The sequence below is a fragment of the Streptomyces asiaticus genome, from assembly GCF_018138715.1.
GTDB lineage: Bacteria > Actinomycetota > Actinomycetes > Streptomycetales > Streptomycetaceae > Streptomyces > Streptomyces asiaticus.
On record NZ_JAGSHX010000006.1, the window covers coordinates 7,141,427 to 7,197,345 of the forward strand.

Below are 55,919 nucleotides of genomic sequence, written 5' to 3' on the forward strand. Positions count from 1 at the left end.
CTGCTGCCCCTGCTGATCGTCGGCGATGTGCTCGCCGTGGGCACCTACCGTCGTCACGCGCACTGGGGGACGCTGCTCCGGCTGTTCCCTGCCGTGGCGGTCGGGGTCGTGGTGGGGACGGTGTTCATGCTGTGGGCCGGGGACGCGGAGGTGCGGACGTCCATCGGCGCGATCCTGCTGCTGATGGCGGGTGTCACGGTGTGGCGGCGCCGTGCGGCCGCCCGGGCGGCGGCCCCGGAGGTCCCGGCCGCCGACGGGGCGGGCGCACGGCTCAAGGCCGGTTCGTACGGGGTGCTCGGCGGCTTCACCACGATGGTGGCCAACGCGGGCGGTCCCGTGATGTCGCTCTACCTGCTCTCCGCCGGTTTCCGGAAGCTGGGCTTCCTGGGCACCTCGGCCTGGTTCTTCCTGATCGTCAACGTCGCCAAGGTGCCCTTCAGCGTCAGCCTCGGCCTGATCGACGGCCGCTCCCTGCTGCTGGACCTCCTGCTGGCGCTCTTCGTCCTGCCCGGTGCGTACATCGGTAAGGCGTGCGTGGACCGGATCAATCAGCGGCTCTTCGAGCGGCTGGTCATCGCGGCGACGGTGCTGGGCGGACTTCAGTTGCTGCTGCGCTGAGGACCACATCGGCGAAGTTCGCCGCCAGCCGCCGTGCCGTACGCACGGACTCCGGCTCGACCCGCTCGGCCTCGACCCGGAGCGCGCGCAGGTCCAGGCCCGCGTCGGCCAGGGCGGCTTCGTCCCAGCCGTCGAGGCGGTCTGCCCCCACTTCCGGATGAAACTGCACGCCCCAGGCCCGCTCGCCCATCCGGAACGCCTGCACCGGACAGGCGTCGCTCGACGCGAGCCACGTGGCACCGGGGGGAAGCGCGGTGATCTGGTCACGATGGTTCTGAATGGCCCGGAACTCCCGCGGTACCCCGGCGAACAGCGCGTCGGCGTCGGCCTCGGGCCGCAACCGGACGGCACATGAGCCCCGCTCCGGCCGACCGTGATCGCCGAGCACTGTCCCACCCGCCGCGACGGCGAGCACTTGAGCCCCCAGGCAGATCCCCAGCAACGGGACACCCTCGGCGATGGCACGCCGGGTGAGTTCCCGTTCGGCCGGTAGCCAGGGCGCGTACGCGTCGGCATCCGGCAGGAAGCCACCACCGAGCAGGACCACCGCGTCGAAACCCTCCGGGGACGCGGGGGCCGACGCGCCATCGGTTTCGACGACCGTCAGCCCCATCTCCTCCCACCACGGCCGCAGCCGCCCCGGCCCACTGCGCTCCGCGTTGCGGACGACCAGGAGGCGGGGGCGAGGGCCTGTGGGATCAGGAAACGACGTCATATCCCTGCCTTCTGTCCAGCTAGAGGCATCGCCATGCCTCCGCGACGCGGCTCTTGTAGTGGATCGTCCCTAACGGGAGCATTGCGCGGTGGACACCGACACGCTCGTGATGAATGTGGTCACGCTCCTCATCTCGCTGATCGCGGTGGGCGTCACTGCCATCTTCTCCGTCCGGCAGGTCCGACTGATGACCCACGCGAACAAACTGCCGGTGGTGCTGGACCTCTTCAAGGAATGGCGTGATCCGGAGTTCGTCCGCCGTGAACAGCGCCTGTGGGAGCGACTGCCTCCCGAACCGAGCGCGGAGCGCGGATTCTCCGGGCTGGAGGAGCCGCTGCGCAGCGACGCGTACGAGGTGTGCACCTACTACCAAATGCTGGCCTACCTCGTCGCGTTCGACGTGATAGAGGAGGACCTGATATTTCTCGCGGTCCATTACCGCCTACTGAAGACCTGGGAGGTGGTCGAGCCGTACGTGCTCGCCGAGAGGCGGGCCAGGGGAGACTTCTACTCCTTCATGAACTTCTTCGAGGAGCTGGCCCTCATGACGAGCCAGAAATCCACTGCCGATGTCTACAGATCGGTGCGCGGGCGGGTCTTCGGCAGAGGCAGGCCCCGCCTCCCCGCCCGCCGCCTGTCCGGCCGGTAGAGCAGGGCGGGCTTCAGGTGCTGCTGCGGTGATGCGCCTTCAGGCCCACTATGAAGGTGCTCCATGAGTTGTTGGTGAATATGAGGACGGGCCCGTCGGGGTCCTTGGAGTCGCGTACGGGGACGATGCCGGGGAGGTTGTCGGCGACCTCGACGCAGTTGCCGCCGTTGTTGTTGCTGTGGCTGCTCTTGCGCCAAGCGGCGGTGCTCAGGTCCGGGGTGGTCGGCATGAGGTCAAGTCCTTCATCACAGCACGGATCATCGCCTCGGAATCACGGGGCGAGAGGGCCATGGCCCTGAGCAGATCGTAGTTCTCCCGGCGCATGGCGACTGCCCCTCGGTCCTCGATGATCACACCGGATTGACTGCCCTCGTCGTAGGCCACCAGCGGCTCACTGGCCACCGTAAAGAGCGTCAGCGAACCGCCTGCTTCGGCGTGCCCGCCCACTGTGAAAGGCAGCACCTGCATGGTCACGTGAGACTGCGTCCCGCGCTTGATCAGGGACGCCAACTGATCACGCATCACCTCTGGTCCGCCGACCGGACGGCGCAGCACAGCCTCGTCGATGATGAACCATGAGCGCGGCGGCTTGGGCTTGTCGAGCAGCGCCTGCCGATCGATACGAGCCTTGACCATCGACTCGATCTCCGCGTCGGGGGCATGCGGAAGGCCGCAGCGCAGAGAGTGTTCCGCGAGCTCGGGAGTTTGCAGCAGTCCGGGGAACGTGGCGCAGACGTACTGCTCGATGATGGTTGCTCGGCTCTCGATCTCGATCATTCGCCGGTACTTGCCCGGGAAGGGCTCATTCTTCGCCAGCGCGTAGATGCGCGCGAACATCCCGTCCGTCCCGAAGCACGCGTCCAGCTTCGCCGGAAGGTCGTCGTACGGCAGGGACTCCGCCGCCTCGATCCGGGCCAGGTGCGACTTGCTGTAGTTCAGCACCTCGGACAGCCGCCGCAGCGACATGTCCGCCTTCTCTCGGTGGCGCCGGATCTCCGCGCCGAAGAGGTCGCGTGCCGAGCGGTCGGGAAACAGTTCGCGTGGCTGGAACGGCATCGTGCATCCCCTCTTGTCCCGCGATCTTGGCTGGGACGTGTCGCCTCTTTCCAGCCTATGCGCCGGAACGCAACGGTGTGTGCACTCAACGTAATTGGCCGACCGGAAAGACAGGTCAACGTGTTCTCACACACCGAATCCACCGCTCCACGGATGACGATGCGCGTCTACCGCGTCTCGCCGGACGGCGCGGTCGTGACGCAGGAGCTCGGCAGGGTGGTCGTCGTGGTCAAGGACAAGCTCGAACCCCTGCGGTCCAGCCAGTTCCCACCCTGCCGCTGCCCGCGCCACCGCGACACCGTGGACCTGTGATGCAGCTGTGTCATGCCCATCGGGCATGGGTGCCTGCCAGCGGGCTGGGCCGTCGGAGTTCGCATCCGCCACACGTTTCATGCGTGAGCGATGAGTTCGGGCGGCGGGTCGGGTCTGCCCTGACATGACTCGAATCATCGCGGACATCTCCGTCCCCCTCGACGGCTTCGTCACCGGGCCCGACCCCGGCCCGGGCAGCGGTCTGGGCACCGGTGGCGAGGCCCTGCACACCTGGGCGTTCGCACCTCGCGCCCGTCGTGTTGGGCGCCGGAACGCCACTGTTCACCGGCGGAGCGTCGCGCACACTGGTCCAGCGGAGCGTGACCTCGACAACGACCGCGACAGACCTGACCTACGACGTCTTCCGGTGATCCGATGACCACTGTCAACGCCAATGAGATCGCCTTGGGCATCGAGTCGTTCGGTGACAACTACGCGCCACTCGTCCTGCTCGTGGGCGGGACGACGATGCTTTCCTGGCCCGACGCGCTGTGCGAGCGCCTCGCCGCCGGCGGGCGCCGTGTGGTGCGCTACGACCTCCGCGATAGCGGGGAGTCGACGACGGCGGATCCGGAGGCGCCCGCCTACACCCTGCGCGACCTCGCCGCCGACGCGGCGGCCCTTGCGGACGCGCTCGGCGGGGGGCCTGCGCACCTCGCGGGGATCGGCGTCGGCGGGATGGTCGCTCAGGTGGCGGTGCTCGACCATCCGGGCGCGTTCTCGGCGCTCACCCTGGTCGGCACCCGCGCGGTTGCTCCTGGCCCGCCCGACGATGACCTCCCTGACCATGATCAGGCGACGATGAGCCGGCTGTTCGCGCGTCCGATGCCCGATTGGACCGACCGCGAGGCGGTTGCGGAGTTCGCCGCCGCCGGCGCGGAGATCCTCGGCGACGACCCCGTCGCCGCGCGCGCAATCGCTGCGCGCATCTGGGACCGTACGCCCGGAACTGCACCCCCGGTCCAGATGGCCAACCAGATGGGCATGGTGTTTTCCAGGCTCGACTGTAAACCCCGCTGGCGCGAGCGCCTGCCCGACATCGAGGTCCCCACGCTCGTCGTCCACGGCCGCCGCAACCGGTTCTTCCCCGTCGGCAACGGTGAGGCGATCGCGCACGAGATCCCCGGGGCACGGCTGCTCGTCCTTGAGGAGGCCGCCACTGCGATCCCCCATGCGGCGGTCGGCGAGGTCACCGAGGCGATGCTCACGCGCGGGTAGAGAGCGGGGGCGCCGCGCGGGTCTGGCCTCCACGCAGCAGCGGATGTCGGAGGCTCGATCCGGCCGCGCGCCCGCGATCGGCACGATTCCAACCCGAGGTTGCCCAGGACGCTTCTTTGGTCCATGTCCCGTAAACCCACGGCTTCTGCCGTCAACACTCCACGTCGAACGTCGCAGTCATCACGGATATCACCTCGCCCTGAAATTCACTAGGAGATCACGGCTTGCAATCGGGCTCTTCCTACTTCAGGTGGGGGCTGGTGAGTCCGCCTCCGATGAGCAGCATGCGTAGTCGGTAGTGATCGCGGTTGCGGAAGCCTCGTGCGATGCGGCGTTGGAGTTCGATGAGTCCGTTGATGGCCTCTGTGCCGCCGTTGTTGGCGCGGCCGGTGTCGAAGTAGGCGAGGAAGGCTTCGCGCCATTGCTGCAGCGTCTTGCCGAGTCGCTTGATCTCCTTGATCGGGCACGTCGGGAAGGTAGCGAGGACCTTCTCGGCGATCTTGCGTCCCTCGGCGGGACTGTCGGCCTGGTAGGCGGCTCGCAGTTGCTGGGCGCAGAGCCAGGCGACGAGAACCTCGTCGTGGCGTTCGTCAGCGGCGATCGCGAGGTCGAGTCGCGCTCGTTGTCGGTCGGTGAGTTTCTCGACCCCGCAGCGCAAGATGGTGCGGATGCCGTAGAGCAGGTCGCCCTTCCTGCCCCGGTGGCCATGGATCTGTTGCTGGACGCGACGACGGACCTCGTCGACGGCCGCGGAACCGAGCTTGACGACGTGGAACGCATCCAGGACCGCAGTCGCATCCTCGAGCTTGTCATCGATGGCGTTCTTGTAGCCGCGGAACGGGTCCAAGGTCGCTTCCTTGATCCCGTCACGGAAGCCCGGTCCGCGTTCTTCGAGCCAGTCGGCGTAGGCCTGCCCGGACCGGCCCGGGACGAGGTCGAGCAGCCGGGCTCGTGTCCTTCCCTTCGCGTCGGTGGTCAGGTTGACCATCCCGGTCAGCATCTTCGGCCCGCGACCCCCTTGGTCGATGGGTCGTTCGCTGACATGGTGCCAGACATGCTCATCGACCCCGAGCCGGGTGACCCCGTCGAACCGCGTGTCGTCATCGGCCATCGCCTTGAGCAGGGGACGGATCGAGGTCCACACCGTGTTCCATGTCGTGCCGAGCTGGCGGGCGATCCCGCGCACGGAGGCGTGCTCACGCCGCAATTGTCGGATCGCCCACCAGCGCGCCCGCACGGTGAGCAGCGCCCGCGGCTCGGCCACCGTATGGTTCTGCTCGGTGAACGTGCCGACCGGGCAGGCCGGTTCGACACAGCGCCAGGTCCGCTTGCGCCACACGATCTTCACGGGCCGGTCGAAGCAAGGTGCGTCGATTAGGACCACCTCGCGTCGACCGTGGGCGTGAGCGATCGCGCCGCAGGTCCGGCAGCCCATCACCATCCGCGCCGACTCGACCCGAACAGTCAATCGGTCGCCATCACCCCGGTCGACGTCAATCACGTGGAGATCGTCGAGACCGACGAGCAGGTCGCAGTTCACGCAGTAGGTGTTGGCGTGATGGCAGCGCGCAGCGGCACGCGCCACGGGCTCAGACAACGTCGAGGCCTTCCCGAATGGCGCGTGTCTGATCTCGTCGGCGATGGGTCTAGTGACCAAAGGTGACCGGCTGGCCATGCCAGTCGGTCTTGCGGAGGAACTGTTCCCAGCTCAGCGTGTTGGGATCGATGCGCCGGCTCCACGTCGTGTCGCGGTCGTCTCGGAAGTATCCGAGGTCGACCGCGTACTGGGCCATGCCGAGGGTCTCGTCGACCACCAGAGGGTTCTCTCCCAGCGCGGGGAAGTAGGTCAGCAGGTCTTCGCGAGAGTAGGCGCTGCGGTATTCGGCTTTGAGTCCGGTGACGCGGGAGAACTCCTCGACCATCTCGGCTGGGGAGATGACGTCCCCCACGACCGGCAGACAGGCGCCGCGGTAGGTGTCGGGGTTGGAGAACACCTCGAGGGCGGCCGGCCCGGTCGCGGTGAGTGGGTCCACGAACGGGGCACGGAAGTCTTCGGGGAGGTAGAAAGGCATGAGCACCGTGTCACCATCGATGCGCGGGGTGTAGTACTCCAGCGCGTTGGTGTAGAAGAACGAGAGCATGATGAAGGTGTGCGCGATCGGCAGAGTCCGGATGTACTCCGCGATGAGCGCCTTGTCGGTGAAGTGCGGGGCGTACTTGGTGCCCGAGGACCGCTCGTCGACGTTCTCGAGAGCACTGAAGACGACGTGTATCACTCCGGCCTCGACCGCTGCATCGGCAAGTTGGCGCCCGAGAGGGAACTCCTCGGAGGGCGGCGCGATGGGCGGGGTCATCAGGAAGGCCCCCTCGGCCGATCTGAACGCGTCGACGAGCTCGCGCTGGTGACCCAGCGCGAGAGGAACCTCGGCGATCTCCGCTCCCAGTCCTGCCAGGCTCCGGGCCTGGGCAGAGCCGGCGTCTCGGGTCAGGGCTCGCACTCGGAACCTGCCGCTCTCAAGCAAGGAGGTGGCGACGCTCCTTCCCTGCTTGCTAGTGGCACCCGCGACGACGATCAACGGCTTGCTGCTCTCAGACATCGTGTACTTCCTCTTGTGTATCCCCGGTGTTCGCGGCGGACGGCAGTTGCGCGGCAGATACCGGAGGGGCGTGAACGCAACGACCATATCGTGATATCGCGATGTGTCAATGTGTGGCTGGGGGCGAACTCGGTTCGTCACATCGAGATACGATGGTGTGTGAGAGGCGAGGAGGCGACCGTGGCGACGTCACAGGCAACGAACTCAGGAGGCGACGCGGAGAACGAGCCCCCTCTGGCTGCGGTCGAGGCCTTGAAGGCGCTGGCGAACCCTGCACGGCTGCAAATCATGGACTGGCTGCGGGACCCTCACTGCGAGTTCGCTCAGTGGGAGCCAATAGCCGACCGGGACGAGGTCGGAGTCTGCGTCAGCCATCTGCAGGCCAAGTCGGGGCTGGCGCAATCGACAGTCTCCTCGTACATGGCAACCCTCGAGCGGGCAGGCCTGGTACAGGCCACACGGGTCGGCAAGTGGATCCACTACAAACGCAACGAGGGCACGCTGTCGCGACTCGCGGAGATGCTCCGCGGCACATAGCGACGATCACGAAAGGGCGCGACGAGGCGACCAACGGCGCACGGCACACCAGACTCCTCGCGACATCGCGGGCGTGACTGAGGCAGGAACCAATCCCTGCCTCCGCGATCCTCGAAGCCTCGCTTTCCATGCTAGCCGCGATCATTCCCCCAGGCATCGACCAGGGCGGCGTGTTCCACCAGATCGATCAAGCACTTGGCGACCGTTGCCCCCACCTGAAGTAGGAAGAGCTTGCAATCGTGAAAGGATGGTCGGCTCCCAGACTGCGTTCCCGCCGCGGGTCCGTCTAATGCCGCGGCAAACCTCACGGAGCGATCCCTCGGTACTGAGCATCGGCTGGTACTAGCAACGCGCTCGAGGGCTGGGCGTGCACTCTTTCGGCTGGGTAAGTACACCGAGGCTGAACTGCTACTTCGCAATGTGCGCGCCATGCAGATACGCATTTTTGGGGATAGGGACCCCGACACCCTGGATTCAAGCCATGGGCTCCAACTCGTCCTTGCGAACCTTGGTATGCGTGAGGACGCCCTAGCTCTTCTGAAGTCGGTAGCAGCAGGACGTAAAGCAGTGCTTGGAGCGGCACACCCATTGACTTTACGTTCCCGCGCCAGTCTGCTGACAATGCTGTCAGCAGACGAGTTGACCCAAAATGGCGGCGAACTGCTTTCATTGCCGTCGGACTGTATTCGCCACCTCGGACCTGAGCATACTGTCACTCTGAATGCTCGGCATAATCACGCTTGGGCGCTGTACGTTCTAGGTCAGTTCGAGGAAGCCGATGAGGCGATCCAACAAGTTTGCCAGGCTTACCGAGATCGCTTTGGTCCTGACTACCCAATCGCGCTCGCGGCTCAGCAGCTTCATGCTCCCGCCCGTAGCCTGATAGACGCGGCCACTGTCCTCGGCGTGGCCGTCAATAGCGCCGCTCACAGAACTGTATCGTGCTGGTATCGTCCAGCTGTAATATTCAATGCACTGGCGCAATTTAAGATCACGGTTTTCATGGTTCCCTCTGTAGATTCCGTCCTGCGGGATCGACTTCGCGTCATAGATCGGATAAGCCGACTATGTGGTAAACGCGTGGTGATGCCTGGCGGTCACTCATCGTTTCACCTTCGAGTTCGTGCAACAAGGTGCACCTGAGCAGGCTTCTTGCCTCTGGCATGTGTTGAGTCCGACTACGCACAGTGCCTGGTCAACTCGCCAACGTAGCGATATGGTGGCTCCAAGCTGGGTATCTAGGGGGCGATGACCATGGCCAGGCCGTGGGAGGCGGACCCGACGACGACCTTCAAGAGGCGTCTGGGTAAATCACCTCAAGAGTTAGGGACGACTACCGATAACCCCGATTGCCCCGATATCTGGGAACTCGCCAATGGCGATGTGGCCATCATTGGCAGGGATCTCACGGAGTCACTTGGAATGTCTCTGCCTCCAGGTGTTTCCGTGGGAGCCGACGAGCGGCTCGTCGTAATCCTTAGGAGCATGATGATCGCAGCGAAGCCGGATATTCCCAGTGTTTGAATCGTTCCTAAGTGGCGCCTCTGAGCGCTTTATGCGTCCGGAATATCACGAAGATTTTCGTCGCGTTTACGAGAGTGGTATCCGCTCTCTGAACAAGTTGGAGCGCGGCCAGAACTTCAAGGAACGAGGTTTTCCCAGTTGGGAAGCTTTCGCTGCCGGAGAGTGGGCTAAAGCGCTGTCCCTTATCGAAGAGGAGCGCGATGTTTACGCCCAGCAATTCCGGAAAGCCTCCGAGCTCAATGTGACGGAACGCCGCCTTCGCGTTGTCGAGTTTCCTGTTACGCCCTACGTGCAGTGGGAACTGTTTGTGCTCCGCTTGCGCGTCGAATTGGGCGATAACATCAAGATTGCTGACGCCCGTAAAATCGCAGACGCGGAAAAGGATCGCCCCGTCCCCGGAGTGGTGATTCTTGGCGAAGCGGCCATGTACGAAGTTGTTTACGACGAGGATGGCAATGCGGCAGGGGCCAATCGATTTACGGAACCCACGCTGATTCTGAAACATTGGCAGACTTCGAGGCTCTCTATGATCGCGCCGAGCCATTCTTCGACTTCTTCGACCGGGAAATTGCCCCACTGCCGCCCCCGGTCATTGATCAGTGACCACGACCTGTACGTCATCGCGATCCCGGTGAGGGCCCCAGCTCTCGCATACGACCAGCCCCCTGGGGATGGTCAGCCGCACCCCCGGCTCGGGGGTGCGCTCCAGCTGGTCGAGTATCAGGTTCAGACAGAGCCTGCCGACCGATGCGACCTGTGACGCCGCCGCGTCACGCCCCCAGCCCCACGCGTCGGCCGCGGATGCTCAGGGCGATGACGGAGACGAGGAACCAGAAGGCACCGAAGGCCGAGTATCCGGCGACGGTGGAGAGGCTGCTGGTCGCCGAGGCGGACGTGGCGGCGACGGTGGCTCCGGCGAGGACGGACTGTCCGCCGCTGATGATCATGGGCCACTGGGCGCCGACGATGCGCCGGCGGCGGATCGCCACGATGAGCTGGACCGCTCCGGAGAGGAGGGCCCAGACGCCGAACACGAGGAGGGCCCTCCCGATGGTGGAGAAGACGGCGATGATCATTCCGGCGGTGGTGGCGAGGCCGAGAGCCATGTTGATGGAGCTGACGCGGTTCGGGGCGGAGCCGGTACCGGCCATACGCCGCTCGAGGAGCGTGGCGATGACGTCCCACAGGGGGTAGATGATCAGCAGCACGGCCGCGATCACCGTGGGCCGGTCCGTCGACACCAGCGAGGCGGAGGTCGTGAGGACGAGCGCCACCCAGATCAGGGAGAAGGCGATCCGGATCAGGTAGAGCGATCGGAGCCCGGAGGCCGTCGCCGTGGCCGTGGGCGTGGTCGTGCTCGGAGTTACGGTGGTCTGAGTCATCGGGTGTCCCGTTGTGATCGAGATGGTGTGAGACGGTCGCCTCGATGAGGAGTCTCAGCGGACTCGGGAGGGGCCACGTACTTCGATCGAAGTACTTCTGCCATCCCTTTCGATCGACATGAGTTCTGCCGTCTCCATCGGCCGAAGCAGGTTCGCCGTGTACTTCGTTTGAAGTACACGGCCGCAGCACAGGGGAACGAGAATCAGGCCATGGTCAAGGCGCGGAACGATCAAGACGGGCCCGCGGCACCCCTGTGGGTCCGCCGCCCCGAGGTGCTGCACCGAGCCGCCTATTCCGTGGCCGCGCTGGTGTTCACCGGTCAGATCGTGGCAGCGATATTGAGGGGGTCGGATTGGCCGACGGCCCTCTCGGTATTCCTCGCCGGTGGCGGTGTCGCCCTCTCGTGGTGGAAGCCGTGGGCAGGGCTGGTCGTGACGAGCGCGGCGTCCTTCGCCGTCACAGCGGTGGGGCACGACCCCCTGTCGGTGTGGATGATGGCGGTGCTCGTGCTGTTCTCGGTCACCCTCAGGGGCAAGCAGCCGCTGGCCGGAACCGGCATCGTGGCGGCGTTCTTCCTGGGGGCGTTCATGACGTTGGGAGGATTCCGCGGCGGCGCGGTCGTGGGGGCCGCCGCCCTCTTCTCGGCCATAGCGGGAGGTGCGACAGGGGCCGCGCTCCGCATCCATCGGGACCACTGGTGGATCCTGGAGGAACGGGCCGAAACCGCCATCGCCACCCGCGAGATCGAAGCCGTCCGACGAGTGACCGAGGAACGGCTCCGCATCGCCCGGGACCTGCATGACGTCATCGGCCATCAGGTCGCGATGCTGAGCCTGCATCTCGGTGCCGCGGAAATAGGGCTGCCCGAGGGCGCCGAATCCTCCCGGCAGGCCCTCGTCTCGGCCAGGTCCAGCGCCCGCACCGTCGTCGTGGAAACGCAGCGGATCCTCGCGCTCCTCCGCCTCGAAGACGACACGTCCGGCGACGAGGCGCTCCGGCCGACCCCGTCGCTCAGCGGCCTGGAAGGACTGATCGCCTCTTTCGAGAGCATCGGCCTCGACATCCAGCCCTCCATCGACATCCCCGCCGGTTTCGTGGAGCCCAGTGTCGGCGTGACGGTCTACCGGGTTGTTCAAGAAGCACTCACGAATGCCTACCGGCATGGAGAGGGGACGGCGACGGTGGATGTGCGCGAGCGCGACGGCAGGATCTGCGTCACCGTGGAGAACCGCGTCGGTCATTCACCCCGTGGCTCCCACGCGGGCAGTGGACTCGGACTCGTGGGGATGCGCGAACGCGTCGAGTCCTCCAGCGGGCGGCTGACGATCGACAATGACGACGGACGATTCCGGGTCCATGCGGAGTTCAGCCCCCTGGGAGCCGTCGTCTCATGACGCAGATTCTGATCGTCGACGACCAGGACGACATGAGGGCCGGCATCCGGACGATGCTTATGCCCGACCCGGGTCTCGTTGTCGCGGGTGATCTCTCCGATGGGCTCCAGGTCCTCCCCTTCCTCCGGGACCACCCCGTCGATCTGGTCTTGATGGACATCCGGATGCCCGGTATCGACGGTGTCGAAGCCACTCGCCGGATCCGCAAGGAGCACCCACCCGAAAAGCTGCGGGTAATTGTGCTGACCACTTTTGACCAGGACGACATCGTTCTCGCCGCCCTGCGCGCGGGCGCCAACGGCTTTCTGAGCAAGACCGTGAGCCCTGCTGAACTCGTCGCCGGAATCAATGAGGTCGTTGCCGGTGGCGGTGCGCTGTCGGCCGCCGCGACGGCCGCGCTCATCGGCCATATGGCCGACAGTCCGCCCCCGGTGATCGACCGGGAGCTGCTGCGCCGCTTCGACGCTCTGACACCCAGGGAACGGGACGTGGTCGTTCTCGTCGCGAGCGGTCTCGGCAACGACGAGATCGCGGCCCAGATGTCCGTGTCGCCGTTCACCGTGAAGACGCATGCGGTGCGGGCCATGACGAAGGTCGGCGCACGAGATCGGGCGCAACTCGTCTCGTTCACCTTCCGGGCCGGCCTCTACCCGTGAGCCTGCCGGGCAGCACCCCGAAACAGATGGCCACAGCTCACGCGGAGGACCAGCTCGGTGGGGATGGTCACGCGCGCCCCCGGCTCGGGGGTGCGTTCCAGCTGGTCCAGCATCAGGCTCAGACAGCGGCGGCCGATCTCCGCGAAGTCCGTACGGACCGTGGTGAGCGGCGGGAGCAGATGCGCCGCCTCGGGGATGTCGTCGTAGCCGATCACGCCGACGTCCTCGGGGACCCGGCGGCCCGCCTCGTGGAGGGCGCGGAGGACGCCCACCGCCATCTGGTCGTTGGAGACGAACACCGCCGTGGCGTCCGGGTCGTGGGCGATGCGGCGGCCCAGGTCGTAGCCCGAGTCCGCGCTCCAGTCGCCGAAGAGCGGCTCGTGCGCCGCCGCGCCCGCGTCCTTCAGGGCGGCCCGCCAGCCGTCCACCCGGGCCTCGGCGGCGATCCAGCCCACCGGGCCCGCGATATGGCGGACCGTGCGGTGGCCGAGGCGCAGCAGGTGTTCCGTGGCCTGGCGGGCGCCGGACGCGGAGTCGCCCGCGACGACGGGGAAGCGGGCGCCGAAGCTCTTGTCCAGTGTGACCATGGGCCTGCCGTGGTCGGCCTCGACCAGGGCCTCGCCCACCGAGCGCTGCGGGGCGATCGCGATGATGCCGTCCGCGCCCTGGCCGAGCAGCCGGTCGACCGCGCCCCGTACCGCCGCCTGGTCGGCGGCGGTGAGCGCGATCGTGCTGACCAGGTAACCGGCCTCCTGCGCGGCCTCGTTGATGCCCGCCAGCGTGGCGGCCGGGCCGAAGCGGGCCGCGTCGAAGGAGATCACGCCGAGCGTCCGGCTGCGGCCGCTGGCCAGGGTGCGGGCGCTGGCGGTGGGGCGGTAGCCGAGCTCCCGCATGGCTTCCCGGACCCGCTCACGGGTCTCGGGGCGGACCCGGGGGTGGTCGTTGAGGACGCGGGAGACGGTCTGGCCGGAGACCCCGGCGCGGCGGGCGACGTCGGCCATCACGGCCCCGCCGCCCGCCGTGGCCCGGCGCCGCCGGACGCGCTGGGGTCCGCCCGCCTCGTCCTCCGGCTCGCCCATGTCCGTGGTGTCTCCCGTCGTACGTCTCGGTCCTCGTCAGTCTCGTACGTCTCAGGTCTCGTCCGTCCAGCCCAGGTCCGGCTCGTCCGTCAGCCGTACGGTGCGCGTGGACGCCGCGTGCAACTCCAGCAGGACCAGCTCGTTCGCCCCCGGCCGCAGCACCGGCGCGGGCACGTAGAGGCGGCGCTGCGGGCCGCGCGACCAGTAGCGGCCGAGGTTGAAGCCGTTGATCCAGGCCACGCCCTTGGTCCAGCCGGGCAGGGCGAGGAACGCGTCGGCGGGGGTGTCCACCGTAAAGGTGCCACGGTGGAAGGACGGACCGGCGACGGGGGTGTCCGTGCCACGGAAGGGCAGTTCGGGGAGGCGGTCCAGGGGGAGCGGATGGCAGGTCCAGTTCTCCAGGGGCTCGCCGTCGAGGGTGACCGGGCCGGTGATGCCCTTGGGGTCGCCGATGCGCGGGCCGTAGTTCGCCCGGCCCATGTTCTCGACCAGGACGTCCAGCCGGGCCCCGTACTCCGGGCTCCGCACATGCAGCGTGTCCTCGTGGCGCTCGCGCTCCAGGACGCCCGCCGGGGCACCGTTGACGAAGACCTGCGCCCGGTCGCCCACCCCGCCGGTGAAGCGCAGGACGCGGTCGCCGAGCGCGGGCAGCTCGGTGCCGTAGAGGACGAAGCCGTACGCCTGGCCCAGCCGCTCCATGGTGGGCGGGTCGGTGAACTGCTCGCCGGGGGACAGGAATTCGGCGCAGACCAGGGCGTTCGCCGAGTCGGTCAGCGTGACGTCGGTCGGCGGCAGCTTGGGCGAGGGCTCCGGGACGGGCTCGTCGGGGACGGCGGCGTGGCGGGCGATGACATCGCGGAACGCGGCGTACTTGGGGCCCGGGTCGCCGCATTCGGTGAGCACCGCGTCGTAGTCGTAGGAGGTGACGGCGGGGGTGTAGGCGTGGTCGTGGTTGGCGCCGGCCGTGAAGCCGAAGTTGGTGCCGCCGTGGAACATGTAGATGTTCACCGACGCGCCCGCCGACAGCAGCGTGTCCAGGTCCGTGGCCGCGTCGTCGGCCGCCCGTATGTGGTGCGGCTCGCCCCAGTGGTCGAACCAGCCGATCCAGAACTCCGCGCACATCAGCGGCCCGCTCTCCTGGTGGGCGCGCAGCACCTCCAGCGACTCCTCGGCCCGGCCGCCGAAGGTGCCGGTGGTGAGCACTCCGGGCAGGCTCCCGGCCGCCAGCTTCGCCTTGTCGGCCTGATCGCAGGTGAACAGCAGCTCCTCGACGCCACGGGTGCGCAGCGCGTCGGCCAGGTACGCGAGATAGGCGGTGTCGTCGCCGTACGCCCCGTACTCGTTCTCCACCTGTACGGCGATCACCGGGCCGCCGCGCGCCGCCATATGGGGAGCGAGGGGCGGCAGCAGCAGATCGAGGTACGCGTCCACGGCGGCGGTGAAGCGGGGGTCACGGCTGCGCGGGCGCAGGCCCGGCTGGGCGGTCAGCCAGGACGGCAGCCCGCCGCCCTCCCACTCGGCGCAGATGTACGGCCCGGGGCGCAGCAGTACGCGCAGCCCCTCGGCGTGCGCCAGCTCGAGGAAGCGGGGCAGGTCCAGCAGGCCGTCGAGGTCCAGGGTGCCGGGGGCGGGCTGGTGGAGGTTCCACGGGACGTAGGTCTCCACGGTGTTGAGCCCCAGCAGCCGCGCTTTGCGCAGCCGGTCGGCCCACTGGTCGGGGTGGGTGCGGAAGTAGTGGAGGGCGCCGGAGAGGATGCGGAAGGGCTCGCCGTGCAGCAGAAAACCGTCGTCGGAGAGCGTCAGGGCGGGCGGGGCGGCGGACATGGGGGTCAGGAGGTCCTTTCGGCGGCGGGGGCGGGCTCGTCGGGCGGCGTGGGGAGTTCGGGTGGCGTGGGGAGTTCGGGTGACGTAGGGGGCGCGGGTGATGACGTGGGGCGTACGGGTGATGACGTAGGAGGTACGGGTGATGACCTGGGCAGCACGGGTGATGACGTAGGGAGTACGGACGGGGACGCGGCGCGGATCAGCCATCCGGTGGTGATCAGGCACACCGCGGAGATGGCGCAGAGGATGAGCGGTACGGCGCGGACGCCCGCGAGTTCGATCGCCTTGCCGAGCGCGGGCGGTGCGGCCACCCCGCCGATCATCGAGGCCGCCATGACCAGCGCCCCGGCCCGGTGGGCGCGCGGCGCCGCCCGGAGCAGCCAGGGCAGCCCGGTGGGGAAGATCGGCGCGATGAACAGCCCGGCGCCCGCGTAGGCGTACGGGGCCGCGGCGGGGATCGCGGCCAGCAGCAGACACCCCGTCATCCCCGCGCAGCTCACCGCGATGATCGCCTGGGCGGACCAGCGCAGGGCGAGCGGGGCGACGAGGAAGCGGCCGACCGTCATCATCAGCCAGAAGGCGGAGGTCGCGGAGGCGGCGGCGGTCGCCCCGTAACCGATGGCCTCCAGGTGGGTCGGCTCCCAGCCGCCGACGCCGGACTCGATGGCGACGTGGAGGACGTAGAGGACGACGAAGGCGCCCAGGACGGTGGCGAGGCTGCGGGCGCGCACGCGGCGCCGCACGCCGGTGTCCGCGGCCGCGTCTTCGCCTGCGCCGGTGTCGCCACCGCGCGGCGGGGCCTCGTCGCGCACCCCGGCCAGGCAGAGCAGCAGCGGCAGCGTGAGCGCGGCGAAGCCGAGGAAGACGGCGGGGTAGTGGGCGGACCCGACCAGGCCGATGAGGGCCGGGCCGAGGACGGCGCCGATGCCGAAGTGGGCGTTCAGGATGTTGAGCATGGCGGCGCTACGGCGCCCGAAGCCGACGGCGAACAGCTGGTTCAGCCCGTAGTCGATCCCGCCGAAGCCCAGCCCCGCGAGGAGCGCAAGCCCCAAGGCGACCGGCCAGGCGGGCGCGAACGCGAACCCGGCCGCGCCACCCGCCATGAGCAGGTAGGACCAGCCCAGCAGCCGACGGTTGCCGATCCGGCCGAAGAGCCGGTCAAAGACGAGAACCCCCGCCACCGCGCCGATGAAATGCGCGCTCAACCCCATCCCGGCCGCCGACGGCGACAGCCCGTAGGTGTCGCGCAGGGCGGGGATCGACGGCCCGTAGAGCGCCTGGAGCGCGCCGATGAGCACGAAGCCGCCGCAGGAGGCGGCCACGGCGGCGCGGCTGAAGAGTTGTTGGGGAGGGGGTGGTGAGGGGGTGCTCGTTGGTTGCTCCGAGGAGTCCACGAGGGGGAGTGTTACCGCTAACATCCGGACCGTCAAGGCGCTGCTCTCGGATGGCTCCGGCCGGGTGGTGTGCCACGTGGCCTCCTCGCGGTCGCCTTCGCGAAGCAATGGCGAGGAGGCTTCGGCCGACCGGCCGGGCTTTCACCGTCCCGTGCGGATGTAGGCGCGCAGTGTGAGCGGGACGAACACCACCAGCAGCGCGGCCGACCAGAGCAGGACCGCGGCCACCGGATGGGCGAGCGGCCAGGCCGTGTGTCCGGACGTCGCCGTCCCGGGATTGCCGAACAGATCCCGGGCGGCGGCGGTGAGCGCGCTCACCGGGTTCCAGTCGGCCAGGAACCGCAGCCACCGCGGCATGCCGTCGGTTGGGACGAACGCGTTGGACGTCATCGTGATCGGCAGGAACAGCGGCACCAATTGGGCGACGGTCTGTTCGTTCCTCGCCAGCAGGCCCAGATAGGCGCCCGCCCAGCTCAGCGCGTACCGCGCCAGCATTATCAGCAGGAACCCCTCGACGGCGGGGATGGGGCCGCGATGCGGCTGCCAGCCCGCCAGCAGGCCCGTCCCCGCCATGGCGGCGAGCAGCGGCAGGCCGATCAGGGTGTCGGCGCCGGTGTGCCCGAACGGCACCGCCAACCGTGCCATCGGCATGGACCGGAACCGGTCCATCACGCCGCGGGAGGTGTCGGCGGCCATCCGCCCCATGACTCCCTGCATCGCGGTGAAGGTCACCATCGCGAACAGCCCGGGCATGAGGTACTCGCGGTAGTCGCCGCCGCCCGGCACTGGGATCGCGCTGCCGAAGACGTACCCGAACAGCACCACCATGATGACCGGGAAGGCCAGCGCGGCGATGATCTGCCCGGGCTCCTGCCGCAACCGTCCCAACTCGCGGCCGACCAGGGTCAGCCCATCGGCGAACGTCCAGCGCAGGCGGCCCAGGGGCGAGTGGATGGCGGTCATCGGACGGGTCATCGGACGTGCTCCTTTCGGTCGGTGAGGCGCAGGAACACCTCGTCGAGGGTGGGGCGGCGCAGCCGCACGTCGGCCGCGGCGACCCCGGCGCGGTCAAGCTCGCGCACGATGTCGGCGAGCCGGAAACCTCCGCCGGGCAGGGCAACGCTCAACTGGCCGGCGCCCTCCACCGAGGGTTCGGTCCCGGCCAGGGCATTCAGTACGGTCGCCGCCGGACGCAGCCCGGTGGGGTCTTCGACGGTCACATCGAGGCGGTCTCCGATCGTGGACTTCAGCTCGTCGGGCGTGCCCGTCGCGATCACCCGCCCGTGGTCGATGACGGCGATGTCGTCGGCCAGATGGTCGGCCTCGTCCAGATACTGCGTGGTGAGCAGCACCGTGGTGCCTTCCGCCACCAACTCGCGCACGCTGTCCCAGATCTCGCCGCGGCCGCGCGGGTCAAGGCGATCGCCGACGCCGAAGGGCTGGAGGCCGCCACCATGCGGGGGATCGCCGCCGAGATCGGCATGGGTGCGATGTCGCTCTACCGATACGTCCCGAGCCGCGACGACCTCATCGAACTCGTGGCCGACCACCTGATGGGCGAGATCGACATCACGGGCATACCCTCCGGCGACTGGCGCGCGGATCTGACGCGCTACGCCAACGGGCTGCGGGCGATGTGGCTGCGGCACCCGTGGGTCGCCACTGTGCACCGGTCACTCCCCGGCTTCGGTCCCCACCAGGTGCTGCTGATCGAACGGGTGATGGGCGCCCTCGACGCCCACGTCTCCATAGACGAGAACCTCCGCCTCATGGCCATGCTGAACAGCTACATCGAGGGCGCCGTCCGCGAGGAGATCAGTACGGCCGAGGAAGTCCGCCGCAGCGGGCTCAGCGAATCGGAGTGGATGGCGCGAAGCTCCCGACGTATCAATCAGCTGGTGAGCAGCGGGAAGTACCCGATCTTTACCAAGATCGTGACGGAGTCACACCAGCCGCACCTGAGCCGCGACGACCAGTTCCGGAACGGGCTGGAGCACATCCTCGGTTACATCGCCATGAGCCTTCTGCCAACGCCCGAGTCTCCGCACCCCCCCCGGGCACGCGGTCCGACCTGCCCGGGACCCGGCGTGACGAAACCTTCGCCGCGACGATCGACGACACGCCTCCGTGTGACGAAACAGCCGCCACGAGCATCGGTGGGACGCCCGGGTGTGACGAAACTTCGCAGGATCTTGCCTCCACCCGCAGTTGCACTGTGTGCGGCCGTCCCCTCCCCACAACCGTCACCGGCCGGCCCCGCAAATACTGCTCACGGGCATGCCGGCAGCGCGCTTACCGCGCCCGGACATGAACTACGGCGGCGTCGCCCGGTTCGACTGGCGCGCTGATCACTTTCCTGGACGCTCCGGCGGGGGCACCTCCCAGCGGCAGCCGGGGGAGAACCAAGCCCGGAAAAGGGGCTGCGGAGGGGGCGGGGTCTTGCCACGCTGTGCGGATGGACCGTCAACGGAGATCCCATCTCGCGCACGCCGACCATCCGATCGCCGCCCCGATCGCCGACGAGTCGGTGGCCCGGCTGCTCGACCGGGCGGTGGCGGACGAGGCCGACCGCGCCCTCGACCTCGGCTGCGGAGGCGGCGAATGGTTGCGGCGGCTGCTGGTCCGCTATCCGTGGATGCGCGCCGAGGGGGTGGACATCCACACCGCGGCCCTGGAGCAGGCACGCGAGGGCGCGGAGGAATCCGAGGTCGCGGACCGGCTGGTGCTCCATGAGATGGACGCCGCGGTCTTCGCCTCGGCGCACCGCTTCGACGTGGTGCTGAGCGTCGGCGCCGCGCACGCCTTCGGCGGCCTGCTGCCCACCCTCGCGGCGGCGCGCGAACTCCTCGCCCCGGACGGCCATGTCCTCGTGGGCGACGGCTTCTGGGAGCGCGAACCCGACGCCGCCGCGCTCTCCGCGCTGGGCGCCACATGGGACGACTACGCGGACCTCGCGACGACCGTGGACCGTGTCGTCGCGGACGGCTGGACGCCGGTCTACGGCCATGTCAGCACGGCCGGGGAGTGGGACGACTACGAGTGGTCCTGGACCGGCTCCCTCTCCCGCTGGGCCCTGGACCACCGCGAGGAACCCGACGCCCTGGACGCGTACAAGGCCGCCGCCGAGCACCGCTCCCAGTGGCTGAGCGGCTACCGCGGCACGCTGGGCTTCGTCACGCTCGTGCTGCGACGGAGTCCCTGACGCGGGCGTTGTCAGTGGTGGGTGCGAGCATCTCGGCATGAGTGCAGAGAGCTCGACCACCGCCTACTGGGACGCCGCCGCCGCGGGCTTCGACGATGAGCCGGATCATGGGCTGCGGGACCCGGTCGTGCGGGAGGCGTGGGCCGGGCGGCTGCGGGGGTGGTTGCCCGGGCGGGCCGTGGATGTGCTCGACCTCGGATGCGGCACGGGAAGCCTCGCGTTGCTCGCGGCCGGGTGGGGGCACCGGGTGACGGGGGTGGATCGGTCGCCGCGCATGGTCGAGCTGGCGCGGGCGAAGCTGGCCGGGACGGGGGCCAGTGTGCTCGTCGGGGACGCGGCGGAGCCGCCCGTGGAGGAGGGGCGGTTCGATGTCGTGCTGGTGCGGCATCTGCTGTGGATGCTGCCGGATCAGCGGGCGGTGCTGCGGCGTTGGGTGCGGCTGCTGCGGCCGGGTGGGCGGCTGGTGCTGATCGAGGGGCGGTGGGGCGAGGCCGAGCCCGTCGGGCTGACCGCCGCCGAGCTGTCGGCGATGGTCGGGCCGTTGACGGAGCGGCTGTCGGTCGAGGAGCTCGCGCCGGACGCGGCGCTGTGGGGGCGGGCCGTGCGCGACGAGCGGTATGCCCTGGTGGCGGACCTCGCGCCGGTTCGGCGGCATCGGGAGATCGTCGATGTGCATCTGATCCTGCGCCGGGGCGGGGACGTCCTGCTCGCGCGGCGGGCGAACACGGGCTATGCGGACGGGCTGCTGCACGCCCCGTCCGGGCATGTCGAGGACGGTGAGGACGTGCGCGCCGCGATGGTTCGGGAGGCCGCCGAGGAGATCGGGATCAGCCTCGGCCCGGACGAGGTGCGGGCCGTGCTCGTGCTTCAGCACAAGGCGCCGACCGGGGACGCCCGTACGGGGTGGTTCTTCGAGGCGGAGGTGGCGGAGGGGCGGCGCGAGCCCGTCAATCGGGAGCCCGAGAAGTGCTCCGAGCTGGGCTGGTTCCCGCTGGACGCGTTGCCGGACGACATGGTGGCGTACTGCCGCGCGGGCCTCGAGGCGTATCGCGCGGGGCGCCGCTTCGCCCTCCACTGGCATGAGCCGGACGACCCCATCGCGTACGCCCCCGAGGGGCCCGATCGGCTGACCCCGCTCTGACCGTCGGAGGTTATGGGACGTTGTCCCGTTTCGTTAGACTCGGCCCCGAAGGGAGGAGGGCGCGGTGAACGACAACGATCGGGACGCGGAGCGCGCGGCCCGGCCCAAACGGGCGGACGCGCGGCGCAATGAGCAGGCGCTGCTCGAGGCCGCCGCCGCGGTGTTCGTCAGCTCGGGCGTGGAGGCGCCGATACGCGATATCGCGGCCAAGGCCGGGGTCGGGACGGCCACGATCTACCGCCACTTCCCGACCCGAGCCGACCTCATCGTCGCCGTCTACCGGCACCAGGTCGAGGCCCTCGCCGAGGCCGGTCCCGCGCTGCTGGCGAGTGGCGAGACCCCGCATACCGCCCTGGGTCGGTGGATCGACCTCTTTGTCGACTTCCTGGTCACCAAGCACGGCCTCGCCGCCGTGTTCCAGTCCGACGACCCCTGCTTCGACCCCCTGCACTCGTACTTCATCGACCGGCTTCTGCCCATCTGCGATCAGCTGCTCGACGCCGCGGTCGCCTCGGGCGAGATCCGTTCCGGCCAGGACGCCTATGAGCTGATGCGCGGCGTCAGCAGCCTCTGCGCGGGCGCCGGCAACAACCCCCGCTACGACGCGCGCCACCTCGTCGGGCTGCTCGTCTCGGGGCTGCGCTGAGTTGCCGCGACCGGCTGCCTGCGGTTGCTGCGACCGGCTGCCTGCGGTCACTTGCGAAGCCGAGAACGGTATTCGCCCGGGGCCACGCCCCGGGCACGTCGGAAGGCACGGCTGAAGGCGTGCGGGGAGCCGTAGCCGACCGCACCGGATATCGACTCGACCGGCTCATCGGTATCGCGGAGCCGGACGGACGCCAGGTCCATGCGCCACCGCGTCACGTACGCGCCCGGCGTCTGTCCGAGGGCGGACCGGAAGTGCCTGGACAGCGTCGCCCGGGAGACGCTCGTCGCGGCGGCCAGGGTCTCCGTGGTCCAGGGGCGTTCCGGTTGGGCGTGGACACATGCCAGGGCGTCGCGCACGACCGGATCACGCATCGCGCCCAGCCATGAGCCGGACTCCTCCTCCGGGTGGCGGGCCAGCCAGGCGCGTACGAACTGGACGAGCAGAAGGTCGACGATGCTGTTGACGGCGGCGGTGGTGCCGAACTGCGGCTGTGCGAGCTCCGCCGTGAGAAGTTCGACGGTCCTTCTGAGCTGTGCGTTCTCCCGGGCCGCGACATGCATCGGCCGGGGGAGGGAGGTGAGCACCGGTGTGCTCACCTCCGGGTCCTGCTCATAGTGCAGGACGATCACTTCCGTCTCCGCCGGGGCCGTGCCCAGTCGGAGGGCCCTCCCCTCAGCGAGGGCCCGGACCGCCGCCTCACGGTCGCAGGAACCCATCGTCACGCTGGAGCCGCCGGCTATCCCGTGCGCGGTGCCCGGCGACAACAGGACGGCGCCTCCGGCCCGCACCTCCAGGGGTTTCTCGCCGGTGATGTGGAGCCACATCGTGCCACGGGACACCACATGCAGTGCCGCTCCTGGATAGGAGTCCAGCCACTGGCCCCAGGTCCCTCCGGCCTTCAGCACGACCCCGAGCGCCCCTCGCGCACCCGAAACGCGCAAGACCTCGGCAAGCACGTCCATGGTTCCATTCTCGTCGGCCGCCGCGAACCACGACCGTCGGCGGGCGACGTCGCATGCGGTCTCGTCCAGGGCTTCACGCCACGTCAAGAACGATCTTTCCGTGCACCTTGCGGGCGAAGAGTGCCTGGACGGCGTCGTCCACGTCCTTCCAGTCGCCTCGCAGTCCGACCGGTGCCACGAGTCTCCCGGCGGCTACGAGGCCCAGCAGATCCGTCAGCTCCTCGCTGGGCGGCGTCATGTCACCGTAGGTGGCGATGGTGCGGGGTTCGCCGAAGCCGAACAAGGTCCCTGAGGGGAACGTGGTGTCCTGGCCCGAGGAGAAACCGACCAGGTGAATGCTGCCGCCCTCGGCGAGGGAACTCCACGCTCGGGCCGGCAGCGGCCCGCCGACCGTGTCCAGGACGAGGTCGAACCGGTCCTCGGTCTCGGCCAGGTCGGTCAGGACCTCGTCGGCCCCGAGTTCGCGGAGTCCGGCGGCCCGGTCCGGCGAACCGACGAGTGCCGTCACCCGGGCACCCGCCAGCGAGGCCAGTTGGACGGCGAAGTGCCCCACGCCCCCGCTGGCGCCGGTGACCAGGACGTCGCGCGCCAGCAGGGAACGCTTGCGCAGCACCCGGAGCGCGGTGACCCCGGCGATCCCCAGCGCGGCGGCGTCGGCCAGATCCACGCCCTCGGGGACGGCACCGAGCCAGGCAGGACCGACCGCCACCCGCTCCGCCCACGCGTAGGGAGCCAGCCCCAGTGCGACGCGCGCACCTTCGGGCGGCCCCGAGCCGTCGGACGCGGCGCGCACCACGACGCCGGCCGCGTCGTGACCGTGCACAGCGCCGGCGGGCCACTGGCGCACGTATCTCAGCTCGCCGAAATTGAGACCGATGTGCCGTATCTCCACCAACGCCTCGCCGGTGGACGGCACGGGCTCATCGACATCGGCGAACCGGATGGGTCCGGCCTCACCGTGATCGACCACAAGGGCGCGCATAAGGTGTGGTTCCTTCTCTCGTGGACGCGCCCGAACATTCGGCGCGGCGGCGGATCGAGTGAGCGCGGCGGCGGATCGAGCGTGCGAATCCCGCACTGCCGCCTTCTTGAAACCCTACGCACGACCAGGACAGCGACCAGTCCCGTGAGAATCAATGAGTTGACGATCTGTGTCAGTGTCAGGCCGAGAGCTCCCGTACGTAGCGCCACTCCGTGGCCGCCGGTTCGTAGCCGAACCACTTGTTGACCGCCAGCATCGGGCCGTTGTCGCCGTCGTTGCCGGTGAACGCCTCCCGGTAGCCCGCCGAGCGGGCGCGGTGGAGCGAGGCGTTCTTGGTCAGCTTGGCCAGGCCGCGGCCACGGAAGGCGCGGCGGGTGCCGGTCATACCGGACCAGTAGCGGCCCCGGCCGTCGGTGTGGGCCACGCTGTAGGCGGCCACGGCGCCGTTCACCACCGCCACCGACGTCAGCTCGCGGTCGAGCGCGGGGTGCTCCCAGTTCAGGGCCAGCCACTCGGCGTACGGCGGCGCGGCCACGTCCACATCGCCCGGCTCGTCCGCCGTGCACTCCACATCCGCCTCGTACACCGGACGCGGATCGTCCGCGAAGTCCGCCGCCGTACGCAGCTCCACCCCGTCCGGGAGGTCGCCCGGGAGGCCGTCCGGGAGCCCGCCCGTGCTCAGCGGCGGCAGCGCCGCCGTCGTCAGGTCCAGCCGCTGGACACGGGAACAGCGGCCGCGCCGGTAGCCGCGCCGCTCGGCGAAGGTCACCGAAGACGGCTCGTCCAGCGTCCAGGCGAAGATCTTGGCGGTGCCCAGCCCGGACAGATACTCCTCCGCGGCGGTCACCAGCGCCGACCCCGCGCCCCGCCCGCGCGCCCCCGCGCTCACCGTCGTATTGGCGAACGCCAGCCCCGGCTCCTCGCTGTCGTGGAAGACGCCCATCTCGCTCGAGCCCACCACCTGCCCGTCCGCCTCGGCGACCAGCAGCCGGTAGTGCTGTTCGACGGGCGCGCGCTCCGACTTCCAGACCACCGTCCGGGGCGTGGTCACCAGAAAGGGGAAGGCGGAGCGCCACGCCGCCGCCACGGCCTCCGCGTCGGTGGCCCGGAAATCGCGCACAGTCATGGTCATGGTTGCGCAGATTACGGCCTGTCAGCCTGGCCTGCCGCCAATTTCCGCAGCTCGTGGGCTAGATCACCGGGACCAAGCGGTTCCCTCGGCCTGGCACGCGGTTCCCCTCGGCCTGGCACACAATGGGTGCCACAAACACCGTCCCGCCCCCATGCCCCAGGAGCCCCAACGTGGCCTTGCAGATCACCGTCGACCAGGACGCGGCGACAGCCCCCTTCGAGCAGATCCGCGCGCAGATCGCCGAGCTGGCCCGCTCCGGCGCGCTTCCCGTCGGCTACAAGCTGCCCACCGTACGCGGCTTCGCCGAGGAGCTGGGGCTGGCGGCGAACACCGTCGCCAAGGCGTACCGGGCCCTGGAGGCGGACGGTGTGATCGAGACCCGCGGCCGCCACGGCACCTTCATCGCGGCGGCGGGCGACGCGACCCTGCGCCGGGCCGCCGAGGCCGCCCAGACCTACGCCCAGCTGGCGCGGCGGCTGGGTCTGGACCGCGCGGCCGCCCTCGCCACCGTCGAGGACGCCCTGCGCGCGGTCTACGGCGACTCCGAGTGACTCGGCCGGGGGGGGCTCCGGCAGTGCCGCCACCTGACATGCTGTCCCCCATGACCAGCGCGCTGCCCACCCCCATGACCGGCCGTACGACCAGCCGCAAAGCCCTCGTCCGGCGCCCCAGCCCCCGCCTCGCCGACGGGCTCGTCACCCATATCGACCGCACCCCGGTCGACCCCGCGCTGGCCCTGCGGCAGTGGGAGGTCTACGTCGTGGCGCTGCGCGCGCACGGCTGGGAGACGGTCGAGCTGCCCGCGCTGGACGACTGCCCGGACGGGGTGTTCGTCGAGGACACCATGGTCGTTTACCGGAACGTCGCGGTGATCGGCCGCCCCGGAGCCGAGTCCCGCAGGCCCGAGACCGCGACCGCCGAGGAGGCCGTGACCGGCCTCGGCTGCTCGCTGAACCGGATCCGCGAGCCGGGGACGCTGGACGGCGGGGACGTCCTGAAGATCGGCGACACCCTCTACGTGGGACGCGGCGGACGCACCAACGGCGACGGCATCCGCCAGCTGCGCGCCGCGCTGGAGCCGCTGGGCGCGCGGGTGGTGGCCGTACCGGTCAGCAAGGTGCTCCACCTGAAGTCGGCGGTCACCGCGCTGCCGGACGGCACCGTCATCGGCTACCCGCCGCTCGTCGACGACCCGGCCGCGTTCCCCCGCTTCCTCCCCGTCCCCGAGGAGTCCGGCGCCCATGTGGTGCTGCTCGGCGGCGGCAAGCTGCTGATGGCGGCGAGCGCGCCGCGCAGCGCCGAGCTGTTCGCCGACCTCGGCTATGAGCCGGTGCCGGTGGACATCAGCGAGTTCGAGAAGATGGAGGGCTGTGTGACCTGCCTGTCGGTACGGCTGCGGGAGCTGTACGGCTGACGTACGGCTGGGGGGCGGTACGGCTGACGTACGGCCGGGGGAGCTGTACGGCTGCGGGGGGCTGTACGTCAGCCGTATGGCTGGGGGCTTTACGGCGGCGGGAGCTGTATGGCTGCGGGGGCTGTACGGCTGACATGCGGCTGCGGGGGCCGTACCCCTGAGCAGCCGGTCGGCCGGCCGGTCAGCCCCCTCGCCGTACGGCGTCTCAGAGGTACAGCCCCGCGTTCGACTCCGCCGACGGCGACGGCACGGCGGGCGGCCGGGTGCCGCGCCGCAGCGCGTACAGCTCCGCGAGCGTCGCCCCGTCCCGCCCGATGACACCTTCCCGTTCGTCGATCTCCCCACCGAGCCAGTTGACCGCCTCCGGCCGCGTCAGCTTGCCGACCTCGATCCGGGCCAGACACCGGCCGGGCCGGACCACCGCCGGGTGCAGCCGCTCCAGGTCCTCGTTGGTGGTCACCCCGACCAGCACATTGCGCCCCTGGCCGAGCAGACCGTCCGTCAGGTTCAGCAGCCGGGACAGCGCCTGACCCGCGGTGTGCTTGGCCTCGCCGCGGATCAGCTCGTCGCAGTCCTCCAGGAGCAGCAGCCGCCAGCGTCCCTTGGCCGTGCCGTCGTCCTCGCCGATCGCGATGTCCATCAGATAGCCCACGTCGGAGAAGAGCCGCTCCGGGTCCAGGACGCAGTCCACCTGGCACCAGTCCCGCCAGGAGCGGGCCAGGGTGCGCAGCGCCGAGGTCTTGCCGGTGCCGGGCGGGCCGTGCAGCAGCAGGAGCCGGCCGGCGATGTCGTCCGGGGTGACCTTCATCAGCCCGTCCATGGCCTCGGCCACCGGCGCCGTGTAGTTGTCGCGGATCTCCTCCCAGGTCCCGGCCGAGATCTGCCGCGTGGTGCGGTGCGGGCCGCGCCGCGGCGAGACGTACCAGAATCCCATCGCCACGTTCTCCGGCTGCGGCTCCGGCTCGTCCTCCGCGCCGTCCACGGCCTGGTGCAGCACCTTCTCGGCCAGGGCGTCGTCGACGGCGGTCACGGTCACATCGGCCCCCCGGTTCCACCGGGAGATCAGCAGGGTCCAGCCGTCGCCCTCGGCGAGCGTCGCGCTGCGGTCGTCGTCACGCGCCGCGCGCAGCACGGTCGCGGACGGCGGCAGCAGCGTGGCGCCCGACCTCACCCGGTCGACGGAGTGACTGCGGGCGTACGGCTGCTCGCCGGTGGCGAAGCGCCCCAGGAAGAGCGCGTCGACGACATCCGACGGCGAATCGCTGTCATCGACGTTCAGCCGGATGGGGAGGGACTTTTCGGCGGGTGTCGTAGGCAGGGTCTGCCTCCTGAGAAGGGGGGGCTGGTGCGGCGGTCAGCGCACCCGCCCCCATGATCCAGGACGGAGGGCGAGGGCGCACCAAGGTTTGTGGCCGTTTACCGAGCTGTTCCACGGAAGCCCACCGGAATGGGGGCGCACACCGCCCGGTCGGCCGACGTCAGCTCGCCCGGGCGCTACACGCCGATGTCCACGTTGTTCAGTCCTGACGTCGTAGCATACGTCGCCGCCGTGCCACGCGGCTGAGCAGCGTCGGCACCAGGATCAGCAGGCTCACGGCCCCCACCGCCGCCACCCCGCCGCGCGCCGACCACATCCGCAGCGCCAGCATCGCCTCCGCCACCAGCAGATCCAGCGCGAGCGCGCCCGCCACCGCCAGTACCGGGCGGATCAGCGCGTCCAGCCCGCGCAGCGCGCTGCCTATGGCCAGCGCGGGCGCCGCGAGCAGGAAGAGCAGCGTGAACGGCGCCCGCAGCGGTGAGTGGACGTCGGCCAGCGCGAGTGTCGCGCCGAGGCCCGCGATGCCGACCGCGGCGCCCGTGATCAACGGCAGCGAATCCCCGCTCGCCGGTCTGTTGTCAGTGATGGTGTGCATTGGCGTCTTTGCCCCCCGAAGCGCCGGATGCCGGGCTTCAATGTCGCGCAGCCGCCGGATGCCGTCAAGGCGGAGAAGGTGTGCGAACGCGCCGTAGGCGGGGGCGGTTGAGCCCTCATCAGGGCTGGTCGCGCGGTGTGCGCCGGTCGTGCGCGGGGGTCTTCGGGCGGGGAGCTCGGACGGGGTCTGTGGGCCGGGTGTTCGGGCGGTGTGTTCAGACGGGATGTTCGGGCGGGATGTTCGGGCGGGATGTTCGGCGTCGCGTGGTGACTCATCCGGATTCCGTCCGACCTATGGACGTATCAGCCATGTATCGAAAGATTTTTGCCAACTACCCGCATAGATCGGCCGGTTGCGCGGGATGACATATTCATGTCACGCCGCTGTAATCGATCCCCGCGACGTGACTGACGGTTTCGAACGCGATTGCCCATTTGTCGGGCTATCGCGCCTCACATCGGCACAGCAGTGATCCTGCTAGGGAGTTCGAATGAAACTGTCCAGACTCACGGCGACGATGGGTGCGTTCGTCGTCGGTGCCGTCCTCGCCCTCACCGGGGCCGGCTCGGCCCAGGCCACCGAGAACAGCGCGGGCCCCGCCTATGTGGCGCTGGGCGACTCCTACTCATCCGGCGTCGGCGCGGGCAGCTACGACGGCGCCAGCGGCAACTGCAAGCGCAGCACCAAGGCGTACCCCGCGCTCTGGGCCGCCTCGCACGCTCCCTCGAGCTTCAACTTCACCGCCTGCTCCGGCGCCAAGACCGGTGATGTGCTGAACAACCAGCTCGGCCCGCTGAACTCCGGCACCGGTCTCGTCTCCATCTCCATCGGCGGCAATGACGCGGGCTTCGCCGACATCATGACGACCTGCGTGCTCCAGTCCGAGTCCACCTGCATCAACGCGGTCAACAGCGCCAAGAACTTCGTCCAGAACACCCTGCCCGGCAAGCTGGACCAGGTTTACAACGCCATCAGCGCCAAGGCCCCCTCCGCGCATGTCGTCGTCCTGGGCTACCCGCGGTTCTACAAGCTCAACGGTTCCTGCATCGTGGGCCTCAGTGAGGCCGAGCGCGCCGCGATCAACGGTGGCGCGGATGTCCTCAACTCCGTCACCGCCAAGCGCGCCGCCGACCATGGCTTCAGCTTCGGCGACGTCACCGCGACCTTCACCGGGCATGAGATCTGCTCCGGCAGCGCGTGGCTGAACAGCGTCACGATCCCCATCGACGAGTCCTACCACCCCACCGCCGCCGGCCAGTCCGGTGGCTACCTCCCGGTCTTCAGCTCAGCCGCCTGATGCGCGCCCGCCACCACTCGTAGGGGAGGAGGCCCCGTCCGCCGGGGCCTCCTCGCGGGTCCCTCCGGCGTCGGGGGTATGCGGTCCCGCCGCACAGGTGGCCCTTGCAGGGCGGTCTGCGGAGCTGTCCCCTCCCCGCCCCTTCCCGCAGTATCGATCTGCGGCTCCGCCGCGTGGCAGGGGCTTCGCCCCTGGACCCCGGGGTCTGGGGCGGAGCCCCCCACGCGGCGGAGCCGCATATCGTCAGGTGCCGGGAAGGGGCGGGGAGGGGAACAGCCCGCCGCAGGCGTCCCGCTCCGTCGGACACTCCCTAGCCGCCCTTGTTCAGCAGTGCCCAGGCCAACCCGCCCAGCGACAGCGCGGCCAGCAGCACCCCGGCCACCAAGGCCGCCACCGCGGCCCGCTGCCGCCAGGGCGGCGGCTCATCGGCGGGTTCCGCCGGACCGTCCGCGTTCGGGGCCGGGGGACGCGCGGGCGTCGCACCGGGCTCCGGTGACCGGCCCAGCGGCTCCGTCTTCGCCGTGGCGGCGGGCCCGAAGGCGTTCGGGGACGACACCGAGCCGCCGCCCGGTGTGCCTCCCGCCGCCACCAGCCGCAGCAGCCGCTCCGCCTCCGCCGCCGGAAGCCGCCGCCGCGGATCCTTGTCCAGCAGCCCCTCCAGTACGGAGGTGAGCGGCCCGGCCCGGCGCGGCCGCGGCAGCGACTCGTCCACCACGGCGCGCAGCGTGCTCAGCGGGGTGTCCTGGCGGAACGGCGAGACCCCCTCCACCGCCGCGTACAGCAGCACACCCAGCGACCACAGATCCGACTCCGGGCCCGGCGACCGGCCCAGAGCGCGCTCCGGCGCGAGGAACTCGGGGGATCCCACGAGCTCCCCGGTCAGCGTCAGCGCCGCATCGCCCTCCACCACCGCGATCCCGAAGTCGGTGAGCACCACCCGGCCGTCGTTGGCCATCAGCACATTGCCCGGCTTCACATCCCGGTGCAGCACGCCCACCGCATGCGCGGCACGCAGCGCGGCCAGCACCTCCGCACCGATGCGCGCGGCCCGCGCGGACGGCAGCGGCCCCTCGGCGTCGAGCACATCGGCCAGCGACAGCCCGCGCACCAGCTCCATCACGATCCACGGGCGGCCCTCCATGGCCACGTCGTAGACGGTGACCACATTGCGGTGCGAGACCCGCGCCGCCGCCCGGCCCTCGCGCTCCATCCGCGCGTACAGCCGGCCGATGTCGCGGTCCCCGAACCCGGCCGGGGCGCGCACCTCCTTGATGGCGACCTCGCGGCGCAGCGCCTCGTCGTACGCGCGCCACACCACGCCCATGCCGCCCCGGCCCAGCTCGCCCAGCAGCCGGTAACGGCCGCCCCCCACCCGCTCGCCCTGCCGCCCTGAACCCGCTTCGCTCATGGCCGAGCCCCTCCCCCTCAACCGAGCAATTCGGGCTGAATGTACCTCAACCGAGCGTGGTTGCCGCCCCCTTCAGCACCAATCCGCACCCCAACGCGAGGACGACGGCGGCGGTTCCGACGGGCGAGGCACGGCGCACCGCCACCAGCAGCCGGTCGATCCGGCCCCCGGACCCCCTGCGCGCCGCCAGCCGCTCCGTGGCCCGCACGCCCAGGCGCACCGCGGTGAACCCGGCCAGCGTGAGCGTCAGCGCCAGCCCGAGTCCGTACGCCACCACCAGGACGAAGCCGAACCACGCCTGGCCCAGCGCGGCCGCGCCGACGAGCACGATGACGGCGGAGGGGCTGGGCACCATGCCTCCGGCGAAGCCGAGCAGCAGTGTGCCGCGCAGAGTGGGGCGTACCTCGTGGGTGTGGGTGTGACCGTCGCCGTGGTCGTGGGTGTGGGTGTGCGGGTGACTGTGGTCGTGGTCGTGGTCGTGTGAATGCGCATGGCCGTGGTCGTGATCGTGGGTGTGGTGGTGGGCCCGCACATACCGACGGCGGCGCAGCGCCTTGCGGAGCAGGCCCGCCCCGGCCACCGCCACCAGCACACCGCTCGCGATGCCCAGCCATGAGATCACCGAGGGGGCGGCCGCCGAACCCGCCGTGACCAGCAGCCCCAGCGCGAAGACGCCCAAGGTGTGGGTGACCGTCACCGACGCGCCCAGCGCCAGTACGTCGCGCAGCGCGCTGCGCCCGCCCGCCGCGGCGGCCGCCGCCATCATCGTCTTGCCGTGGCCGGGGGCCAGGGCGTGCATCGCGCCCAGCAGAACCGCGGTGGCGAAGGCGGTAAGGGCGAAGCCGAAGGTGATGTCATGGCGCGCCACCATCGAGGTGAGCGCCTGCGTCCACCGGTCCACTCCGCGCGGCAGCACCGACGAGCCCACCGCGTCCTCCCGGTCGGACTCCGCCGCGCTCGCGAGCGCGGGGCCGCCCGCCTTGACCTTCAGCGCGGCCGACCGCTGGTCGGACGGTGAGGAGAGCTGCCCCGCCGGGTAGCGGACCAGCCGGTGGGAGGCGGAGGTCTTGGGGACGTCGGCGTCGGTGAGCGTCATACGGTCCCCCTGCGCCGTCACCTCCCGCCAGCCGGGGCCCGTACCGATGTCGCGCGGACGGTAGGCGACGGTGGCCCGTTCGCCGTCGCCCAGCGCGGCCGTGAGGCGGCACTCCACCCGCAGCGTCGGCAGCCCGGCCTGGCCGGGGCGCTGACGGGCCTGCGCGCGCCCGGCGCGTACGGGCACCTCGCGCCCGTCGACCGTCAGCCGCGCCCCCTCCGCCGCGCTCGCACACCGCCGCGCCGCCCACGCGCCCAACTCCCGCCCGGACAGCGCGTCGTCGCCGTCGCGGTCGATCTCCGGCTTCGCCTGGGCGGCGGGGATCTCGGCGAGGTCCTCGACATGGTCGACCCGCAGCGTCCCCGGGGTGACCACGAGCCCGTCGTAACGGTTGACGGTGAAGTTCCCGAGCGGATGCGCCTCGGCACTCCCAGCAGGCAACACCACCATCGCAACGGCCCCCAGCAGCACCCCGACGGCCGCCAACCGCCAACGGGCGCGCCGCCCGGGGCGGGGGGTCGGGGGTTGGTCCCCGGTTCGGGGAAGGGCTGTCAGCGGCCAACGGGCGCGCCGCCCGGGGTTCCGGATTTCGTCGGCGCCGCTTCGGGGGCGCAGCCCCGGGCCGGGGGCCGGGGGCTGGGCCTCGGTTTGGGAGGGGGCTGTCAGCCGCCAACGGGTCCGCTGCCCAGGGCGCTGGGTTTCGCCGGCCCGGCTTCGGGGGCGGAGCCCTGGCATGGAGGTCGGGGGCTGGTCGCCGGATTGGGGCGGGGCTGCCAGCCGCCAACGGCCGCGCTGCCCGGGACTCTCGGTATCGTCGGCCGGGTTTTGGAGGCGGAGCCCTGGCCCGGAGGCCGGGGGCTTGTCGGCTCCGGTTCGGGAGGGGGCTGCCAGCCGCCAACGGCCACGCCGCCCAGGGCTCCGGGTTTCATCGAAGCCGCTTTGGGGGCGCGGCCCCGGGCGGGGGGCCGGGGGCTGGGCCCCGGTTCGGGAAGGGGCAGAGTGGGGGAGTGTCATCGGGTGGCCCCCAGCTCCTTCAGTGCCGCCTTCGCCGCCCGCGCGCCCGTGGGGGAGAAGCCCGGGTTGAGGTCGAGTGCGGCCTTCAGGTGGCGGCGCGCCGGGCCGTCGTCGCCCAGGGACTTCTCGATGACGCCCCGGTGGTAGAGGAACGCCGCGTTGCGGTAGCCCGGTTCGGCGGCGTCCTTGGCGTACTTCAGGGCATCCTCGTCCTTGCCGTTGCGGTGCAGGGCCCAGGCCAGCGCGTCGGCGGTGTGCACGGTGTGCCGTCGGTCCCATTCGGCGCGGGCCGCCTTCAGCGCCTCCTTCACATCGCCGTGGTCGGCCGCGACCAGCGCGCTGTCCAGGTCGGTCGCCACCCCGTTGGCCCGTGCGAGCGCGATCCAGGTGTCGACCACCGAGTACTGCCCGCGCGCCTTGGAGCGGTCGCCCCGCGCCTCGTACGCCTCGCCCAGGGCCGCGAGCTCGGCAGGCAGCGGATAGCGCCGTACGACCGCCTCCAGGTCGCGGATCCCCGCCTTCTGGCGGCCGTCCGCGACCGAGGTGCGGCCGCGGCCCTCAAGCGCCGGGAGATAGTCGGGGACGGCGCGCAACGCGGTGCCGTACGCCCGCCGTGCCGCCTCGTACTCGCCCTGGCTCCAGGCCAGTTGGCCGAGCGCCGTCGACACATAGGCGATATCGCTGGGCGAGGTGGCGGAGTCCTGGGCGCGCAGCAGCACCCGGCGCGCCCCGGCCGGGTCGCCGCGCAGCTCGTGGACGTAGGCGAGGCGGGTGAAGACGGGGATGCCGGGGCGCAGGGAGTCGGCCTTCTCGGCGGCCGTGTACGCGTCCTTGTAGCGGCCCAGTTCGACGAGGGCGTCCACCCGGACGGCGAGCGCCCCCTGGCTGTAGGAGTTCACCTTCAGGGCCTTGTCGGCGTCGCGCAGCGCGCCCCGGAAGTCATGGCGGGCGGCGGCGAGCGAGGCGCGCCCGGCGAGCGCCACGTCGTTGTCGCGCGGCTCGAGGGACAGGGACCGGGCGAACGCCTTGTCCGCCTGCGGATAGCGGGTGGGGTCGCCGCTGGTCCTGGCCTGCTCGACATAGGCCGAGCCGAGACCGGCCCAGCTCTCCGCGTCCTTCGGCTCAGCGCGCAGATGGGTCTGCATCGCGTCGATCTGCCGGGCGAGGCCGTCGCCGCTGAGCTGCTCGTACCGCGCCGCGGCCGGGTGCAGCGCGCGGGCGGCGTCCTGGCCGCCGGACCCGCCCGGTCCGCCCGGCCCGTCCGAGGCGTCGATCACGATCGAGGCGGCGGTCAGCCCGGCCGCGAGCGCGAACACCACGGCCGCGGTCCGGGCCGTTGGGGTGAGGGATGGCCGTAGAGCCATGGTGACAGCTGCCTTTCGCTGAGCTACGAACGCGCGGAGCGGACGGACGGAAGGGTCGTACGGATGAGGAGGAGCCTGGGCGCGGCCGCCGCGCGGGTTTCGGCGGGGCCGCGCCCGGTGGTACGGATCCGATGGCACCCGTGGTTCAGTGCCGGCGCACGCGGGGACCCCGCCGCCGCGACCGCATCCAGAGGAATCCGAGGCCCAGCAGCAACACGGCCCCGCCACCGGCCGCCGCGGACCCGGCCAGCAGCATGTTGTCGTCGGAGGAGGAGCCGACGCCCGAGCCGCCGTTCAGCAGCGACTGCCCGGCGCTCTTCGAGACGGCCTTGGCGTCCGAGCCGGAGCTGGGCAGCGCCAGATACGGGAAGGAGCCGCCGAACTTCTGGTCGTTCTCGTCCACCGCGTCGCCCAGGTCGTTCTTCTTGCCGAGCAGCTCGCCCTCCATGGCCTGGAGCGCGATGTCCAGCACGTCGTCGGAGAGCCTGCGGCCGTTGGGGAAGCCCGCGTTGTCGCCGTCCAGGACCCCCAGCCGCTTGGGGCTGCCGTTGGGTTCTATGGAGGTGTTGAGCCGGAGTTCCTCGGCAGGGCGGACGTTCGGTGGCTGGTTGAGCTTGGGCACACCGGTGAGGAACGCCTGCACCAGGTCGTCGCGCGGGGTGTCCGGCGCCTTGATCTTGTAGATCTGCTCGACCAGCTTGGGGAGTTCGGGGTCCTGGACGAACTTCAGGAACTGCCCGTCGTCCCACGGCGAGGAGGCGTTGAACTTGTCCTTGTCCTTGCGCGGGATGACCACCTCGTTGACCAGCGGGCTGCCGAGCCGGGAGACCTGGGTCCAGTCGCCGTCGGCGGTCTGGCGGTGGGTGGTGGCCCAGACGCCGATCACCGGCTGGTCCTTGGACTCGGTCAGCGCCGACGTCGGCACCTGGAGGGCCATCGACTGGACGTTGTAACCCTTGAGGGTGTCATTGCCGACCTCGGACATGTCGCCGCCGTACAGCAGGTCGAAGACGCGCAGATCGAGGAAGAACGGGTCGTCGGCCTGACCGGCGAAGGCGGTCGAGCCCCCGCTGTAGCCGATCTTCTGCACCGACTGGTCGCGGAGCTTCTGGTAGTCGGGCATCGACGCCTTGCCGACGTTCGACGGCGCGACCGGCAGATCGCTGCCCAGCTTGGCGCGGGCGACGGCCTTCTGATGCTTCAGCTTGATGACTTCGAGGTCGTATGTCTGGGTGAAGTTGAGGGTGGCGTCCTCGATCGAGTTCACCGGCCCGGTGTTGTAGAGGAACGTGTCGCCGTTCTTGAGGTGGTCCTTGAAGGTCCACCGGAAGAGCAGATCGCCCTGGCCGTCGCCGTCGTTGTCGACGTGCAGGTCGTAGCGGGCGTCATGGGCGAACTTGTAGAAGTTGGGGCCGCCCGCGGGGTCCTGGAACGGCAGCACATTGACGACCATGGTGGTCGTGTCCGGCTTGTCCGGGCTGACGAATGCGTAGACGTCCGTGGCGTCGTACTCCGGCTGACCGGAGATCAGCGGCGCCTCGCGGTGGCTCGAAGCCTGCGCCGTCCCGGGCTGTAGTACGGCCACTCCGGCGGCCGTGAGCCCGCCGGCGGCCAGTGCGCAGCTGACCAGCGCGGCCAAGCTCTTGGTGATAGCGGTCATCCTGTAGGTCCTTCGCACGCTTGTTGGAGCAGTCCCTTCATGCGGCTATTCGGACCCGGCGAACGGATGGATTGGTCGGCCCGGGAATTTGTTTGCGCGTGATAGGTATCGTCAACACCCTTGACGCGGTGGTGAATCCGGAACCTGGGATGCGTGGGTGACGGCTCGGGGAGGTAGGGTTACTCTGCCCGGGGCGGGTGCCCTCGTACGGGTGGGGAGTGTCATGGAGCAGATAACGGTACGGAGCAGGCCACGAGTGCCTGCGGTCAACTGCGGAAGCGGTGCGTCAAGTGCGCGCCTCGAGCGCCATCTCGCGGTGATGGGCGGCCCTGCCGTCCCGCAGCGGGAGGCGGAGAGCGCCGCGGTGCTGATGCAGGAGCTGACCGCGCGCGATCACGCGCGCGCGAAGAACAGCCGGGGTGCGCGGGTGTCGCTGTTCGCGCCGCTGCGCCGGTTGCGCCGTTCGCTGTTCGGCAACCACGGCTGACCCGGCCGGCCCGTAGGCGTCTTCGTCGTCATCCCGGGCAGGCACGGGTCAACCGGTTCGCTCCAGCCGGTGAGTCCGTGCTGTGATCCACCCCACGTCGCTGTCGCCGTGGGATGCCGACGAGAGGCCACGACCGGCCGCAGTGGCCGCTGTGCGGCCGTGGCCGAGGGGACGCGCCCGGTTCCAGAGGCAGCTCGGACGCAGAGCCCGCTCGGTTGTGAGGGACGCGGGCTGAGAGCGGGCGGGCCCGGAGAAGGCATGTCCAGAGCAAGAGAAGGCATGCCCAGGGCGAACGAGCCTACGGAAGGCAGGCCCCGAGCGGGCGGGCTCGGAGAAGACACGACCAGGCCGGGCAGGCCCCGAGCGGGCGGGCTCGGAGAAGACACGACCAGGCCGGGCAGGCCCCGAGCGGGTCGCCGGGCTCAGAGCAGGGCGAACTGCCCCTCCGGGCCCTCCTCGTGGTGGTCCAGTACGGACGCCGGGCGCCGGGCCGCGCCGGGCACCGGCAGCACCCCCGCCTCCCGTAGCTCCGCCGTGTCGATCAGCGAGCCGTCCGCCACCCGGTCGGCCAGCGCCCGCAGCTCCGGGCGCAGCTCGGCGAGCAGCGCCAGCACCGTGATCAGCTCCAGCAGCTCCGAGGTCCAGGTGGACGGCCAGCCCGCCGGGCCGATGGCCTCCAGCGTGCCCGGCTCCCGCGCGGCGGTGCGCTGCTCGAACCAGGTCTCCAGCACCCGTACCCCGCCCGCCCGGAAGTCCCATGCGGCCTGGGGGACGGGGGAGATACGGCCCTCGCCCAGCATCAGGGCCTCCTCGTCCGGGCCGTAGTCCAGGGAGTCCGGCAGCCCGCTCGACGGAAGCGCGGCGCGGACATAGGGGCGCCGGCCACCCGGCATGCGCGGGCGTTCACCACTGTGCGCCCCGCGCGTATGCAGCCACAGCGCACGGCGGCCCAGCTCCACGCCCGATTCCCACAGCTCCGGGTCGGCGGTCAGGGGTACGGCGCACGGCGCGCCGCGCGCCGTGGCGGCGGTCCAGGCCAGGAACTCCTCGGCGGTCACCGGGCGGCCGAGCCGCGTGGTGAGGTGGTCCAGCAGCCCGGGCGCGAGATTGGGCTCCTGTCCGCCGGGGCGGCGGTAGAGCGGACGGATCCGGCCGGGGCGGCCCGCGGGGGAGTGGCCGTCCGGCAGCAGCGCGGAGAAGGTGAGCACCGGGTCCGGGTCCGGCCCCGCGGCCTCGACGACATGGATCTGCCGGTCGTCCGCCACCCGCCACAGCTCGGGGCGGGCGGCGTCGAGCAGCCGGTGATCCGGGATCAGCCACTGCCGGTCGAAGGGCCCGTGCGCGATCCGCACCGGCTCGGGGCACGGCCCGTCCTCGCGCGCCAGCCGGGCCGTGGAGGTGGCCTGGCCGGGCAGCTGCGGTACGGAGCTGTGCGGCGTACGGGCGCGGGTCGGCCGGAACAGCGCGGCCCGCGCCGCCTCGTCCTCGGCCCCGGTCAGCCGCTCCCAGCGTGCTCCGAGCGAGGCCGCGTCCGGTGCCATGACCCATGCGCGCCCGAGCCGCAGGGGCCCTACGGCCCACGGCATCAGGTCCCCCAGCGGTGGCGCCTCACGTTCTCCCACGCCCGGCATGGTATCGATGCGGCCCTGTCCTCCAAGGGTCTGCCCGACGTCCGGGGGTCTGCCCGACGTCCGGGGGTCTGCCCGACGTCCGGGGGTCTGCCCGACGTCCGGGGGTCTGCCCGACGTCGTCCGCCGCCACTCCGGTGGCTGACCGGCTGGGGTCTTTCCCCTCCCCGCCCCTTCCCGAAACCGGGGCCCTGCCCCGGCCCCCGGGGGCCAGGGGTCTTTCCCCTTCCCGCGGCATCCATATGCGGCTCCGCCGCGTGGCAGGGGCCTCGCCCCTGGGCCCCGGGGTCTGGGGCGGAGCCCCAGTTGTGGGAAGGGGCGGGGAGGGGGAAGCATCGACATGCGGCTCCGCCGCGTGGCCCGCCGCAGGCGCCAGGACCGCGCCGGACCCCTCTACTCCGCCTCGACCGTCACCGAGAACGAGAACCGGTCGCCCCGGTAGTGGATGCGGGCCACGTCCACCACGCGGCCGCTCTCGTCGTAGGTGACCCCCGTGTAGTGCAGGATCGGGCTGAGCAGCGGGACCTGGAGCAGCCGGGAGGTCTCGGGGTCGGCGAGGCGGGCCTCCACCGTGTCCGTGATCCGGCTGATCCGCACCCCCACCGCGTCCCGCAGCACCTTCGTCATCGGCCAGCGGGCGAGGTCCGCGAGGTCGATGCGGTCGGCCAGCTCGGGGCGGACCAGGTTCTCCGCCCAGTTGGTGGGCTCGCCGCTGTGGCCGTCCCGGCGCAGTCTGCGGTACGCGGCCGCCTCGTCCAGGTCGGGGAAGTACTCCGCGAGCGCCGCCGGCACCGGTTCCGGGCCGTGCTCCAGCACCGTCGTCCGCTCACCGGACTGCTGGGCCACGATCGCGTCCACCGACCCCAGCAGCCGCACCGGCGCGGCCCGCCGCGCGCTCGGCTCGATGAACGTGCCGCGGCGCCGGTGGCGGCTGATGAGCCCCTCGGTCTCCAGCTCCTTGAGCGCCTGCCGCATGGTGAGCACGCTGACCCCGTAGTGCTCGGCCAACTGGTCCTCGGTCGGCAGCCGCAGCGGATCGTGCGGGGCCCGCCCGAGTATCGAGGCCCGCAGCGACTGCGAGACCTGGTACCACAGCGGCAACTTGCGGTTGAGGGCGAGGGAGTCGGGGGCGAAGGTGGTCACACGGTCTCCGGTCGACGGCGGCAACGGCGGCGTTCAGGGGCGGAAATGGCGCTCCAGACCCTGCCATACGTCGTCATAGCGCCCCTGGAGGTGGTCCGCCTCCAGCGCCTGCCGGGTGGCCGTGACCGGCCAGCGCGTCTCGAACATGAAGGCCAGCCCGTCGTCCAGCCGGTGCGGCGTCAGCTCGGCCGCGCTCGCCCGCTCGAAGGTCTCATGGTCCGGGCCGTGCGCGGACATCATGTTGTGCAGCGAGCCACCGCCGGGGACGAAGCCCCCCGCGCCGCCGGTCTTCGCGTCGTACGCGCCCTCGATCAGCCCCATGTACTCGCTCATCACATTGCGGTGGAAGTACGGCGGCCGGAAGGTGTCCTCCCCGACCAGCCAGCGCGGGGCGAAGACCACGAAGTCGACGCCCGCGAGCCCGGGGGTGTCGGAGGGCGAGGTGAGCACCGTGAAGATGGACGGGTCCGGGTGGTCGTAGCTGATGGTGCCGAGCACATTGAAGCGGCGCAGGTCGTACACGTACGGCACATGGGCGCCGTGCCAGGCGACCACGTCCAGCGGCGAGTGGTCGTAGGTGGCGGCCCACAGATTGCCGCAGAACTTGTTGACCACCTGCACCGGGCGCTCCACGTCCTCGTACGCGGCGACCGGGGCGAGGAAGTCCCGGGGGTTCGCCAGCCCGTTGGCGCCGATCGGGCCGAGGTCGGGGAGGGTGAAGGGGCGGCCGTAGTTCTCGCACACATAGCCGCGCACCGACGGCTCCAGCGGCTCCACCCGGAACCGCACCCCGCGCGGGATCAGCGCCACATGCCCCGGCTCGGCGCGCAGCAGGCCGAACTCGGTGTGCAGCAGCAGCCCGCCCCGCTCGGGGACGATCAGCAGCTCGCCGTCCGCGTCGCTGAACACCCGGTCGGTCATGGGGGCGTTGGCGGCGTAGAGGTGGATGGCCATCCCCGCGCGCTGGGTGGCGTCGCCGTTGCCGCCCAGCGTCCACAGCCCGGCCAGGAAGTCGGTGCCCTCCGGCGGCTCCGGCAGCGGGTCCCAGCGCAGCCGGTTGGGGTCGGGCGCGGCCTCGGTGAAGGGCGCCCCGCGCAGCGCGCCGCCCGCGATGCGGGTGAACGGCGGATGCGCGGCGGAGGGCCGGATGCGGTACAGCCAGGAGCGCCGGTTGGTGGCGCGCGGCTCGGTGAAGGCGCTGCCGCTCAGCTGCTCCGCGTAGAGCCCGAGCGGTGCGCGCTGGGGGGAGTTGCGGCCGATGGGCAGTGCGCCGGGCACGGCCTCGCTGCTGTGCTCATTGCCGAAACCGGAGGCGTAGACCAGCTCTTCGGCCGTCTTGCGCGCCCGCTCGATGTCCTGCTCGTGTCCTCGCTGATCGCCACGCTGCTCGCCGTGCTGGATCCCCGTGCCGTCGCCCATCGCGCGCTCCCACCGCTCTGCCGCACACCGCTGGTTTCCCCTTGATTCCTATGTCAGACGATAGGAATCGAAACCCGGGCTCGTCAATGATCGGGCAGGATGGTGGCGTGCCCATACCGCCCCTCCGCCGCCATCCGGTCCAGCGCCGCAGCGCCGAGCGCCTCGGCCGGATCCTCGACGCGTGTGCCGAACTTCTCGACGAGATCAGCTACGAAGAGCTGAGCACCCGGGCCGTCGCCGAGCGCGCCAACGTGCCCATCGGCTCGGTCTACCGCTTCTTCTCCAACAAGCGGGCGATGGCCGAGGCCCTGGCCCACCGCAATCTGGACGAGTACGCCGCGCGGATCACCCGGCGGCTGGCCGCCTCGGACCCGGGCTCCGGCTCCGGTTCCGCCTCGGGGCCGGACGGGCGCGGCGGCTGGCGGGAGGCGATGGACGTCGTCGTGGACGAGTATCTGGCGATGAAGCGCGGGGCGCCGGGTTTCGCGCTCATCGAGTTCGGCCATCCGGTCCCGGCCACCGCGCCGCCGGAGCAGCCCAACCATCTCGTCGCCGACCGGCTGCGGACGCTGCTCGCCGACCGGCTCGGGACGGGCAGGGACGAGGCGGCCGAGGAGCGGCTGCGGGTGGCCTTCCTGCTCGCGGTCGAGGCGGCGGACGCGCTGCTGCGGCTGGCGTTCCGGATGGACCCGGAGGGCGATCCGGCGATCGTGGCGGAGACGAAGGAGCTGCTGCGCGCCTATCTGGCCCGGGTCCTGGACTGATCCGGGTCCTGGACTGATCCGGGGGCCTGGACTGATCCGGGGTCCGCTGGGAGGTCCGGTCGAACCGGGAGTTCCCGTCGACACCAGGTCCGGTCGACCGGGAGGTCCCGCCGACCCCAGGCCCGGTCGACCGGGAGTTCCCGCCGATCCCAGGTCCGGTCGACCGGGAGGTCCCGCCGATCCCAGGTCCGGTCTTCCGGGAGTTCCCACCGATCCCTCCCCGACATGCCTACCAGTCGGTATGGTGAGCGGGTCCGGCGCGTCATCGCGGCCTCGCCGCCGTCCCTGGGAGAGACCGATGAGCACTGCCCCGCGTATCTGCCCGCTCTGCGAGGCCACCTGCGGGCTGACCCTCACCATCGAAGAGGGGAGGGTGACCGGGGCGCGCGGCGATCGCGAGGACGTCTTCAGCCGCGGCTTCATCTGCCCCAAGGGCGCTGCGTTCGGGCAGCTCGACGCCGACCCCGACCGGCTGCGGCGCCCCCTCGTCCGCCGTGCCGGGCGTCTCGTGGAGACCGGCTGGGACGAGGCGTTCGCCGCCGTTGCGGAGGGGCTGGCCCCGCTGCTGCGCGAGCACGGGCCGCAGTCCGTGGGGGTCGTGCTCGGCAACCCCAATGTGCACACCGTGGCCGGCGGGCTCTATCCGCCGCTGCTGCTCGGCGCGCTGCGCACCCGTAACGTCTTCAGCGCCAGCACCCTGGACCAGATGCCCAAGCATGTCTCCAGCGGGCTGCTGTACGGGGACGCCAACGCGCTTCCGGTGCCCGACCTGGACCGTACGGACCATCTGCTGATGCTCGGCGCCAACCCGCTGGACTCCAACGGCAGTCTGTGCACCGCCCCCGACTTCCCCGGGCGGCTGCGAGCCCTGCGGCGGCGCGGCGGCCGGCTGGTGGTGGTCGACCCCCGGCGCACCCGTACGGCCGCGCTGGCCGACCGCCATGTGGCGATCCGGCCCGGCACCGACGCCCTGCTGCTCTTCGCCATGGTGCAGGTGCTGTTCGCCGAGGACCTGGTGGCGCCCGGCCCGCTCGCCGAGCATGTCAGCGGGGTGGCGGAGGTGCGGCGGCTGGCCGCGGACTTCCCGCCGGAGGCGGTGGCCGAGGCGTGCGATGTGCCCGCCGAGGAGATCCGCACCCTGACCCGTGAGCTGGCCGCCGCGTCGCAGGGCGTGGTGTACGGCCGAGTGGGCTCCACCACCGTCGAGTTCGGCACCCTCACCAGCTGGCTGGTCGATGTGGTCAACGTGCTCATCGGGCAGCTGGACCGGCCCGGCGGCATGATGTTCCCGCTCGCCGCGACCGGCCGCCGGGAGCGCCCGGCGCGGCCCGGGAAGGGGTTCGCGCTCGGCCGCTGGCACAGCCGGGTCAGCGGATACCCCGAGGCCAAGGGCGAACTGCCCACCGTCGCGCTGGCCGAGGAGATCGAGACCCCGGGCGAGGGGCGGATACGGGCGGTGCTGGCGCTCGCAGCCAACCCCGTGCTCTCCGCGCCGGACGGTGACCGCCTGGACCGGGCCCTGGCCGGGCTCGACTTCATGGTCAGCGTCGATCCGTATCTCAACGAGACCTCGTGCCACGCCCATGTGGTGCTGCCCCCGCCGCCGCCCAGCCGCAGCCCCCACTTCGACTACGCCTTCAACAGCCTGGCCGTGCGCAACCAGGTCCGCTACACCCGCCCCGCCATCCCGCTGGAGGCGGACCGGCTGAGCGAGAGCGCCATCCTGGCCCGGCTGGTGCTGTGCGTGAGCGGGAACGGCGGCGCCGACCCCGAGGCGGTGGACGCGATGGCGATCCAGGGGACGCTCGGCAAGGAGGTCGCCGACCCGTCCTCGCCGGTGCACGGACGCGACCCCGGCGAGCTGGCCGCGCTGCTGACCGGGGTGGACGGCCCCGAGCGCCGGCTGGACATGATGCTGCGGCTGGGCCCGTACGGCGACGGCTTCGGCGCCGACCCCGAAGGGCTGAGCCTGGAGAAGCTGCTCGCCCATCCGCACGGCATCGACCTGGGCCCGCTGCGGCCGCGCGTGCCGGGGTTGCTGAAGACCCGCAGCGGCACGGTGGAGCTGTGCCCGGAGCCGCTGGCCGCCGATGTGGAGCGGCTGCGCCGGTCGCTGGCCGACCGGCCCTCGGGGCTGCTGCTGGTCGGCCGCCGCCATCTGCGCTCCAACAACAGCTGGATGCACAACGTCCCGGCCCTGATGGGCGGCAGCAACCGCTGCACCCTCCAGGTGCACCCCGAGGACGCCACCCGGCTGGGGCTGGCGGACGGCGGTCTGGCCCGGGTCAAGGGCGAGGGCGGGGAGTTGGAGGTGCCGGTCGAGGTGACGGACGCGGTGCGGGCCGGAGTGGTGAGCCTGCCGCACGGCTGGGGCCATGCCCGCCCCGGCGTCCGGCTGTCCGTGGCCGGGGCCCGACCCGGGGTCAATGTCAACCAGCTCTTCGACGGCTCACGGCTGGATCCGCTCTCGGGGACGGCGGTGCTCAATGGCCACCCGGTGCGCGTATCACCCTCGCTACAGCACTGACCTGGGGTTTTGCGCTTATTGCTCACGCGTCAAGACCTTGTTAACGGAAAGTTTCCGCACCTAACGTCGCCTCGACCGCCAATTCTGGGGGAGTTCAAAGGCGAACGTGAGGTAGCCAAACTATGCTGACCATCCTCGGCTTCGTCATGATCGCGACATTCCTTGTCCTGATCATGATGAAGAAGATGTCCCCGATGGGCGCCCTGGTGCTCATCCCCGCGCTGTTCTGTGTGCTTGTCGGGAAGGGGGCGCACCTCGGGGACTACGTCCTCGAGGGCGTCGGCGATCTGGCACCCACGGCCGCGATGCTGATGTTCGCGATCATCTACTTCGGGGTGATGATCGACGTCGGCCTCTTCGATCCGATCGTCCGGCTCATCCTGCGGTTCTGCAAGGCGGACCCGATGCGGGTGGTGGTCGGCACCGCGATCCTCGCGGCGATCGTCTCGCTCGACGGCGACGGCTCCACCACCTTCATGATCACTGTGTCGGCCATGGTGCCGCTCTACCGGCGGCTGAAGATGAGCCTGGTGGTGATGACCGGTGTCGCGGCCATGGCCAACGGCGTGATGAACACGCTGCCCTGGGGCGGCCCGACCGCCCGCGCCGCCACCGCGCTCAAGGTCGACGCCAGCGACATCTTCGTGCCGATGATCCCGGCCCTCGCGGTCGGTCTGCTCTTCGTGATCGCCCTCTCCTACGGCCTGGGGCTGCGGGAGCGCAAGCGGCTCGGCGTGCTGACCCTGGACGAGGTCACCGCAGGCGACCCGGAGCAGGTGCTGGTCGGCGCGGGCTCCGGCGGCAACGGGGCCAAGGGCCGTAAGGGCGTCAAGGCCGCGCTGACCGGCGGCGGAGCGGGCTCCGGCACCGACGCGGAGGCCCCGTCCTCGAAGGGCTCCGGTTCCTCGGACGGCTCCGGTTCCTCGGACGCCGCCGACGAGGACGACGACGAGTTGAAGGGGCTCGACCCCCACCGCGCCACCCTGCGCCCCAAGCTCTACTGGTTCAACGCGGCCCTGACCGTCGCGCTGCTCGCCCTGATGGTGACCGAGACCATGCCGATCCCGGTCCTCTTCCTGCTCGCCGCCGCCGTCGCGCTCACCGTCAACTTCCCGAACATGAAGGACCAGAAGGCGCGCGTGGCCGCGCACGCCGAGAACGTCGTCAACGTCTCCGGAATGGTCTTCGCCGCGGCCGTCTTCACCGGCGTCCTCACCGGCACCGGCATGGTCGAGCACATGGCCCGCTGGCTGGTCGACGGCGTCCCCGAGGGCATGGGCCCGCACATGGCCATCGTCACCGGTGTGCTGTCCCTCCCGCTCACCTACTTCATGTCCAACGACGGCTTCTACTTCGGCATCGTGCCGATCCTCGCCGAGGCCGGGGCCGCCCACGGGGTCTCCGCGCTGGAGATCGCCCGCGCCTCGCTCGTCGGTCAGGCCCTGCACATGTCGAGCCCGCTGGTCCCCGCCGTCTACGTGCTCGTCGGCATGGCGAAGGTCGAATTCGGCGACCACACCCGGTTCACCGTGAAATGGGCGGCGCTCACCTCGCTGGTGGTGCTCGGCGCCGGTCTCGCGTTCGGCATCATCTGAGCCGTGAAGATCCCGAAGCCCGGTAGGGGCTGGCTGCTGCGCCTGGTCATCGCCTTCTCGTTCACCCAGGGGGCGGTGAGCATGGCGCGGCCGGCCGTCTCCTACCGGGCGCTCGCGCTCGGTGCCGACGCCCGTGCCATCGGCGTGATCGCCGGTATCTACGCCCTGCTGCCGCTGTTCGCCGCCGTACCCCTCGGGCGGCGCACCGACCACGGGCGGTGCGCCCCGCTGCTGCCCATCGGGGTCGCCCTCATCGCCACCGGCTGCGCGTTCAGCGGCACGGCCGGATCGCTGCCCGCGATGGCCGCGTGGAGCGGGGTGATGGGCCTCGGCCATCTGTCGTTCGTCATCGGCGCCCAGTCCATCGTCGCCCGCCAGAGCGCGCCCGAGGACCAGGACCGCAACTTCGGCCACTTCACCATCGGCGCCTCGCTCGGCCAGCTCATCGGGCCCATCGCGGCCGGTCTTGTGGTCTCAGAACACGACGGGGCGATGGGCCGCACCAGCGCCGCCGCGCTGCTCGTCTCCGCCGCCCTCGCGGCCTTCTCCGTCACCTCGCTGTGGCGCATCGAGCGCCGCCCCGACGGCACGGCGGCCGGGCCCGCCAAGGAGGCCCCGGCCCGCAAGGTCTCCGTACGGTCCATCCTGACCACCCGCGGGGTCGCCTCCGGCATGTTCATCAGCCTCGCCGTGCTCTCCGCCACCGACATCCTCACCGCCTATCTGCCGGTCGTCGGCGAACAGCGCGGTATCTCGCCCGCGGTCGTCGGTGTGTTGCTCAGCCTGCGCGCCGCCGCCACTGTGGCCTGCCGGCTCGCCATGACCCCGATGATCCGGCTGATGGGCCGCACCGTGCTGATGGCCGTCAGCTGTCTGGGCGCCGCGCTGCTGTGCGCGGGCATCGCCCTGCCGGTGCCCGCCTGGGCGCTCGGGGTGCTGCTGGCCGGGCTCGGCTTCTGCCTCGGCGTCGGCCAGCCGCTGTCGATGACGACCGTCGTCCAGGCGGCCCCCGAGGGGGCGCGCAGCACGGCCCTCGCGCTGCGGCTCACCGGCAACCGGCTCGGCCAGGTGGCCGCGCCCGCCTCCGCCGGTCTGCTCGCGGGGCTCGCGGGCACCGCCGCCCCCTTCGTCATGCTGGGCGGGCTGCTGCTGATATCGGCGGCGATAGCCGTCCGGCCGCTGCGCGGTCACCCGGCCGCGGATCCCCCCGCGGCTCCCGCCGCGGACCCCGCCGGGGACCGGCCGGTGCCGGGGAAACGGCCCGCCGAGGGGCGTACGCAGGAGTCCTCGGCCTCGCGGGGCACGGGACCGCCTCCCCGGTGAGCCGACAGTGAGCTGGGCTCAGGGCCGCTCGCCGTCGACCATGGCCAGCCACGCCCTGGAGGCGTTCCCGAACGGCTCGGCGCGCCCGTCGACCGCGTCCATCAGCCACCGCCCCGCCGCCTCGGCCTCCGCTATGACGTCCGCCGGATAGCCGTACCGCACCTGGTGCTCGGCGAACTCGTCCTCGTCGTCCATCAGGGTCGAGCCGTCGGTCCGCTTGCGGATCACATCGAGGTCCAGGTCCACCATCGAGACCTCGTGGGAGGAGAGCCACTCGGGAGGCGTGGCGATGTCGCAGTAGATCTCGGTCTCCCGGGGCGGGGCGTTGAACGCCGCGGTCCACCACGCGTCGCGCGGGAGGAGGATCACATGCGCGCAGGCGATCGGCACCATCGGGCCGTACCCCTTGCGCATCACGCCGCCGCCGGGGAGCCCCAGCCAGACGCCGTGTTCGTCCTCGCCCAGCCTGCGCATCCGCAGGTTCCAGTGCAGAGAGCCGTCGTACTTGCGGTAGTTGACGGATACGAGATCGGGCATGAGCCGATCCTATGCGGTGGCCGGAGCGGTGTGCCGCCTACCATCGGTGCGATGGACACCCCCGTATCGCCGTGGAAGGACCGCGCGGGACCGCAGGACAGGCCGCTGGCGGATGCGGGGAGCGAGGACTTCCTCCACCACCGTGAGCTGCTCTTCTCCATCGTCTACAACATGCTCGGCACGGTCGCCGACACCGAGGACGTGGTGCAGGAGACCTGGCTGTCCTGGGCGTCGGTCCAGGACAAGGAGATCGCCAACCCGCGGGCCTATCTGGTGCGGATCGCCGTCAACCACGCGCTCAGCCAGATGCGCCGGGCCCGCCGCAGCCGGGAGAGCTATATCGGCCCCTGGCTGCCCGAGCCCGTGCTGACCGGACCGGACACCCCCGACACCGCGATCCGCACCGAATCGGTGTCCCTGGCGATGCTGGTGGTCCTGGAGACGCTGACCCCCTTGCAGCGGGCGGTGTTCGTGCTGCGCGAGGCGTTCGCGTACGACCACGCGGAGATCGCCGCGATCCTGGGGCGCAGCCCGGCCGCCGTCCGCCAGCTCGCCCACCGCGCCAAGGAGCGCGTCGAGGCCCGGCGGCCGCGCTACGACCTCGACCGCTCCACCCAGCGCATCGTCACCGAGCGGTTCCTCGACGCGGCCATCGGCGGCGACCTCGACGCCCTGATGGACGTCCTGGCCCCGGAGGTGGTCATGTGGAGCGACGGCGGGGGCAAGCGCCGCGCCGCGCTCCGGGTGATCGAGGGCCGGGACAAGGTGGCCCGCCTGGTCGCCGCCGTCAGCGCGCAGTTGCCCACCTTCGACGCGCGCCCGGTGCAGATCAACGGGGGCCCGGGGGTGGTCCTGTTCCTCGGCGGGACGCTGTACGCGGCCGCGGTGTTCGACCCCGCGCCCGACGGCGAGCGGGTGCGCGGCATCTACGGCCTGATCAACCCCGACAAGCTCGGGCGACTGGCCGAGTCCGTCCACCCTCCGGCTGCCAGACTGGCCCCATGACAGAGCTGAACGGGGAACCGGCGGGCATCCGCGAGCTGACGGCGCTGGCCATGACCAACTACGGCCACTTCACCACCATGCGGGTGGCGGACGGTCGGGTGCGCGGGCTGTCCCTCCATCTGGACCGGCTGGTACGGGACTGCGGTGTGCTGTTCGGCACCGACCCGGACCGGGACCGGATCCGCGAACTGGCCCGGCGCGCGGTCGCGGACACCGCGGGACCGCTCACTGTGCGGGTGACCGTGTACGACCCCGACCTCGGGCTGGAGCGGCCCGGGGCCGAGGCCACGCCGCGGATCCTGGTCACCACCCGGCCCGCCGCCGCGCCCTCGCTGCCCCCGCTGAGCGTGCGCACCGCGGCGCACCACCGCGATCTGCCGGAGGTCAAACACGTCGGCCTGTTCGGGCTGTTGCGGCTGCGCCGCCTGGCCCAGCTCGACGGCTACGACGACGTGCTGCTGACGGACGAGCGGGGCGCGGTGTCCGAGGGCGCGACCTGGAACGTGGGCTTCTTCGACGGCGAGCGCGTGCTGTGGCCGGACGCCGTGTGTCTGCCCGGCGTCACGCAAGAGCTCGTCCGCCGCGGCTACGGCGGCCCGCAGCACACCGCGCGGATCGACCGCGAACGGCTCGGCGAACTGCGGGCGGCGTTCGCCCTCAACGCGGGGGTGGGCGTACGGCCGATCCGGTCGATCGACGGGGTGGAGTTCGACCCGGACCATCCCGTCCTGGCCACGCTGCGCAAGGAGTACGCCACGACGGAAGCGGAACCGCTGTAGCGCGAGACGCCCCGCACCGCCCACGGCGGACTGCTCCCCTCCCCGCCCCTCCCCGAAACTAAGGCTCCGCCCCAGCCCCCGTACCGGGGCTCCGCCCCAGCCCCCGGTCCGGGGTTCCGCCCCAGCCCCCGTACCGGGGCTCCGCCCCAGCCCCCGGTCCGGGGTTCCGCTCCAGCCCCCGTACTGGGGCTTCGCCCCAGCCGCCGTACCGGGGTTCCGCTCCAGCCGCCGTACCGGGGCTCCGCCCCAGCCGCCGGAACGGGGTGTCGTCCCAAGCCTCGGTCCGGGGTTTCGTCCCAGACCCTGGGTCGGGGTTCCGCTCCGGGCCCCGGGGCGGGGTTCCGCTTCAGGCCCCGGAGCGGGGCTTCGCTCCAGGCCTCGGTGCGGGGTTTCGTCCCAGACCTCGGGTCGGGGCTCCGCCCAGACCCCGGCCGGGGTTTCGTCCCGGGGCCTGGGCTGGGGTTTTGTCCCGGGCTCCGGGGCGGGGCTCCGCCCCAGCCCCCGTCCCGGGGCTCCGCCCGAGCCCCGGGGCCGGGGCGTCGCCTCAGCCCCCGGGCCGGGGCTTCGCGCCTTCCCGCGGCGTCCATATGCGGCTCCGCCGCGTGGCGGGGGCCCGGGGTCCAGGGGCGGAGCCCCTGGTATCGGGAAGGGGCGGGGAGGGGAAAGAGCCGCCGGACACCCCGGAGCGTGGGCCGCCGTACACGAGCCCTCTCGTGCGTCAGCCCGTGAAGGCCCGATCGCCGTCGCGCCGGGGCGCCGGTGCCGAGGGCTCCTCGCGCAGGCCGTAGCGGCTGTGCAGCCGTCGCAGTGGTGCCGGAGCCCACCACGTGGCGCGCCCGCCCAGCCGCATCGCGGCGGGCAGCACGGCCCCACGGATGAGCGTCGCGTCCATCAGCACGGCCAGCGGCAGCCCGACCCCGTACGCCTTCACCAGCGAGATACCGGAGACGGTGAACGCCAGGAAGACCACCGAGATCGCCACCGCCGCCGCCGTCACGATGCGGCCGGTGCGCTCCAGCCCCTGGGCGACGGCGGCCGTCGGCGAGCCGGTCAGCTCGTACTCCTCGCGCATCCGGGACAGCAGGAAGACCTGGTAGTCCATCGCGAGTCCGAAGGCGAGGCCGAAGAGCATCACCGGGATCGTGGCGGCGATGTTGCCGGTCGGGGTGAAGTCGCCGAACAGCCCCGCGAGATGGCCGTCCTGGAAGACCCACACCAGCGCGCCGAAGGTGGCCGTCAGGCTCAGCGCGCTGAGCACCAGCGCGAGGAACGGCAGCATCACGCTTCCGGTCACCAGGAACAGCAGCACCAGCATGGTCAGCAGCACCGTGCCCAGGGCGTACGGGAGCCACTTCTCCAGCGCCGCCGCGGCGTCGTGATTGGTGGCCGCGGCCCCGCCCACCAGCGCCTCGAACGGCGCCTTCTGCGACCGGATCTCGCCGACCAGCCGGTCCGCGTCATCCGCGCTGGCCGTCTCCGGCACCACGGAGAAGTAGACCGCGTCACCCGAGGCGAAGCGCGCGTACCGCTGATCGGGCGGGGCGGCCCGGCGGCCCTCGGCATAGGCGCCGGTGGCGGTGCGCACCGCGGCCACATGCGGCAGCTGGGACAACCGCTTCGCGTACGCGCCGACGGCCGCCCGGTCGGAGCCCCCGTCGGGCGCCACGACCTGGAGCGCGTTCTGCTCGCTGCTGTCGAACTCGGCGCGTACGGCGTCGGCCACCTGACGTGCCGACGAGGACGCGGGCATCACCCGCTCGTCCGGCATGCCGAGGTTGATGCCCAGGAACGGCGCGCCGAGCAGCAGCAGGAACGCGGTCACGATGGTCACGATCGGCACCGGGCGCCGCATCACGGTGGTGGCCAGCCGGTGCCAGAAGCCGCTCTCCACGCTCCGCGCGGCGGCCTCGGAGCCCGTCCCACCGGCCGTCGCGGTCCGCCGCCTGCGGAACACCCGGCCCTTCTCGACCCGGTCACCGAGCAGGGCTAGCAGCGCCGGCAGCACGATGAGCGAGGACGCCCCGGACAGCAGCGCCGTGAGCGCCCCCGCATAGCCCATGGACCGCACCGCCTGGAGCGGGAACCAGGCCATGGCCAGGGACGATACGGCCACGGTCAGCGCCGAGAAGGTCACCGTGCGCCCGGCGGACGTCAGCATCGCCCGGATGGCCTCCGGCGGGGCGAGCCCGGACCGCAGCTCCTCGCGGTAGCGGCTGACCATCAGCAGGCTGTAGTCGATGGCCAGGCCCAGGCCCAGCAGGGTCACCACGCTCGCCGCGAGCGAGCCGACCGTCGTGACGCTCGCCAGGATCCACGTCAGACCCATCGTCAGCATCATCGCCACCAGGGCGACGGCCAGCGGCAGCGCCGCGGCCACCGCGCTGCCGAAGATGAACACCAGCGCGACCAGGGTGATCGGGATGGCGACCGTCTCACCGGTGGTGGCGTCCTTCTGGCCCTGCTCCAGCAGCTCCCGCTGGAACTTCGTATAGCCGCCGAACTTCACCTCCAGCCCGTCCCGCGCCCCCTCGTAGCGGTCCGCCAGCTCGGCGACCCGCTTCTGCGAGGTGGTGTCGTCCCCGGTGACCGTGCCCATGATCAGGGCCTTGTGGCCGCTCCTGCCCCGCAGCTGCGGGGCCTTCCCGGTGGTCCAGTAGGAGCTGACGTTCGCCACTCCGGGTTCCTCGCCCAGCTTCCGGGTGAGCTCGGTGCCCGCCGCCGTCACGGACGGGTCGTCCACCCGCCCCTTCGACGTCACCAGCAGCGTGAGATTGGGCAGCCCCTGCCCGAACCTCTTGTCCAGCGCGGTGATCGCCCGCGATGACTCCGACTTCGGATCGTCGAAACCACCCGCCGTCAGCTTGTCGAACAACGTCGTACTCGCCACCCCGCCGACCACGGCGAGCAGCAGGCCGACGACCAACACCGCCAGGCGCTTCCGCACGACGAACCCGGCCAGTCTGTCCAGCATTCCCTTTTCCTTCCTCGATCCCACGGCGTCTGGATTCCGTCTCGGCATCCCAGACGCCGAGCCCCTCCCGGATGTGACATCCCCGGCCGACGCCGCTCCACGAGCGGCCGTCAGAACCGGTCCCGGCGCTCCTGAACCGCCCGGTCCACCAGCGGCCCGGCCGCCCCCGGATAGTTCGCCGGGTCCAGCAGGGCGGCCAGCTCCTCCGGTGTGAAACGACCCGCGAGCTCGGGGGCGTCGGCCAGCACCTCGCCCAGCGTCCGCCCGCCGCGCGCCGCCTCCGCCGAGGCCCGGGCCATCAGCTCCTTCGCGGGCCCCTTGCCCAGCACTGGGCTCAGGGCCGCGGCCAGCCGCTCGGAGACGATCAGCCCGCCGGTCAGCCCCAGATGGACGCGCATCCGGTCCGGGAAGACGGCAAGACCCTCGACCAGTTCGACGGCCGTGTGCGCCGCCCCGCCCGTCAGCCGCAGACACTCGCGCAGCGGAAGCCACTCGGCGTGCCATGCCCCGGCCGGCCGCTCGTCCTCCGCGAGCATGCACCCCATGACGGCGCTGGCCAGCGCCGGCACCTGGAGGGCGGCGGAGCGCACCAGCGTGGCCAGGGCGGGGTTGCGCTTGTGCGGCATCGCGGAGGACACCCCGCGGCCCTCGGCGGCGGGCTCGGCGACCTCGGCGGTCTCGGTGCGCGACAGCAGCTGCACATCCACCGCGATCTTGCCCAGCGCCCCGGTGGCCAGGGCCAGTTGGGCGGCCAGCCCCGCGACCGGCGTACGGGCGGTGTGCCAGGGCAGAACGGGCTCGTTCAGCCCGACCTGCGCGGCGAACTCCGCCATCAGCCGCTCCGCGAACTCGCCAGGCCCCGGCGCCCCGGGCCGCGTCCCCCGGTCCATCAGGGCGTACTCGGTGTAGCCCGCCAGCGTGCCCGCCGCGCCGCCGAGCTGCACCGGCAGTTCGTGGTCGCGGATCCGGGCCAGCCGGGCCGCCGCGTCCTCCACCCCGCTCAGCCAGCCCGCCGCCTTCAGCCCGAAGGTGGTGGGCACGGCGTGCAGGGCGAGCGTACGGCCGGGCATCAGCGTGTCCCGGTGCGCCACGGCCAGCCCGCGCAGCGCCCGCGCGATCCGCTCCAGGTCCGCCACCAGGGGTACGAGGGTCCGGCGCGCCACCAGCATGGCGGCGGTGTCCATGATGTCCTGGCTGGTCGAGCCGCGGTGCACATACTCCGCGGCGGCCGGGTCCGCCGCGGCCACCAGCGCGGTGAACGCCCGGACCAGCGCCACCACGGGGTTGGCCGCGCCCCGGGCCAGCCGGGCGATCTCCACCACGTCCAGGTGCTCGGCCCGGGCGAGGTCGGTGATGGTGCGGGCCGCCGCCCCGGGCACCAGGCCCAGCCGCGCCTGCGCCCGTACCAGGCCCGCCTCGGCGTCCAGCATCGCCTGGAGCCAGGCGCCGTCTGAAGTGGTGGCCTCGGCCGGGGTGCCGGCCCGGACAGGGCTCAGCAGGCCCGCGTCGGCAGGGCGCGGGGCGCCGTCGGTCGTATCGCTCACGGCGTCGGTCATGGGACGGAAACCTCGATGGTCTCGGGGCCGGTGGGGCCGTTGGGGTCGGTGGGCGAGCCGTCGCGCAGCGCCAGCACGGCACGCGAGATGGCGTCGGCATCAGAAAGGATCACAGAGCCGACGCCCGGCCGGACACCCGCGGCCGTGGCCCAGTGGACGGATTCGGTGGGCACACCGAAGGCGAACCGCCGTGGATGCGGCCGCCCCGCTCCATCCAGCAGGTGGTAGGGGCTGGGCCCCACGGCGAGCCCGCCCGTCTCGAGCCCGCCCGGCCCGTTGCCGGTGCCAGTGCCGTTGCCTGCGCCGCCGACCGCATACGGCCCGCACTGACCGCTCGTCAGCAGCCCCGACAGCAGCGGATCGGCGCTGGAGCGCACATCGGTGCCCGGCAGCCGGGCGTCGATCAGCGTGGTCGCCCGCCGCCGCGAGCCGGGCACGGCACGGGACTCCAGGACGAAGGCACCCTCCTCGGCGTCGGCGCGCGCCACGGTGCGCGGGCCCAGCACGGTCAGCACACCCGCCTCGATGAGCGCGACCGCCTCCTCGATCCGCCGGGCCGGGGGACCGATCGACACGAAGGCGTTCAGCGGGGTGTACCAGGCGTCCAGGTCCTCGCGGTGCGAACGGGCCGTCAGCCCGCCGTGGTCCACCACCAGCCGTATCTCGTTGCGCAGATCGCGCAGCACGTCCAGGGCCGCCTTCAGCGGGCCGTGCACATTGCCCGCGCGCGCCGCCTCCAGGTCCGCCCGCAGATACCCCAGCAGCCAGGACCGGAACGCGGCGGGCGAGCGGAGGCCGTCGGCGGGGCAGGGCCGGGCGATCCGGCCCCAGTTCCAGCGCTCCCGGAGCGGGATACCGCTCTCGGTCAGCAGCCGGTCCTCCGCCGCGCTGCCCCGGGGAGCCGACGGATAGGCGGCGCGCAGCCGGTGCGCGGCCGCCTCCCGCCCCCGGGAGGTGAGCAGCACGGTGTAGTAGACCGTCTCCACCTCCTTGGAGATCAGCGGCCACAGCTCGGAGCGGAAGTCCAGACCGCCCCGCTCACGGGCCCGCCGCCGCAGACCGCGGATCACCTCCGGGGTCAGCACCAGCGGATGGTGACGGCCGTGCGGGCCCTTCTGGTTCTCGCCCCGGGAGTGGAACGGCACGCCCCGGCGCGAGCCCGCCAGCAGCCGCGGCTCCCGGCCCGAGGGCCGGTAGACCAGACGTCCCGCCCGCCGTTCGAACCGGCCGTCCCGGCCCTCGGTGAGCAGCGCCAGATAGTCGAAGAAGTTCAGCCCCAGCCCCAGCAGGCCCACCGCCTCCCCGGGCCGGACGCCGGACAGATCCACCTCGGCCGGACTGGCGGGCGGGAGGTAGCGCAGGCCCCGCGCCTCGGCGAAGGCCGCGTGGGCCGCCTCCCGCGGCGAGCGCCGCTGCGGCAGATGGCCCTGGGCCAGCACCACCGCGTGCAGCCCCGCCAGCCGGGTGCCGTCCTCCAGGACGACGGTCTGCGCCCCGCCCGCCGTGCGCTCCTCGAGCCCGACCGCCCGCGAGCGGTGGGACACCGTGCGGACGGACGCCGGAGCGGTGCCGGTCACCCGGCGGTGGACCCACTCCAGATAGTGGCCGTGGAAGGCGCGGGTGGGGTACGAGTCGGGGCCCAGGCGCCGCGCCTCGGCGAGGACGTCCTCGCCGTACCCGGCCTCGTACCCGACCTCGTCGAGACCGCCGGTGAGGCTCACGAACCGGGCCCACTCGTACAGGCTGGGCCCGGGGAGCACCGGCCCGGCCATCTCCACGGTCTCGTCCGTGAACAGGGTGACCTGTCCGGCGACGGTGTTCATGAGCAGATGGCGGGACTGGTCGGAGCGCCAGACCCGCCCCGCCCCCGGCGGATACGGGTCCACCACATGGACGGTGACCGAGGTGGTGGGCGCCTGCGCGGCGTTGGCGCACAGCCGCTCCAGGACCGAGAGCCCCCGGGGCCCGGCACCGATGAGGCAGACGTCCAGACGT

At 71.4% G+C, this 55,919-nt stretch carries 51 protein-coding genes and 1 pseudogene (2 of these 52 running past the window's edge); 25 read left to right on the plus strand and 27 right to left on the minus strand.

Translation table 11 applies throughout. The annotated features are described in order from the left end of the window. Positions 1 to 618, plus strand: partial view of a sulfite exporter TauE/SafE family protein gene (locus tag KHP12_RS38310; protein ID WP_086885537.1) — the 3' portion only. 147 nt of this gene lie to the left of the window's left edge; the window shows 618 of its 765 coding nt (coding positions 148-765); the start codon falls outside the window, past its left edge; the stop codon is at positions 616 to 618. Here the strand turns inward: KHP12_RS38310 and KHP12_RS38315 are convergent. Beyond that, positions 572 to 1,333, minus strand: coding sequence for a type 1 glutamine amidotransferase (locus KHP12_RS38315; RefSeq protein ID WP_086885536.1), 762 nt, complete (start codon positions 1,331 to 1,333; stop codon positions 572 to 574). The genes KHP12_RS38310 and KHP12_RS38315 overlap by 47 nt on opposite strands. A gap of 88 nt (positions 1,334 to 1,421) precedes the next feature. Here KHP12_RS38315 and KHP12_RS38320 point away from each other — a divergent pair, with 88 nt between their 5' ends. Continuing rightward, entirely contained in the window at positions 1,422 to 1,982 is a 561-nt protein-coding gene (locus tag KHP12_RS38320; protein ID WP_086885535.1) for a DUF4760 domain-containing protein, read from the plus strand. A 13-nt stretch (positions 1,983 to 1,995) separates the two neighbouring features. Here KHP12_RS38320 and KHP12_RS38325 read toward each other — a convergent pair whose 3' ends face one another. Together KHP12_RS38325 and KHP12_RS38330 are read right to left on the minus strand one after the other, a co-directional pair. After that, the gene (locus KHP12_RS38325) at positions 1,996 to 2,211 is read right to left on the minus strand and encodes a DUF397 domain-containing protein (protein WP_086885534.1); all 216 of its coding nucleotides are present in this window, start codon (positions 2,209 to 2,211) and stop codon (positions 1,996 to 1,998) included. Continuing rightward, entirely contained in the window at positions 2,190 to 3,038 is an 849-nt protein-coding gene (locus KHP12_RS38330; protein WP_210609131.1) for a helix-turn-helix domain-containing protein, read from the minus strand. Before KHP12_RS38330 ends, KHP12_RS38325 begins: the two co-directional genes overlap by 22 nt. A gap of 153 nt (positions 3,039 to 3,191) precedes the next feature. Between KHP12_RS38330 and KHP12_RS38335 the strand changes: the two genes are divergently transcribed. The 3 genes and pseudogenes from KHP12_RS38335 to KHP12_RS38340 all read left to right on the plus strand — a co-directional run bounded on the left by KHP12_RS38335 (position 3,192) and on the right by KHP12_RS38340 (position 4,568). Further along, the gene (locus KHP12_RS38335) at positions 3,192 to 3,350 is read left to right on the plus strand and encodes a hypothetical protein (protein ID WP_167442752.1); all 159 of its coding nucleotides are present in this window, start codon (positions 3,192 to 3,194) and stop codon (positions 3,348 to 3,350) included. Between the two features lie 124 nt (positions 3,351 to 3,474). Further along, positions 3,475 to 3,612 (plus strand): annotated as a pseudogene (locus KHP12_RS53850) (dihydrofolate reductase family protein); the annotation flags it as partial. Between the two features lie 113 nt (positions 3,613 to 3,725). Beyond that, complete coding sequence (locus KHP12_RS38340; protein WP_086885532.1) at positions 3,726 to 4,568, plus strand: alpha/beta fold hydrolase; 843 nt, start codon at positions 3,726 to 3,728, stop codon at positions 4,566 to 4,568. Between the two features lie 241 nt (positions 4,569 to 4,809). Here KHP12_RS38340 and KHP12_RS38345 read toward each other — a convergent pair whose 3' ends face one another. After that, complete coding sequence (locus KHP12_RS38345) at positions 4,810 to 6,153, minus strand: ISL3 family transposase (protein ID WP_211834203.1); 1,344 nt, start codon at positions 6,151 to 6,153, stop codon at positions 4,810 to 4,812. 61 nt (positions 6,154 to 6,214) lie between these two features. Then, entirely contained in the window at positions 6,215 to 7,165 is a 951-nt protein-coding gene (locus KHP12_RS38350; protein WP_086885531.1) for an NmrA/HSCARG family protein, read from the minus strand. A 288-nt stretch (positions 7,166 to 7,453) separates the two neighbouring features. Between KHP12_RS38350 and KHP12_RS38355 the strand changes: the two genes are divergently transcribed. The 4 genes from KHP12_RS38355 to KHP12_RS38370 all read left to right on the plus strand — a co-directional run bounded on the left by KHP12_RS38355 (position 7,454) and on the right by KHP12_RS38370 (position 9,986). After that, positions 7,454 to 7,702 carry an ArsR/SmtB family transcription factor gene (locus KHP12_RS38355; RefSeq protein WP_078559792.1) on the plus strand — a complete coding sequence of 83 codons (249 nt, stop codon included), beginning with the start codon at positions 7,454 to 7,456 and terminating at the stop codon, positions 7,700 to 7,702. Between the two features lie 336 nt (positions 7,703 to 8,038). After that, on the plus strand, positions 8,039 to 8,845 hold the full coding sequence (locus KHP12_RS38360) for a tetratricopeptide repeat protein (RefSeq protein WP_308036229.1): 807 nt from the start codon (positions 8,039 to 8,041) through the stop codon (positions 8,843 to 8,845). 111 nt (positions 8,846 to 8,956) lie between these two features. Further along, a complete protein-coding gene (locus tag KHP12_RS38365) occupies positions 8,957 to 9,226 on the plus strand; it encodes a hypothetical protein (protein WP_086884975.1) in 270 nt (89 codons plus the stop codon). Beyond that, on the plus strand, positions 9,219 to 9,986 hold the full coding sequence (locus tag KHP12_RS38370; protein WP_308036155.1) for a DUF6879 family protein: 768 nt from the start codon (positions 9,219 to 9,221) through the stop codon (positions 9,984 to 9,986). Before KHP12_RS38365 ends, KHP12_RS38370 begins: the two co-directional genes overlap by 8 nt. A 10-nt stretch (positions 9,987 to 9,996) precedes the next feature. Here the strand turns inward: KHP12_RS38370 and KHP12_RS38375 are convergent, their stop codons facing one another. Further along, positions 9,997 to 10,608 carry a hypothetical protein gene (locus KHP12_RS38375; protein WP_086884971.1) on the minus strand — a complete coding sequence of 204 codons (612 nt, stop codon included), beginning with the start codon at positions 10,606 to 10,608 and terminating at the stop codon, positions 9,997 to 9,999. Positions 10,609 to 10,818: 210 nt separating this feature from the next. On the opposite strand from KHP12_RS38375, the gene KHP12_RS38380 reads away from it, so the two are divergent. Both KHP12_RS38380 and KHP12_RS38385 read left to right on the plus strand, forming a co-directional pair. After that, positions 10,819 to 12,003, plus strand: coding sequence for a sensor histidine kinase (locus KHP12_RS38380; protein WP_211834204.1), 1,185 nt, complete (start codon positions 10,819 to 10,821; stop codon positions 12,001 to 12,003). Then, entirely contained in the window at positions 12,000 to 12,659 is a 660-nt protein-coding gene (locus KHP12_RS38385; RefSeq protein WP_037949971.1) for a response regulator transcription factor, read from the plus strand. Before KHP12_RS38380 ends, KHP12_RS38385 begins: the two co-directional genes overlap by 4 nt. Here KHP12_RS38385 and KHP12_RS38390 read toward each other — a convergent pair. The 5 genes from KHP12_RS38390 to KHP12_RS52550 all read right to left on the minus strand — a co-directional run bounded on the left by KHP12_RS38390 (position 12,650) and on the right by KHP12_RS52550 (position 18,308). Continuing rightward, positions 12,650 to 13,738 (minus strand): LacI family DNA-binding transcriptional regulator, encoded by a 1,089-nt coding sequence (locus KHP12_RS38390; protein WP_086884973.1) that lies wholly within the window; start codon positions 13,736 to 13,738, stop codon positions 12,650 to 12,652. The two genes, KHP12_RS38385 and KHP12_RS38390, sit on opposite strands and share 10 nt — an antisense overlap. Positions 13,739 to 13,789: 51 nt before the next feature. Further along, positions 13,790 to 15,562, minus strand: coding sequence for a glycoside hydrolase family 35 protein (locus KHP12_RS38395; protein WP_210609127.1), 1,773 nt, complete (start codon positions 15,560 to 15,562; stop codon positions 13,790 to 13,792). A gap of 5 nt (positions 15,563 to 15,567) precedes the next feature. After that, positions 15,568 to 16,956 (minus strand): MFS transporter, encoded by a 1,389-nt coding sequence (locus KHP12_RS38400; protein WP_308016983.1) that lies wholly within the window; start codon positions 16,954 to 16,956, stop codon positions 15,568 to 15,570. A 141-nt stretch (positions 16,957 to 17,097) separates the two neighbouring features. Beyond that, complete coding sequence (locus KHP12_RS38405) at positions 17,098 to 17,931, minus strand: ABC transporter permease (protein ID WP_244203535.1); 834 nt, start codon at positions 17,929 to 17,931, stop codon at positions 17,098 to 17,100. Continuing rightward, positions 17,928 to 18,308, minus strand: a complete 381-nt coding sequence (locus tag KHP12_RS52550; RefSeq protein WP_208653323.1) for an ATP-binding cassette domain-containing protein — start codon at positions 18,306 to 18,308, stop codon at positions 17,928 to 17,930. The genes KHP12_RS38405 and KHP12_RS52550 overlap by 4 nt, the downstream gene beginning before the upstream one ends. On the opposite strand from KHP12_RS52550, the gene KHP12_RS38415 reads away from it, so the two are divergent. The 4 genes from KHP12_RS38415 (at position 18,270) to KHP12_RS38430 (ending at position 21,945) form a co-directional block, all read left to right on the plus strand. Then, a complete protein-coding gene (locus tag KHP12_RS38415) occupies positions 18,270 to 19,304 on the plus strand; it encodes a TetR/AcrR family transcriptional regulator C-terminal domain-containing protein (RefSeq protein ID WP_208653322.1) in 1,035 nt (344 codons plus the stop codon). The two genes, KHP12_RS52550 and KHP12_RS38415, sit on opposite strands and share 39 nt — an antisense overlap. 107 nt (positions 19,305 to 19,411) lie before the next feature. Beyond that, the gene (locus tag KHP12_RS38420) at positions 19,412 to 20,158 is read left to right on the plus strand and encodes an SAM-dependent methyltransferase (protein ID WP_086886565.1); all 747 of its coding nucleotides are present in this window, start codon (positions 19,412 to 19,414) and stop codon (positions 20,156 to 20,158) included. Between the two features lie 37 nt (positions 20,159 to 20,195). Beyond that, a complete protein-coding gene (locus tag KHP12_RS38425; RefSeq protein WP_210609124.1) occupies positions 20,196 to 21,299 on the plus strand; it encodes a methyltransferase domain-containing protein in 1,104 nt (367 codons plus the stop codon). 64 nt (positions 21,300 to 21,363) lie between these two features. Further along, positions 21,364 to 21,945, plus strand: a complete 582-nt coding sequence (locus tag KHP12_RS38430) for a TetR/AcrR family transcriptional regulator (protein WP_086884184.1) — start codon at positions 21,364 to 21,366, stop codon at positions 21,943 to 21,945. Between the two features lie 47 nt (positions 21,946 to 21,992). Here KHP12_RS38430 and KHP12_RS38435 read toward each other — a convergent pair whose 3' ends face one another. From KHP12_RS38435 to KHP12_RS38445, 3 genes are all read right to left on the minus strand, one after another. Further along, entirely contained in the window at positions 21,993 to 22,910 is a 918-nt protein-coding gene (locus KHP12_RS38435) for an AraC family transcriptional regulator (RefSeq protein ID WP_211834961.1), read from the minus strand. 73 nt (positions 22,911 to 22,983) lie between these two features. Beyond that, on the minus strand, positions 22,984 to 23,892 hold the full coding sequence (locus tag KHP12_RS38440) for a zinc-binding dehydrogenase (protein ID WP_086884182.1): 909 nt from the start codon (positions 23,890 to 23,892) through the stop codon (positions 22,984 to 22,986). 178 nt (positions 23,893 to 24,070) lie between these two features. Beyond that, a complete protein-coding gene (locus KHP12_RS38445) occupies positions 24,071 to 25,024 on the minus strand; it encodes a GNAT family N-acetyltransferase (protein WP_086884181.1) in 954 nt (317 codons plus the stop codon). A 170-nt stretch (positions 25,025 to 25,194) separates the two neighbouring features. Here KHP12_RS38445 and KHP12_RS38450 point away from each other — a divergent pair, with 170 nt between their 5' ends. Continuing rightward, entirely contained in the window at positions 25,195 to 25,575 is a 381-nt protein-coding gene (locus KHP12_RS38450; RefSeq protein WP_086884180.1) for a GntR family transcriptional regulator, read from the plus strand. Positions 25,576 to 25,649: 74 nt separating this feature from the next. Then, positions 25,650 to 26,438 (plus strand): dimethylargininase, encoded by a 789-nt coding sequence (ddaH, locus tag KHP12_RS38455; protein WP_211834962.1) that lies wholly within the window; start codon positions 25,650 to 25,652, stop codon positions 26,436 to 26,438. 205 nt (positions 26,439 to 26,643) lie between these two features. Here ddaH and KHP12_RS38460 read toward each other — a convergent pair whose 3' ends face one another. Together KHP12_RS38460 and KHP12_RS38465 are read right to left on the minus strand one after the other, a co-directional pair. Continuing rightward, a complete protein-coding gene (locus KHP12_RS38460) occupies positions 26,644 to 27,756 on the minus strand; it encodes a DUF5925 domain-containing protein (protein WP_086884179.1) in 1,113 nt (370 codons plus the stop codon). A 199-nt stretch (positions 27,757 to 27,955) separates the two neighbouring features. Further along, a complete protein-coding gene (locus KHP12_RS38465; protein WP_210609122.1) occupies positions 27,956 to 28,351 on the minus strand; it encodes a hypothetical protein in 396 nt (131 codons plus the stop codon). 490 nt (positions 28,352 to 28,841) lie between these two features. On the opposite strand from KHP12_RS38465, the gene KHP12_RS38470 reads away from it, so the two are divergent. Then, a complete protein-coding gene (locus KHP12_RS38470) occupies positions 28,842 to 29,648 on the plus strand; it encodes an SGNH/GDSL hydrolase family protein (protein WP_037949996.1) in 807 nt (268 codons plus the stop codon). Positions 29,649 to 29,958: 310 nt separating this feature from the next. Here the strand turns inward: KHP12_RS38470 and KHP12_RS38475 are convergent, their stop codons facing one another. From KHP12_RS38475 to KHP12_RS38490, 4 genes are all read right to left on the minus strand, one after another. Then, positions 29,959 to 31,056: a serine/threonine-protein kinase gene (locus KHP12_RS38475; protein WP_210609120.1), complete on the minus strand. Its 1,098-nt coding sequence runs from the start codon at positions 31,054 to 31,056 to the stop codon at positions 29,959 to 29,961. A gap of 46 nt (positions 31,057 to 31,102) precedes the next feature. Continuing rightward, complete coding sequence (locus KHP12_RS38480; RefSeq protein ID WP_210610370.1) at positions 31,103 to 32,602, minus strand: sulfite exporter TauE/SafE family protein; 1,500 nt, start codon at positions 32,600 to 32,602, stop codon at positions 31,103 to 31,105. Positions 32,603 to 33,162: 560 nt separating this feature from the next. Continuing rightward, entirely contained in the window at positions 33,163 to 34,530 is a 1,368-nt protein-coding gene (locus KHP12_RS38485) for a tetratricopeptide repeat protein (protein WP_211834205.1), read from the minus strand. Between the two features lie 145 nt (positions 34,531 to 34,675). Continuing rightward, on the minus strand, positions 34,676 to 36,190 hold the full coding sequence (locus KHP12_RS38490; RefSeq protein WP_037950002.1) for a DUF4331 domain-containing protein: 1,515 nt from the start codon (positions 36,188 to 36,190) through the stop codon (positions 34,676 to 34,678). Between the two features lie 223 nt (positions 36,191 to 36,413). Between KHP12_RS38490 and KHP12_RS38495 the strand changes: the two genes are divergently transcribed. Further along, on the plus strand, positions 36,414 to 36,677 hold the full coding sequence (locus KHP12_RS38495; protein WP_037950004.1) for a hypothetical protein: 264 nt from the start codon (positions 36,414 to 36,416) through the stop codon (positions 36,675 to 36,677). A gap of 422 nt (positions 36,678 to 37,099) precedes the next feature. Here KHP12_RS38495 and KHP12_RS38500 read toward each other — a convergent pair whose 3' ends face one another. The 3 genes from KHP12_RS38500 to hmgA form a co-directional block, all read right to left on the minus strand. Next, positions 37,100 to 38,308, minus strand: coding sequence for a type ISP restriction/modification enzyme (locus KHP12_RS38500; RefSeq protein WP_086883906.1), 1,209 nt, complete (start codon positions 38,306 to 38,308; stop codon positions 37,100 to 37,102). A gap of 390 nt (positions 38,309 to 38,698) precedes the next feature. Next, positions 38,699 to 39,448 carry a GntR family transcriptional regulator gene (locus tag KHP12_RS38505; protein ID WP_211834206.1) on the minus strand — a complete coding sequence of 250 codons (750 nt, stop codon included), beginning with the start codon at positions 39,446 to 39,448 and terminating at the stop codon, positions 38,699 to 38,701. Positions 39,449 to 39,481: 33 nt separating this feature from the next. Continuing rightward, the gene (hmgA, locus tag KHP12_RS38510; RefSeq protein ID WP_246643234.1) at positions 39,482 to 40,867 is read right to left on the minus strand and encodes a homogentisate 1,2-dioxygenase; all 1,386 of its coding nucleotides are present in this window, start codon (positions 40,865 to 40,867) and stop codon (positions 39,482 to 39,484) included. A gap of 86 nt (positions 40,868 to 40,953) precedes the next feature. Between hmgA and KHP12_RS38515 the strand changes: the two genes are divergently transcribed. From KHP12_RS38515 to KHP12_RS38530, 4 genes are all read left to right on the plus strand, one after another. Then, a complete protein-coding gene (locus KHP12_RS38515) occupies positions 40,954 to 41,631 on the plus strand; it encodes a TetR/AcrR family transcriptional regulator (protein WP_086884401.1) in 678 nt (225 codons plus the stop codon). A 298-nt stretch (positions 41,632 to 41,929) separates the two neighbouring features. Next, positions 41,930 to 44,158, plus strand: coding sequence for a molybdopterin oxidoreductase family protein (locus KHP12_RS38520; protein ID WP_211834207.1), 2,229 nt, complete (start codon positions 41,930 to 41,932; stop codon positions 44,156 to 44,158). Positions 44,159 to 44,280: 122 nt separating this feature from the next. Next, the gene (locus tag KHP12_RS38525) at positions 44,281 to 45,753 is read left to right on the plus strand and encodes a CitMHS family transporter (RefSeq protein ID WP_086884403.1); all 1,473 of its coding nucleotides are present in this window, start codon (positions 44,281 to 44,283) and stop codon (positions 45,751 to 45,753) included. A 3-nt stretch (positions 45,754 to 45,756) separates the two neighbouring features. Beyond that, positions 45,757 to 47,076: an MFS transporter gene (locus tag KHP12_RS38530; protein ID WP_086884404.1), complete on the plus strand. Its 1,320-nt coding sequence runs from the start codon at positions 45,757 to 45,759 to the stop codon at positions 47,074 to 47,076. An 18-nt stretch (positions 47,077 to 47,094) separates the two neighbouring features. Here KHP12_RS38530 and KHP12_RS38535 read toward each other — a convergent pair whose 3' ends face one another. Next, positions 47,095 to 47,613: a DUF402 domain-containing protein gene (locus KHP12_RS38535; protein ID WP_086884405.1), complete on the minus strand. Its 519-nt coding sequence runs from the start codon at positions 47,611 to 47,613 to the stop codon at positions 47,095 to 47,097. 51 nt (positions 47,614 to 47,664) lie between these two features. Between KHP12_RS38535 and sigJ the strand changes: the two genes are divergently transcribed. Both sigJ and KHP12_RS38545 read left to right on the plus strand, forming a co-directional pair. Next, complete coding sequence (sigJ, locus tag KHP12_RS38540; RefSeq protein ID WP_086884406.1) at positions 47,665 to 48,618, plus strand: RNA polymerase sigma factor SigJ; 954 nt, start codon at positions 47,665 to 47,667, stop codon at positions 48,616 to 48,618. Then, positions 48,615 to 49,397, plus strand: a complete 783-nt coding sequence (locus KHP12_RS38545) for an aminotransferase class IV family protein (RefSeq protein WP_086884407.1) — start codon at positions 48,615 to 48,617, stop codon at positions 49,395 to 49,397. Before sigJ ends, KHP12_RS38545 begins: the two co-directional genes overlap by 4 nt. A 718-nt stretch (positions 49,398 to 50,115) precedes the next feature. Here the strand turns inward: KHP12_RS38545 and KHP12_RS38550 are convergent. The 3 genes from KHP12_RS38550 to KHP12_RS38560 form a co-directional block, all read right to left on the minus strand. Then, on the minus strand, positions 50,116 to 52,368 hold the full coding sequence (locus tag KHP12_RS38550; RefSeq protein WP_246648813.1) for an MMPL family transporter: 2,253 nt from the start codon (positions 52,366 to 52,368) through the stop codon (positions 50,116 to 50,118). 110 nt (positions 52,369 to 52,478) lie between these two features. After that, positions 52,479 to 53,924: a nitrosuccinate lyase gene (locus tag KHP12_RS38555; protein ID WP_210609117.1), complete on the minus strand. Its 1,446-nt coding sequence runs from the start codon at positions 53,922 to 53,924 to the stop codon at positions 52,479 to 52,481. Beyond that, positions 53,921 to 55,919, minus strand: the 3' portion of a protein-coding gene (locus KHP12_RS38560; RefSeq protein WP_086884212.1) for an FAD/NAD(P)-binding protein. Its footprint extends 11 nt past the window's final position; the window shows 1,999 of its 2,010 coding nt (coding positions 12-2,010); the start codon falls outside the window, past its right edge; the stop codon is at positions 53,921 to 53,923. Before KHP12_RS38560 ends, KHP12_RS38555 begins: the two co-directional genes overlap by 4 nt.

Bases quoted from the DNA above. Each gene is read 5' to 3' on its own strand.
- ddaH (WP_211834962.1), top strand. From the start codon at position 25,650: ATGACCGGCCGTACGACCAGCCGCAAAGCCCTCGTCCGGCGCCCCAGC.
- KHP12_RS38490 (WP_037950002.1), bottom strand. From the start codon at position 36,190: ATGACCGCTATCACCAAGAGCTTGGCCGCGCTGGTCAGCTGCGCACTG.
- hmgA (WP_246643234.1), bottom strand. From the start codon at position 40,867: ATGGGCGACGGCACGGGGATCCAGCACGGCGAGCAGCGTGGCGATCAG.
- KHP12_RS38465 (WP_210609122.1), bottom strand. From the start codon at position 28,351: ATGCACACCATCACTGACAACAGACCGGCGAGCGGGGATTCGCTGCCG.
- KHP12_RS38415 (WP_208653322.1), top strand. From the start codon at position 18,270: ATGGTCGGCCTCGTCCAGATACTGCGTGGTGAGCAGCACCGTGGTGCC.
- KHP12_RS38435 (WP_211834961.1), bottom strand. From the start codon at position 22,910: ATGGACGTGCTTGCCGAGGTCTTGCGCGTTTCGGGTGCGCGAGGGGCG.
- KHP12_RS38500 (WP_086883906.1), bottom strand. From the start codon at position 38,308: ATGCCGGGCGTGGGAGAACGTGAGGCGCCACCGCTGGGGGACCTGATG.
- KHP12_RS38555 (WP_210609117.1), bottom strand. From the start codon at position 53,924: ATGACCGACGCCGTGAGCGATACGACCGACGGCGCCCCGCGCCCTGCC.
- KHP12_RS38405 (WP_244203535.1), bottom strand. From the start codon at position 17,931: ATGACCCGTCCGATGACCGCCATCCACTCGCCCCTGGGCCGCCTGCGC.
- KHP12_RS38475 (WP_210609120.1), bottom strand. From the start codon at position 31,056: ATGAGCGAAGCGGGTTCAGGGCGGCAGGGCGAGCGGGTGGGGGGCGGC.
- KHP12_RS38535 (WP_086884405.1), bottom strand. From the start codon at position 47,613: ATGCCCGATCTCGTATCCGTCAACTACCGCAAGTACGACGGCTCTCTG.
- KHP12_RS38495 (WP_037950004.1), top strand. From the start codon at position 36,414: ATGGAGCAGATAACGGTACGGAGCAGGCCACGAGTGCCTGCGGTCAAC.
- KHP12_RS38520 (WP_211834207.1), top strand. From the start codon at position 41,930: ATGAGCACTGCCCCGCGTATCTGCCCGCTCTGCGAGGCCACCTGCGGG.
- KHP12_RS38315 (WP_086885536.1), bottom strand. From the start codon at position 1,333: ATGACGTCGTTTCCTGATCCCACAGGCCCTCGCCCCCGCCTCCTGGTC.
- KHP12_RS38550 (WP_246648813.1), bottom strand. From the start codon at position 52,368: ATGCTGGACAGACTGGCCGGGTTCGTCGTGCGGAAGCGCCTGGCGGTG.
- KHP12_RS38340 (WP_086885532.1), top strand. From the start codon at position 3,726: ATGACCACTGTCAACGCCAATGAGATCGCCTTGGGCATCGAGTCGTTC.
- KHP12_RS38365 (WP_086884975.1), top strand. From the start codon at position 8,957: ATGGCCAGGCCGTGGGAGGCGGACCCGACGACGACCTTCAAGAGGCGT.
- KHP12_RS38445 (WP_086884181.1), bottom strand. From the start codon at position 25,024: ATGACCATGACTGTGCGCGATTTCCGGGCCACCGACGCGGAGGCCGTG.
- KHP12_RS38330 (WP_210609131.1), bottom strand. From the start codon at position 3,038: ATGCCGTTCCAGCCACGCGAACTGTTTCCCGACCGCTCGGCACGCGAC.
- KHP12_RS38515 (WP_086884401.1), top strand. From the start codon at position 40,954: ATGATCGGGCAGGATGGTGGCGTGCCCATACCGCCCCTCCGCCGCCAT.
- KHP12_RS38355 (WP_078559792.1), top strand. From the start codon at position 7,454: ATGGACTGGCTGCGGGACCCTCACTGCGAGTTCGCTCAGTGGGAGCCA.
- KHP12_RS38335 (WP_167442752.1), top strand. From the start codon at position 3,192: ATGACGATGCGCGTCTACCGCGTCTCGCCGGACGGCGCGGTCGTGACG.
- KHP12_RS38425 (WP_210609124.1), top strand. From the start codon at position 20,196: ATGAGTGCAGAGAGCTCGACCACCGCCTACTGGGACGCCGCCGCCGCG.
- KHP12_RS38480 (WP_210610370.1), bottom strand. From the start codon at position 32,602: ATGGTGGTGTTGCCTGCTGGGAGTGCCGAGGCGCATCCGCTCGGGAAC.
- KHP12_RS38390 (WP_086884973.1), bottom strand. From the start codon at position 13,738: ATGGGCGAGCCGGAGGACGAGGCGGGCGGACCCCAGCGCGTCCGGCGG.
- KHP12_RS38375 (WP_086884971.1), bottom strand. From the start codon at position 10,608: ATGACTCAGACCACCGTAACTCCGAGCACGACCACGCCCACGGCCACG.
- KHP12_RS38385 (WP_037949971.1), top strand. From the start codon at position 12,000: ATGACGCAGATTCTGATCGTCGACGACCAGGACGACATGAGGGCCGGC.
- KHP12_RS38545 (WP_086884407.1), top strand. From the start codon at position 48,615: ATGACAGAGCTGAACGGGGAACCGGCGGGCATCCGCGAGCTGACGGCG.
- KHP12_RS38485 (WP_211834205.1), bottom strand. From the start codon at position 34,530: ATGGCTCTACGGCCATCCCTCACCCCAACGGCCCGGACCGCGGCCGTG.
- KHP12_RS38420 (WP_086886565.1), top strand. From the start codon at position 19,412: ATGGACCGTCAACGGAGATCCCATCTCGCGCACGCCGACCATCCGATC.
- KHP12_RS38350 (WP_086885531.1), bottom strand. From the start codon at position 7,165: ATGTCTGAGAGCAGCAAGCCGTTGATCGTCGTCGCGGGTGCCACTAGC.
- KHP12_RS38325 (WP_086885534.1), bottom strand. From the start codon at position 2,211: ATGCCGACCACCCCGGACCTGAGCACCGCCGCTTGGCGCAAGAGCAGC.
- KHP12_RS38525 (WP_086884403.1), top strand. From the start codon at position 44,281: ATGCTGACCATCCTCGGCTTCGTCATGATCGCGACATTCCTTGTCCTG.
- KHP12_RS38380 (WP_211834204.1), top strand. From the start codon at position 10,819: ATGGTCAAGGCGCGGAACGATCAAGACGGGCCCGCGGCACCCCTGTGG.
- KHP12_RS38470 (WP_037949996.1), top strand. From the start codon at position 28,842: ATGAAACTGTCCAGACTCACGGCGACGATGGGTGCGTTCGTCGTCGGT.
- KHP12_RS38395 (WP_210609127.1), bottom strand. From the start codon at position 15,562: ATGTCCGCCGCCCCGCCCGCCCTGACGCTCTCCGACGACGGTTTTCTG.
- KHP12_RS38440 (WP_086884182.1), bottom strand. From the start codon at position 23,892: ATGCGCGCCCTTGTGGTCGATCACGGTGAGGCCGGACCCATCCGGTTC.
- sigJ (WP_086884406.1), top strand. From the start codon at position 47,665: ATGGACACCCCCGTATCGCCGTGGAAGGACCGCGCGGGACCGCAGGAC.